59 protein-coding genes and 3 tRNA genes (2 of these 62 running past the window's edge) are annotated in these 57671 nt (G+C 42.1%); 7 read left to right on the forward strand and 55 right to left on the reverse strand.

The features are described 5' to 3' along the window. The 6 genes from mraY to AEQ18_RS05845 form a co-directional block, all read right to left on the reverse strand. A protein-coding gene (gene mraY, locus AEQ18_RS05820) for a phospho-N-acetylmuramoyl-pentapeptide-transferase (protein ID WP_054115432.1) crosses the window boundary here: on the reverse strand, nt 1–336 show its 5' end (the start). 627 nt of this gene lie to the left of the window's left edge; the window shows 336 of its 963 coding nt (coding positions 1–336); it begins with the start codon at nt 334–336; its stop codon lies off the left edge, out of view. A 14-nt stretch (nt 337–350) separates the two neighbouring features. Then, the gene (locus AEQ18_RS05825) at nt 351–2546 is read right to left on the reverse strand and encodes a penicillin-binding transpeptidase domain-containing protein (protein WP_054115433.1); all 2196 of its coding nucleotides are present in this window, start codon (nt 2544–2546) and stop codon (nt 351–353) included. Then, complete coding sequence (gene ftsL, locus AEQ18_RS05830) at nt 2547–2966, reverse strand: cell division protein FtsL (RefSeq protein WP_054115434.1); 420 nt, start codon at nt 2964–2966, stop codon at nt 2547–2549. Nucleotides 2967–2971: 5 nt separating this feature from the next. After that, the gene (gene rsmH, locus AEQ18_RS05835) at nt 2972–3931 is read right to left on the reverse strand and encodes a 16S rRNA (cytosine(1402)-N(4))-methyltransferase RsmH (RefSeq protein WP_054115435.1); all 960 of its coding nucleotides are present in this window, start codon (nt 3929–3931) and stop codon (nt 2972–2974) included. 15 nt (nt 3932–3946) lie between these two features. Further along, the gene (gene mraZ / locus AEQ18_RS05840; protein ID WP_054115436.1) at nt 3947–4378 is read right to left on the reverse strand and encodes a division/cell wall cluster transcriptional repressor MraZ; all 432 of its coding nucleotides are present in this window, start codon (nt 4376–4378) and stop codon (nt 3947–3949) included. Nucleotides 4379–4574: 196 nt separating this feature from the next. Then, nucleotides 4575–4943 carry a DUF3397 domain-containing protein gene (locus tag AEQ18_RS05845; RefSeq protein WP_054115437.1) on the reverse strand — a complete coding sequence of 123 codons (369 nt, stop codon included), beginning with the start codon at nt 4941–4943 and terminating at the stop codon, nt 4575–4577. A gap of 325 nt (nt 4944–5268) precedes the next feature. Between AEQ18_RS05845 and AEQ18_RS15375 the strand changes: the two genes are divergently transcribed. Next, complete coding sequence (locus AEQ18_RS15375; protein WP_082348610.1) at nt 5269–5388, forward strand: DUF4044 domain-containing protein; 120 nt, start codon at nt 5269–5271, stop codon at nt 5386–5388. A gap of 37 nt (nt 5389–5425) precedes the next feature. Here AEQ18_RS15375 and cls read toward each other — a convergent pair whose 3' ends face one another. From cls to secA, 5 genes are all read right to left on the reverse strand, one after another. Beyond that, nucleotides 5426–6871: a cardiolipin synthase gene (cls, locus tag AEQ18_RS05850; protein WP_054115438.1), complete on the reverse strand. Its 1446-nt coding sequence runs from the start codon at nt 6869–6871 to the stop codon at nt 5426–5428. A gap of 125 nt (nt 6872–6996) precedes the next feature. Further along, nucleotides 6997–7881, reverse strand: a complete 885-nt coding sequence (gene ftsX, locus AEQ18_RS05855; protein WP_054115439.1) for a permease-like cell division protein FtsX — start codon at nt 7879–7881, stop codon at nt 6997–6999. After that, nucleotides 7874–8560: a cell division ATP-binding protein FtsE gene (gene ftsE / locus AEQ18_RS05860; protein ID WP_054115440.1), complete on the reverse strand. Its 687-nt coding sequence runs from the start codon at nt 8558–8560 to the stop codon at nt 7874–7876. The genes ftsX and ftsE overlap by 8 nt, the downstream gene beginning before the upstream one ends. Before the next feature lie 115 nt (nt 8561–8675). Then, nucleotides 8676–9783 (reverse strand): peptide chain release factor 2 gene (gene prfB / locus AEQ18_RS05865; protein WP_152911889.1). Its coding sequence is split into 2 segments (ribosomal slippage): nt 8676–9710 and nt 9712–9783, totalling 1107 coding nucleotides; the frame shifts between segments, so codons are not numbered across the junction. Between the two features lie 83 nt (nt 9784–9866). Continuing rightward, nucleotides 9867–12371, reverse strand: coding sequence for a preprotein translocase subunit SecA (secA, locus tag AEQ18_RS05870; protein WP_054115442.1), 2505 nt, complete (start codon nt 12369–12371; stop codon nt 9867–9869). Nucleotides 12372–12787: 416 nt separating this feature from the next. Here secA and AEQ18_RS05875 point away from each other — a divergent pair, with 416 nt between their 5' ends. The 3 genes from AEQ18_RS05875 (at nt 12788) to AEQ18_RS05885 (ending at nt 16342) form a co-directional block, all read left to right on the forward strand. After that, on the forward strand, nt 12788–14050 hold the full coding sequence (locus AEQ18_RS05875; protein WP_054115443.1) for an extracellular solute-binding protein: 1263 nt from the start codon (nt 12788–12790) through the stop codon (nt 14048–14050). Nucleotides 14051–14122: 72 nt separating this feature from the next. Continuing rightward, complete coding sequence (locus AEQ18_RS05880; protein ID WP_054115444.1) at nt 14123–15469, forward strand: carbohydrate ABC transporter permease; 1347 nt, start codon at nt 14123–14125, stop codon at nt 15467–15469. A 3-nt stretch (nt 15470–15472) separates the two neighbouring features. Then, nucleotides 15473–16342 (forward strand): sugar ABC transporter permease, encoded by an 870-nt coding sequence (locus tag AEQ18_RS05885; protein ID WP_054115445.1) that lies wholly within the window; start codon nt 15473–15475, stop codon nt 16340–16342. Between the two features lie 157 nt (nt 16343–16499). On the opposite strand, the gene hpf is transcribed toward AEQ18_RS05885, so the two are convergent. The 5 genes from hpf to AEQ18_RS05910 form a co-directional block, all read right to left on the reverse strand. Then, entirely contained in the window at nt 16500–17057 is a 558-nt protein-coding gene (hpf, locus tag AEQ18_RS05890) for a ribosome hibernation-promoting factor, HPF/YfiA family (RefSeq protein WP_054115446.1), read from the reverse strand. Between the two features lie 133 nt (nt 17058–17190). Continuing rightward, nucleotides 17191–17829 (reverse strand): phosphoribosyltransferase family protein, encoded by a 639-nt coding sequence (locus AEQ18_RS05895; protein ID WP_235505494.1) that lies wholly within the window; start codon nt 17827–17829, stop codon nt 17191–17193. Between the two features lie 34 nt (nt 17830–17863). After that, a complete protein-coding gene (locus AEQ18_RS05900) occupies nt 17864–19177 on the reverse strand; it encodes a DEAD/DEAH box helicase (protein WP_054115448.1) in 1314 nt (437 codons plus the stop codon). A 98-nt stretch (nt 19178–19275) separates the two neighbouring features. Then, a complete protein-coding gene (locus tag AEQ18_RS05905) occupies nt 19276–19596 on the reverse strand; it encodes a PTS sugar transporter subunit IIB (RefSeq protein WP_005228768.1) in 321 nt (106 codons plus the stop codon). Nucleotides 19597–19668: 72 nt separating this feature from the next. After that, the gene (locus AEQ18_RS05910; protein WP_054115552.1) at nt 19669–19962 is read right to left on the reverse strand and encodes a DUF7662 domain-containing protein; all 294 of its coding nucleotides are present in this window, start codon (nt 19960–19962) and stop codon (nt 19669–19671) included. A 99-nt stretch (nt 19963–20061) separates the two neighbouring features. On the opposite strand from AEQ18_RS05910, the gene AEQ18_RS05915 reads away from it, so the two are divergent. Continuing rightward, nucleotides 20062–20715 (forward strand): YigZ family protein, encoded by a 654-nt coding sequence (locus AEQ18_RS05915; RefSeq protein WP_054115449.1) that lies wholly within the window; start codon nt 20062–20064, stop codon nt 20713–20715. Nucleotides 20716–20859: 144 nt separating this feature from the next. Here the strand turns inward: AEQ18_RS05915 and AEQ18_RS05920 are convergent, their stop codons facing one another. Continuing rightward, nucleotides 20860–21567: a GntR family transcriptional regulator gene (locus AEQ18_RS05920; protein WP_054115450.1), complete on the reverse strand. Its 708-nt coding sequence runs from the start codon at nt 21565–21567 to the stop codon at nt 20860–20862. A gap of 188 nt (nt 21568–21755) precedes the next feature. Continuing rightward, nucleotides 21756–25994, reverse strand: a complete 4239-nt coding sequence (locus AEQ18_RS05925; RefSeq protein WP_054115451.1) for a 2-hydroxyacyl-CoA dehydratase — start codon at nt 25992–25994, stop codon at nt 21756–21758. Nucleotides 25995–26167: 173 nt separating this feature from the next. Between AEQ18_RS05925 and AEQ18_RS05930 the strand changes: the two genes are divergently transcribed. Then, complete coding sequence (locus AEQ18_RS05930; RefSeq protein WP_054115452.1) at nt 26168–26773, forward strand: TetR/AcrR family transcriptional regulator; 606 nt, start codon at nt 26168–26170, stop codon at nt 26771–26773. 41 nt (nt 26774–26814) lie between these two features. Here the strand turns inward: AEQ18_RS05930 and AEQ18_RS15745 are convergent, their stop codons facing one another. The 36 genes from AEQ18_RS15745 to rpoN all read right to left on the reverse strand — a co-directional run bounded on the left by AEQ18_RS15745 (nt 26815) and on the right by rpoN (nt 56826). Then, nucleotides 26815–26991 carry a hypothetical protein gene (locus AEQ18_RS15745; RefSeq protein ID WP_235505498.1) on the reverse strand — a complete coding sequence of 59 codons (177 nt, stop codon included), beginning with the start codon at nt 26989–26991 and terminating at the stop codon, nt 26815–26817. Nucleotides 26992–27134: 143 nt separating this feature from the next. Beyond that, nucleotides 27135–27206 (reverse strand) — tRNA-Gln (locus AEQ18_RS05935). Between the two features lie 5 nt (nt 27207–27211). After that, a tRNA-Tyr gene (locus tag AEQ18_RS05940) sits at nt 27212–27295 on the reverse strand. Nucleotides 27296–27380: 85 nt separating this feature from the next. Continuing rightward, entirely contained in the window at nt 27381–27614 is a 234-nt protein-coding gene (locus AEQ18_RS05945; RefSeq protein ID WP_054115453.1) for a DUF2969 domain-containing protein, read from the reverse strand. A 122-nt stretch (nt 27615–27736) separates the two neighbouring features. Further along, on the reverse strand, nt 27737–28384 hold the full coding sequence (locus AEQ18_RS05950) for a CBS and ACT domain-containing protein (RefSeq protein ID WP_054115454.1): 648 nt from the start codon (nt 28382–28384) through the stop codon (nt 27737–27739). A 4-nt stretch (nt 28385–28388) separates the two neighbouring features. Beyond that, on the reverse strand, nt 28389–29090 hold the full coding sequence (locus tag AEQ18_RS05955) for an ABC transporter ATP-binding protein (protein ID WP_054115455.1): 702 nt from the start codon (nt 29088–29090) through the stop codon (nt 28389–28391). Then, complete coding sequence (locus tag AEQ18_RS05960) at nt 29090–29866, reverse strand: ABC transporter ATP-binding protein (protein ID WP_054115456.1); 777 nt, start codon at nt 29864–29866, stop codon at nt 29090–29092. Before AEQ18_RS05960 ends, AEQ18_RS05955 begins: the two co-directional genes overlap by 1 nt. Next, nucleotides 29847–30824 (reverse strand): branched-chain amino acid ABC transporter permease, encoded by a 978-nt coding sequence (locus tag AEQ18_RS05965; protein WP_054115457.1) that lies wholly within the window; start codon nt 30822–30824, stop codon nt 29847–29849. Before AEQ18_RS05965 ends, AEQ18_RS05960 begins: the two co-directional genes overlap by 20 nt. Before the next feature lie 9 nt (nt 30825–30833). Further along, nucleotides 30834–31712 carry a branched-chain amino acid ABC transporter permease gene (locus tag AEQ18_RS05970; protein ID WP_054115458.1) on the reverse strand — a complete coding sequence of 293 codons (879 nt, stop codon included), beginning with the start codon at nt 31710–31712 and terminating at the stop codon, nt 30834–30836. A gap of 112 nt (nt 31713–31824) precedes the next feature. Continuing rightward, nucleotides 31825–33009 (reverse strand): ABC transporter substrate-binding protein, encoded by a 1185-nt coding sequence (locus AEQ18_RS05975; protein ID WP_054115459.1) that lies wholly within the window; start codon nt 33007–33009, stop codon nt 31825–31827. A 261-nt stretch (nt 33010–33270) separates the two neighbouring features. Next, nucleotides 33271–34137, reverse strand: a complete 867-nt coding sequence (locus AEQ18_RS05980) for an ROK family protein (protein ID WP_054115460.1) — start codon at nt 34135–34137, stop codon at nt 33271–33273. A gap of 104 nt (nt 34138–34241) precedes the next feature. Then, the gene (locus tag AEQ18_RS05985; RefSeq protein ID WP_054115461.1) at nt 34242–34706 is read right to left on the reverse strand and encodes a GNAT family N-acetyltransferase; all 465 of its coding nucleotides are present in this window, start codon (nt 34704–34706) and stop codon (nt 34242–34244) included. A 45-nt stretch (nt 34707–34751) separates the two neighbouring features. Then, the gene (gene yidD, locus AEQ18_RS05990) at nt 34752–35030 is read right to left on the reverse strand and encodes a membrane protein insertion efficiency factor YidD (protein WP_054115462.1); all 279 of its coding nucleotides are present in this window, start codon (nt 35028–35030) and stop codon (nt 34752–34754) included. A gap of 81 nt (nt 35031–35111) precedes the next feature. Then, nucleotides 35112–35288 carry a DNA-directed RNA polymerase subunit beta gene (locus AEQ18_RS15380; protein WP_082348612.1) on the reverse strand — a complete coding sequence of 59 codons (177 nt, stop codon included), beginning with the start codon at nt 35286–35288 and terminating at the stop codon, nt 35112–35114. 19 nt (nt 35289–35307) lie between these two features. After that, nucleotides 35308–36600 (reverse strand): UDP-N-acetylglucosamine 1-carboxyvinyltransferase, encoded by a 1293-nt coding sequence (gene murA, locus AEQ18_RS05995; RefSeq protein WP_054115463.1) that lies wholly within the window; start codon nt 36598–36600, stop codon nt 35308–35310. Nucleotides 36601–36692: 92 nt separating this feature from the next. Beyond that, entirely contained in the window at nt 36693–36926 is a 234-nt protein-coding gene (locus AEQ18_RS06000) for a DUF1146 family protein (protein ID WP_054115464.1), read from the reverse strand. 154 nt (nt 36927–37080) lie between these two features. Then, the gene (locus AEQ18_RS06005; RefSeq protein ID WP_054115465.1) at nt 37081–37503 is read right to left on the reverse strand and encodes a F0F1 ATP synthase subunit epsilon; all 423 of its coding nucleotides are present in this window, start codon (nt 37501–37503) and stop codon (nt 37081–37083) included. Between the two features lie 31 nt (nt 37504–37534). After that, nucleotides 37535–38941 (reverse strand): F0F1 ATP synthase subunit beta, encoded by a 1407-nt coding sequence (gene atpD, locus AEQ18_RS06010; protein WP_054115466.1) that lies wholly within the window; start codon nt 38939–38941, stop codon nt 37535–37537. A gap of 26 nt (nt 38942–38967) precedes the next feature. Further along, nucleotides 38968–39870 (reverse strand): F0F1 ATP synthase subunit gamma, encoded by a 903-nt coding sequence (locus tag AEQ18_RS06015; RefSeq protein WP_054115467.1) that lies wholly within the window; start codon nt 39868–39870, stop codon nt 38968–38970. A 15-nt stretch (nt 39871–39885) separates the two neighbouring features. Next, nucleotides 39886–41442, reverse strand: coding sequence for a F0F1 ATP synthase subunit alpha (atpA, locus tag AEQ18_RS06020; protein WP_054115468.1), 1557 nt, complete (start codon nt 41440–41442; stop codon nt 39886–39888). A 23-nt stretch (nt 41443–41465) separates the two neighbouring features. Next, the gene (atpH, locus tag AEQ18_RS06025) at nt 41466–42008 is read right to left on the reverse strand and encodes an ATP synthase F1 subunit delta (RefSeq protein ID WP_054115469.1); all 543 of its coding nucleotides are present in this window, start codon (nt 42006–42008) and stop codon (nt 41466–41468) included. After that, nucleotides 41995–42519, reverse strand: a complete 525-nt coding sequence (gene atpF / locus AEQ18_RS06030) for a F0F1 ATP synthase subunit B (RefSeq protein WP_054115470.1) — start codon at nt 42517–42519, stop codon at nt 41995–41997. The genes atpH and atpF overlap by 14 nt, the downstream gene beginning before the upstream one ends. Nucleotides 42520–42607: 88 nt before the next feature. Continuing rightward, nucleotides 42608–42820 carry an ATP synthase F0 subunit C gene (gene atpE / locus AEQ18_RS06035; RefSeq protein WP_054115471.1) on the reverse strand — a complete coding sequence of 71 codons (213 nt, stop codon included), beginning with the start codon at nt 42818–42820 and terminating at the stop codon, nt 42608–42610. A gap of 28 nt (nt 42821–42848) precedes the next feature. Beyond that, nucleotides 42849–43568, reverse strand: a complete 720-nt coding sequence (gene atpB / locus AEQ18_RS06040) for a F0F1 ATP synthase subunit A (protein WP_054115472.1) — start codon at nt 43566–43568, stop codon at nt 42849–42851. Between the two features lie 292 nt (nt 43569–43860). After that, complete coding sequence (gene smpB, locus AEQ18_RS06045; RefSeq protein WP_054115473.1) at nt 43861–44319, reverse strand: SsrA-binding protein SmpB; 459 nt, start codon at nt 44317–44319, stop codon at nt 43861–43863. Between the two features lie 15 nt (nt 44320–44334). Then, complete coding sequence (gene rnr / locus AEQ18_RS06050; protein WP_054115474.1) at nt 44335–46698, reverse strand: ribonuclease R; 2364 nt, start codon at nt 46696–46698, stop codon at nt 44335–44337. Nucleotides 46699–46701: 3 nt separating this feature from the next. Next, nucleotides 46702–47454, reverse strand: coding sequence for an alpha/beta hydrolase (locus AEQ18_RS06055; RefSeq protein ID WP_054115475.1), 753 nt, complete (start codon nt 47452–47454; stop codon nt 46702–46704). Nucleotides 47455–47578: 124 nt separating this feature from the next. Next, nucleotides 47579–47815, reverse strand: coding sequence for a preprotein translocase subunit SecG (gene secG, locus AEQ18_RS06060; protein WP_054115476.1), 237 nt, complete (start codon nt 47813–47815; stop codon nt 47579–47581). Between the two features lie 134 nt (nt 47816–47949). Then, nucleotides 47950–48222: a GNAT family N-acetyltransferase gene (locus tag AEQ18_RS06065; protein ID WP_054115477.1), complete on the reverse strand. Its 273-nt coding sequence runs from the start codon at nt 48220–48222 to the stop codon at nt 47950–47952. Next, nucleotides 48200–49192 carry an alpha/beta hydrolase gene (locus AEQ18_RS06070; protein ID WP_054115478.1) on the reverse strand — a complete coding sequence of 331 codons (993 nt, stop codon included), beginning with the start codon at nt 49190–49192 and terminating at the stop codon, nt 48200–48202. Before AEQ18_RS06070 ends, AEQ18_RS06065 begins: the two co-directional genes overlap by 23 nt. 461 nt (nt 49193–49653) lie before the next feature. After that, nucleotides 49654–50955 (reverse strand): surface-displayed alpha-enolase, encoded by a 1302-nt coding sequence (gene eno / locus AEQ18_RS06075; protein ID WP_054115479.1) that lies wholly within the window; start codon nt 50953–50955, stop codon nt 49654–49656. A gap of 111 nt (nt 50956–51066) precedes the next feature. Beyond that, a complete protein-coding gene (gene tpiA / locus AEQ18_RS06080) occupies nt 51067–51822 on the reverse strand; it encodes a triose-phosphate isomerase (protein ID WP_054115480.1) in 756 nt (251 codons plus the stop codon). Between the two features lie 69 nt (nt 51823–51891). Continuing rightward, the gene (locus tag AEQ18_RS06085) at nt 51892–53082 is read right to left on the reverse strand and encodes a phosphoglycerate kinase (RefSeq protein ID WP_054115481.1); all 1191 of its coding nucleotides are present in this window, start codon (nt 53080–53082) and stop codon (nt 51892–51894) included. A gap of 97 nt (nt 53083–53179) precedes the next feature. Next, nucleotides 53180–54181, reverse strand: a complete 1002-nt coding sequence (gap, locus tag AEQ18_RS06090; protein WP_054115482.1) for a type I glyceraldehyde-3-phosphate dehydrogenase — start codon at nt 54179–54181, stop codon at nt 53180–53182. A 41-nt stretch (nt 54182–54222) separates the two neighbouring features. After that, nucleotides 54223–55260, reverse strand: coding sequence for a sugar-binding transcriptional regulator (locus AEQ18_RS06095; RefSeq protein ID WP_054115483.1), 1038 nt, complete (start codon nt 55258–55260; stop codon nt 54223–54225). A 249-nt stretch (nt 55261–55509) separates the two neighbouring features. Next, nucleotides 55510–56826 (reverse strand): RNA polymerase factor sigma-54, encoded by a 1317-nt coding sequence (rpoN, locus tag AEQ18_RS06100; protein ID WP_054115484.1) that lies wholly within the window; start codon nt 56824–56826, stop codon nt 55510–55512. A 54-nt stretch (nt 56827–56880) separates the two neighbouring features. Here rpoN and AEQ18_RS06105 point away from each other — a divergent pair. Further along, nucleotides 56881–56952, forward strand: a tRNA-Arg gene (locus AEQ18_RS06105). A 156-nt stretch (nt 56953–57108) separates the two neighbouring features. Here the strand turns inward: AEQ18_RS06105 and rpoE are convergent. Continuing rightward, on the reverse strand, nt 57109–57671 hold the 3' portion of the coding sequence (rpoE, locus tag AEQ18_RS06110; protein ID WP_054115553.1) for a DNA-directed RNA polymerase subunit delta. It continues 43 nt past the right edge of the window; 563 of the gene's 606 nt are visible here — the last part of the coding sequence; its start codon lies beyond the right edge, outside the window; the stop codon is at nt 57109–57111.

The following is a 57671-nucleotide window of genomic DNA, read 5'->3' on the forward strand; positions in this document are numbered from 1 at the left end:
ATTTAACCCCATATTTCTCTTTTTAAAGATTTTAATGAAGTCATCAATAAATCCTAGCGCGCCGTATAGCAAGGTGATAAACAAAAGAATGAACAATGATGTGGTGAGTTGCTGTTGCCAAGCGCCAACCCAAATAGCTGTGATCATCGTTGCGATCAAAAAGACGAAGCCGCCCATGGTGGGTGTGCCCGCTTTGATGTTATGCCATTTAGGTCCTTCTCCACGAATCTCCTGCCCGTATTTCTTCATTTGAAAATACCCAATAAATAGGGGCATCGTAGCTGTTACAATGGCAAAACTACTCGCCAGCGGTAATATCATCTCTGTCCATTCCATTTTTTTCTCTCCTATTATTCGTTTTCGCTTAATGTAAATTTGATTGATTGTCCTGATAATTCTGTGTACGCCTCTACGCTTTGCGCCGTACAGTATCCATCCCCTTCGAAGGTGACATCGATATTGAGCAGACTACCAAATTTGATCAGATCTGCTTTGGACCAACCTGTGGTATCCGGCATCTCATATGAATCACTATCTGTGATCAACAAGATACGTTCACCGGCCATCACTGTGGTGCCGCTATCTACAGACTGTGCGGTCACTGTATCGCCGTCGCCGATCACAACTGGGATCAGACCCAATTTTTGGACATCTGTTGCTGCAGACTCTGTATCTAAGTTGCGGTAATCATTGACAGTGATCGTGTCACTTGTTGTTGTCGTTTCTTCTAAAGAAGTATTTTTAAGATCCATGACCCGTTTCATCAACGGATTGGCAATTTCAGCTAAGACGGTGCTTTCATGTTTTTCCGGCAACTTGATCGTTAGATACAAAATATATTCTGGTTCTTCCGACGGAAACATCAAGACAACCGAATACAAATAATTTGATCCGCCAGATAAGTACTTGCCTGTATCCGGATCCGCTACTTGGGCTGTTCCTGTTTTGGCAGAAATATTATAGCCAGGCAATTCATAGACGCCGTATGCACTCCCATAATTTTCACTTTCAACAACATCCCGCATGTATTCACGCACTTTGGTGGCCGCATTTTCGGTGATTGGATGCCCAACTTCTTCGGTTTGAGTGACCGTGGTATCACCGGTTTGTGTGTCAACGATTTTGCTGATAAATTGTGGTTTCAACATCGTACCATTATTGGCTACTGACGTGAAAGCTTGCATCATTTGAAAATTGGTGACCCCGATCGCTTGTCCAAAAGAAGTCATTGCTTGACTCACTGGATTGTCTTCAGGGGTAATGCCGGTATTTTCATTGGGTAAACCAGAATAGGTGCTGCGCCCAAAGCCAAATTGTTTCAAGTATTGCTGCCAACGATCTGCCATCCGTTGCTCCAATGTCACCATGCCGATATTACTAGACCATGACAAGGCCTGACGCATCGTCAATGTGCCTTTTTGTCCATAATCCCAGTCATTGATCGTTGCATCATAGAGTTTCAACCCATCGCTGCTTGGGGTAAATGTTTCATTTTCATTGAAGATCCCTTGATCGATCGCTGCGGCTGTCGTCAAAATTTTCATGGTGGATCCCGGTTCATAATTGTCTTCTACTAAGAGATTCTGCCAATCATTGATAGAATCCAAATCTTCTGGATTGTAGGTAGGCCGTTGCGCCATGGCAATGATCTGCCCTGTTTTGGCATCCATTAGATTCGCCGTTACGTTTTCAGGATTATTGTCTTCGTATACCGAATCCATCAATGTTTCTAAGTAACTTTGGATGCGGCTGTCAATTGTCGTATAGACATCTTTTCCGTCCACAGCTTCTTCGCTTTCAACAACTGTCCCTGGCAATGGATTTTGATTATTGTCTTTTTGATAAACGATTTTACCATCCGTTCCAGAAAGAACGTCGTTGTAAGCAGCCTCTAAACCAGTCTTTCCTTCGAGACCGGTATCATCATCATTGGCTACCGCATAACCGATAAAGTGAGAAGAAAAAATACCATTCGGGTATAAACGAGCAGGATGACTATCAAAGTGAAAACCTGCGATTTCTTCTTTTTCCATCGCTTCTTCAATAGCTTTTTTTTGCTCTAAAGTAATGTTGTTTCCTTTACTCCCAAAAGATACACGCCATAATTGATCAGATAGTCCATTTTCTAAGCTCTCCTGAGCAGAATCTTCATCGATCCCAAGCGTATCAGAAAGAATTTTGGCTAATTTGGAAAAATTTTCTTCTTCCGCATACAGTTTCTTTTTGCCATCTACGTAGTTTTGATTCAACACAGCGTAAATTGAGTAAGAGGTAACATCTTCAGCGATCGCAATGCCGTTTCGGTCATAGATCGTTCCTCGTTTTGCCTGGATCACTTCACTGCCTTGATATAAGTTTTTGGTTTTCTCAGCCAAAGACGTACCTGCAACATCGCCAACGATCACGATATAGCTCAAACGCGTGACAAACAAAAAGAACAATCCAATACTCGTAGCAAAGAGAATAATACCTACTTTTTTGCGATTGTTCATCGTAGTTTGATTGTTCTTTTTTAAGTATTGCTTGAATTTATCTGTTAGCTTCATCTAATCCACTTTCCTTAAATTGCCATCATCGATGGTCAATCCTTGATCCTCAGCTATCTTCTTGATCCGATCGGTTTTAGAAAGTTCATTCTTTTCTTGTTCTAATTGTTCTGCTTCTGCTGTCTTTTCATTGATATCTGATTGGATCAATGAAATATCATGTTCAACTTGACTGATGTTGGTCCGAATGCTGATCGTTAAGATTGCTAAGGTGATCACAGCCAAAACAACAAAGGCAGCAATTAATTTTTCCAACGCAGAAATACTTTTTAACCGACGTTGCGGAGATGCTGGGATGCGAATCACTTCAGGACGCTGTGGGTCTTGGGGAAGTTTTTCAGCTATATGTTCAGTTTCTTCATTGAATGCACGTTCTTGAGACTCTGTGAATTCATAGTCATGGACTTTTAATTCTGCCATAGCTGCTACCCTTCGCTTTCCTTCGTTTTTTCCGCAATTCGCAGTTTCGCACTGCGTGAGCGATTGTTTTCCTCTACTTCTTCTTCAGAAGGTAAAATTGGTTTTCTAGTCACCAACTTCAAAGTTGGTTGAAATTCTTCTGGGATGATTGGCAATCCCGGTGGCATATCTTTGGGACTGCTATACTCCTTGAACATTGATTTAACGATGCGATCTTCTAATGAATGGAACGTAATGACACTAATGCGTCCATTTTTCGCCAAGCAATCAATGGCTTGTTCCAGTGACGCTTCGATCACACCTAATTCATCATTGACAGCAATGCGGATTGCTTGGAAAACCCGCTTCGCAGGATGTCCGCCTTTTCTCCGAGCTGGTGCCGGGATCGCTGTTTTAATGATTTCGACCAATTCACCCGTCGTTTCGATTGGACGTACAGCACGTACGCGCTCAATCTCACGGGCAATTTGTTTCGAAAATTTTTCTTCGCCATATCGGAAAAATATTTTGACCAATTGGTGGTACTCAAAGTGATTTACAACATCATAAGCACTGAATGGCGCAGATTGATCCATACGCATATCTAGCGGGGCGTCTTGGTGGTAACTAAAGCCGCGTTCAGCTTCATCCAATTGCGGTGAAGAAACGCCTAAGTCATATAAAATCCCATCGACTTTGGTAATCCCTTGCGCTGCAAGTGCGTCATGCAAATAACGAAAATTACTTTTGATAAACGTCACCATGTTTTTTTCTATATAAGGTGCCAAACGAACTTTGGCATGATCGATTGCTTTTTGATCTTGATCAAAGGCATATAAATGACCTTTCTCGGACAACTGCGATAAGAGATATTCACTATGGCCAGCTCCACCTAATGTACAATCCACATAGATGCCATCCGGACGTATATTCAGCCCATCGACTGTTTCTTGAAGCATCACGGTGTAGTGTTTGAAATCTGCCATTTACTTTTCCTCTTCCTATAAGCCAAAATCAATCATCGTTTCAGCAATTTCATCAAAATTTTCTTCCGCTTCAACGGTAAATGCTTGCCAACGTGCTTCATCCCAGATTTCAATTCGATTCGATACACCAATGATCACACAGCTTTTTGTCAATGCAGCATGCGTTCTTAGTGCAACGGGAATATTGATTCGGCCTTGTTTATCTACTTCACATTCAGTAGCGGCTGAATAAAAAAAGCGGACGAATGTTCGTGCATCTTTTTTTGCAAGCGGCATTTCGTTCAATTTCTCTTCAAGTGTTTCCCATTCTGACAAAGGATAGCCAAATAAACAGCCATCTAATCCTCTTGTCACAATAAATTTTTCTCCAAGTTTTTCACGGAGTTTTGAAGGGACGATCAGTCGGCCTTTTGTATCGATAGCATGTTGATATTCACCCATAAACATCGACAAAAACCCCCAATCTCCACTTGATATTCACAGTCTACCACAATCCCCCACTTTCTACCACAAATTATATGAAATTTGGAAGGGAAGTTCTTTGACTATTCTTTACCAAATGGACAATTGCGGGTATAACGACTTTTTATCGTCTTTAAAAAAACTTTAAGTACTTCGTAGCGGCCGGTTGATCGTTTGTCGCTTATAGATAGCCAATTAGATTAAACATGACCAACACCACATGAAAAACGATCGTGAACAAAAAGATACTGCGCCAATACATCTTGCCATAGCGCCCGTAATCTATCTCTTGATAGTAGTATGCCTGAAAAACTGCTAACAATATCCCTAACAGTAATATTGACAACAGGTAGTAAAGGGTGATGGCTTGATCAAATGTATGAATAGATAGTTGATGGATGCCAATAATCAAAAAAGGTACTGCGATATCTGGCGCTTTAAGATGAAATCGATCCTTTAAGGAAAACACCAACACCAAAAAGCGGCAAGCAAGATAGACGATAACTGGATAAATATACCAAAACAAAACGACTGGATTAAACGTTGACATACAAAAAACCCTCTCTAACAACTAGTGTCACTATACTTGATTTACTTTACAACCTTATTTCAGTTTCGTTAAAAATAGATGGACAAATAAGTCAGACAGCACATCATCTCACTTTTGTCCCAAAAAAGGCGATCGATCAGCTGAATAAGGAGTTTTCATCTTATATTAAAGCAGAAGGAAAGCACTTCAACAAGCCTATCTTCTGATTCTTCCTTTAATTTTGCTATTTGGTTGTTTTTTTATTAATTTCTGCCGCCTTTACCTTGAGTTATCCGCAGAATGAAGGTAAACTGTCACTAGAATAACTCTTGAAGGTGGATTTAAGATGAACGAAAAAAAACCAAAAAGCACATTTGCCAAAGTTACACAGGTAGTCATTTGGACCATGCTGATTCTTACAGTAGGCTCAATTTTCTTAGCCGCATACACAAGTATCATGGGATAAAAAAACTTTCACAGTGCACTGCACTGTGAAAGTTTTTTTATAATAAAGGCGAGATCAGCCGAGCCAATCCTTCTTTGATTTTGATCATGACAGCGCGTTGCTGGTAGCCTTCGATCGTTAATGCTTTCGCGTCCGCTGAATCACGTAAAAAAGCATCCCTTGCCTGCGCAGCCGTTTCTACATCATAAATGATCGTGTTGACCTCAAAGTCTAATCGAAAGGACCGGACATCGATATTAGCAGAACCAATCGATACCACGCCACTATCGATGATCATGGTTTTGGCGTGCATAAAGCCTTTTTCATAGGTTTCGATCACAGCCCCAAACTGCAACAGCTCTGCCGCAAATGAATAAGTCGCCCAATATACAAAGGGATGATCTGGTTTATTGGGGATTTGGATATGCACTTTGACCCCTGATATCAAAGCCAATTTCAACGCATTATGGATCGATTCATCCGGAATATAATAAGGCGTTTGGATCAGGATCTCTTTTTTCGCCAGATTGATCATTTTCAAATAGGTCATTTTGATTTCTTCACGTTCTGTATCGGGTCCACTGGTTACTACTTGCGCTGCAACTGTGCCTGTGGTGTGGATGGTTGGAAATAGTGCTTCGTCATATTTGATTTCCAGCTTATGTTGCGAATTCCAATCCATTAAAAAGCGATTCTGTAATGAATACACAGCAGGACCTACAATACGCAAATGATTGTCCCGCCAATAACCGAACTTTTCAACTTCACCTAGATACTCATCCCCTACATTAAATCCGCCTGTATAACCAATTCGACCATCAATAACAACGATTTTACGATGATTGCGATAGTTGATCCTCGGATTGACATAAGGAACAAACAACGGGAAAAAGAACGATACTTGACCGCCATGCAGACGCAGTTCTTCGAAAAATTTCAATGAAACACGAGAACTGCCCCATGCATCCAATAAGACCCGCACCTTGGCGCCGCGTTTAGCTGCCCTCACTAAAGCTTGATTGATCAAACCCCCTAAAGCATCACTACGATAGATATAGTACTCCATGTGGATATGCGCTTCGGCTTGATCGATATCCGCAATCAATGCATCAAACTTCACCTTGCCATCGGTGTATAGCGTCAATTGATTGCTTGTGGTATACAATGATTGCCCAAAAACCGTCAACAAATAGACCAATTGCTTGACCTCAACTTGATCAGTCGGCGGATGGGGAAAGAGTTGTCTTTTGAGGGCTTGCTTCTGCTCCGCTAACTCAACATTCAAGCCGACATTGGCCTGCGTCCGCATATCAAAAATCTTTTCTTTAGAAATCCCCTTCCCAAGAAAGATATATAGAACAAAACCGACGATCGGCACAAATAACAAGACCAAAAGCCACGCCCATGTCTGCGCCGTTTGTTTGCGTTCTCTGAAAATAATAATGGCTGATAACAATAAATTGACGACAAAAAGAATCGTTACGAGATTATCCATATCAAACATACGGCCACCTCCACTCCTTACTCTCAACAAGCATATCGAAGACAGCGCTTAATGTAAAGCAGCACTTCACACAAATAGTTCCGTTCACAAAAAAAGCCGATTCATCAGAATCAGCTTTCTTTCCATTATACTTTTAAGAAACGACGCATCGATAAGACTGACCCTAATGAACCAATCACAATACCGATCAACGCCATGATGCCGCAAACTTGCAGCAAGAACAAATGAGGTGCGATCAAACTATAATTGGATCGCAGCAAAGAAGGATTAACCAATGCATAGACTTGGTGATAACCAAAATACATGATTGCAATCGGAACGATTGATCCTAATAGACCAATCCATCCACCTTCTAAGAAAAACGGCCAACGAATATAGCCATTTTTGGCCCCTACTAGACGCATGATCTGGATTTCTCTTTGTCGCGACATGATCGTGATCCGAATCGTATTCGAAATCAAGAACATTGCCACAAAGATCAAGAGCACTGCTGCTGCCAATCCCCACGTCCGTACAGCTGCCGATAGTGAAAAGATCCTATCTGAAGAGTCACCACCATAGTCTGCTTTAAAGACGTTGGCTAAATCTCCCGCTTGATCTGCAATATCTTTGGTATACTCAGGATCGGTTGCACTAACAACATAGACATTGTATAAAGGATTACTATCCCCTTCAAATAAGTTCCATGAGTCACCCATAGCATCTTGGATTTTCTTCAACTCGTCGTCACGACTAGAAAATTGAACATCTGATACATTCGGCAGATCTTTCAATTGTTGTTCAAGGGCATCCATGTCCTCTTGTTCCGTGCCAATATCAACAAAGACGGAAACATCGACGTTCTCACGGATATCCTCTGCTAATTTCGTGGCATTTAAGATGACACCTAAGAAAATGCCGACCAACGTCAATGTGATCGTTACCGCACTTAATGACGCGATGGTCATCCAACCATTACGTTTTAAACTTTTGATACTCTCAAGGAGATGACGGAAAAACGTTCTAATCATCGTAGCCATATTCTCCTTCCGCTTGGTCGCGAATAATGCGGCCATTTTCGATTGCGATCACGCGATGGCGGATCGTATTGACGATCGTACTGTTGTGTGTTGCCATGACAACAGTCGTCCCTTGTGCGTTGATCCGATCCAACAGTTTCATGATTTCCCATGAATTTTCTGGATCCAAATTCCCCGTAGGTTCATCTGCGATCAATACTTTGGGGGTATTGACGATAGCACGAGCAATCGATACCCGTTGTTGTTCTCCCCCTGATAGTTCACTCGGGAAAACGCGTACTTTGTGTTTCAATCCCACTAAATCAAGGACTTCCATCACCCGTTTTTTAACATCTCGGGGTTTGCGCCCGATGACTTGCATCGCATAAGCAACATTTTCAAACACTGTTTTGCGCGGCAATAGTTTATAATCCTGGAAGACGACACCGATTTCTCTTCGCATCAATGGAATTTCACGACTTTTCATGCCGACTAAATCATAGCCCGCGACATTCAATACACCTTTGGTTGCTTTTTCTTCTCGATACATCAATTTGATAAAGGTAGATTTACCTGCCCCAGAAGGGCCAACAACGTAAACAAATTCCCCTTGATCAATTGAGATCGACAGGTTGCGGATAGCAGTCGTACCATTAGAGTACTTCTTCATTATGTCTTTCATTTCAATCATACAGCTATCTCTCCATCTCAAAAATTTTCATACTGGCTTATTATAGCATGAATATATTGCACGTTGCTTGCAACAGATTACAATTGTGTGTCAATCTGTTTAAGTGCATACATGGTTATTTTTGGTTTAGTTTTAGCTTCAAAAAGGCATCGATAAATCCATCTAAGTCGCCATCCATCACAGCTTGCACATTTCCTGTTTCAAAGTTGGTGCGATGGTCTTTGACCATTGAATACGGATGGAAGACATAAGAACGGATCTGAGAACCCCAGCCGATCTCCATTTGCTCGCCTCTAAGTGCAGCAGCTTCTTGCTCTTTTTTCTCAACTTCTAATTGGTATAATTTGGCTTTCAACATCCCCATTGCTTGTTCTCGGTTTTTTAATTGTGAGCGTTGCGCCTGACTTGCCACAACCGTACCAGTAGGAATATGCGTGATTCGAACGGCCGATTCCGTTTTGTTGATATGTTGTCCACCAGCGCCACTCGCTCGGTACGTATCGATCTTCAAATCATCAGAATTGATCTCCACATCGATATTCCCATCTAATTCAGGCATGACATCAACTGAACAAAAAGAGGTATGGCGACGTTTTGCCGAATCAAAAGGTGAGATTCGCACCAATCGATGAACACCTTTTTCTGATTTTAAATAACCATATGCATTGTGCCCCTTGATCAGCAAAGTCACACTTTTGATCCCTGCTTCATCTCCTGCTTGATAGTCCAATGTTTCAACCGTATAGCCATGTTGTTCGCAAAATCGCGTATACATGCGTAATAGCATGCTGCCCCAGTCCTGTGATTCAGTACCACCCGCTCCTGGATGCAATTCAATGATGGCATTGTTACGGTCATAAGGCTCATCCAAAAGCATCGCCAATTCGTACGTCGCCATTTTGTCATTCAACTTGTGCATGCGCTCAGATAATTCATCTTCCATCTCTGCATCCGGTTCTTCTTGGATCATTTCCAGCATGACCTCTAATTCTTCTAATTCTTCGGCTAGCTGATTGAATTGATCATAGGTTTCTTTATTGGCATTATTGGCATTGATGACTGTTTGAGCATGCTCAGCGTTGTCCCAAAAGGTTGGATCTGCCATCTGATGTTCTGCTTCAGCGATAGCTTCTTCTAATTGATCTAAGTCAAAGAGACCCCCTAAAACTATTTATTTTTTCTTGCATCTCATTTAATTGATTTCGAATCTCTGCGATTTCCATTGATATTCCTTCTTTCTATAGGTATGGATACGGAAAAGTAGGCTGGACATCATTTCCTGCCAGCCTACTCCACCTTCACATTCTTACATGTTTTTTCCGTGACAATTTTTGAATTTCTTGCCGCTGCCGCAAGGACATGGATCATTCCGTCCGACATTTTTGAAACTTGGCTCTTGTTTCGCAGGCGCTTCTTCAACACCTTGCGCTTCTCCTTGCGCCACTTGTTCACGTTGCACATTTTGACGGATCTCAGCCTTCATAAATAACCGTGTCACTTCATACTCAATCGCGCCAACCATATTTTCAAACATATTGTAGCCTTCTGTTTGGTATTCGACCAGTGGATTGTTTTGTCCATAGGCACGTAAGCCGACAGACTGACGCAATTGATCCATTGCATCGATGTGGTCCGTCCATTTTGTGTCTACAACACGTAGAATAACAACTTTTTCAAATTCGAGTAATTGTTCTGGACTATTCAATTGCTCTTTCTTTTTGTCAAAGACTTCTTGCGCGCGCTGATTCAAATAGTCTTTGATTTCTTGGGCAGATTTTCCTTTGATGCTGTCGATCGAGATCGTGTCTTCATGTACCAGCGCATTTGCCGCAAAGTCAACGATGCCTTCATAATTCCATTCAGTTTCTTCCAACTGTGTATGGCTGTCAACAACACGGTTGATCGAACGCTTGACCATATTCATCAATGTTTGTGATAAGTCTTGGTCTTCTTTGATAACTTCTTGTCGTTGGCCATAGATGACTTCCCGCTGTTCCCGCATCACATCATCATATTGCAAAACGTTCTTCCGTGTATCATAGTTATTGCCTTCTACTCGTTTTTGCGCAGATTCAACTTGTTTTGACAACATCTTGCTTTGGATCACAGCATCTTCTTCATCGATTTTCATACGATCCAAGAAGACTTTGATTCTTTCTGAACCAAAACGTTTCATTAGATCATCTTCTAGAGAAAGATAGAATTGTGACATCCCAGGATCGCCTTGGCGTCCAGCACGTCCCCGTAATTGGTTATCGATCCGGCGAGATTCATGACGTTCCGTACCAACAACGGCCAATCCGCCTAATTCAGCGACATCCAGACCTAATTTGATATCTGTTCCCCGACCAGCCATATTCGTCGCAATCGTTACCGCGCCTTTTTGACCCGCATTTAGGATGATTTCTGCTTCTTTAAAGTGGTTTTTGGCATTCAACACTTCATGAGGCACTTTTTCACGATCTAACATGCTTGAAAGCAATTCAGACGTTTCAACAGCTACTGTACCAACTAGGACTGGCTGCCCTTTGCGGTGACGTTCTTTGATATCTTGAACAACTGCTTGGAACTTGCTTTCCAATGTTGGGTAAAGCAGATCTGCACGATCATCCCGGACGATTGGTTTGTTTGTCGGAATTTGAATAACCTGCATATTGTAGATTTCACGGAATTCTTCTTCTTCCGTTTTGGCCGTACCGGTCATTCCAGAAAGTTTTTTGTACATCCGGAAATAGTTCTGGAAAGTAATGGTCGCCATTGTTTTGGTTTCGTCTTCGATCTCAACACTTTCTTTGGCTTCAATTGCTTGGTGCAATCCGTCAGAATAACGACGGCCGTCCATAATACGCCCAGTAAATTGATCGACGATCAACACTTTTCCGTCTTGAACGACATAGTCAAAGTCGCGGATCATGATATAATTTGCCCGCAATGCTTGATCCATGTGGTGCGTCAACGCTGTATTTTCGATGTCATATAAATTATTCAAGCCGAATGTTTCTTCTGCTTTTTCGATTCCTTTTTCAGTCAAGCCAATCGTTTTTGATTGAATATCGATTTTATAATCTTCTTCTTCATTTAATCGTTTAACGAAATTGTCTACTCGATTATATAAGGCTGTCGATTTTTCTGCTTGGCCAGAGATGATCAATGGTGTTCTGGCTTCATCGATCAAGATTGAATCGACTTCATCGACGATGGCATAATTCAAAGGTCGTTGGACCATTTGATGACGGTAAACCACCATGTTGTCCCGCAAATAGTCAAATCCAAGTTCATTGTTTGTGCTATATGTGATATCACATGCATAGGCAGCACGTTTTTCTTCAGCAGACTTCGAGTTGATATTCAACCCTACTGTCAAACCTAAGAAGTTGTAAAGATCGCCCATCTCAGTTGAGTCACGTGTTGCCAAATATTCATTGACTGTGACAACATGAACGCCTTCTCCGCTGATTGCATTTAAATAAACGGGCAATGTAGCCGTCAAGGTTTTCCCTTCACCGGTACGCATCTCAGGAATATTGCCGTCATGCAAGACGACCCCACCCATCAATTGGACATGATAAGGATATAAACCAAGCACACGCTTCGCTGCTTCACGGACGACTGCAAAAGCTTCAGGCAATAATTGATCCAATGTTTCTCCACCTTGATAACGGCGACGAAACTCATCGGTTTTTTCACGAATTTGTTCATCTGTTAAAGCGGCCATTTCATCCGCGTGGGCTTCAACTTGATTGGCAATATGGTCAAGACGTTTTAATTCTTTTTTATCGTTTTCGATTAATTTTCTAAAAAAATTGGCCATGCGTAACTAATTCTCCTTTTATATCTACTTTTCCAAGCTATAAACTCTCCTAACCATTTTATCACTTGTTCATCATAAATGAAATAATTTTCGTGATGGAAGTCCATCCTGCTATAAAAACTTAATCCATAAGCTGGTTTTCTCATTATTCTTGACCAAATTGAATTTAGCCTCACCTTCGCAACCGCTTGCTTTGAAACTCCACTATATTTTGAGCATTTCTAGAAAAAATACAAATTTTTGTTTTTAAAAACTACATTAAATCGTCTGAAAAATCTTTAAAATACTCTGTATTACTGTTATATCAAGGTTCTAGATTTATTTTATAAAAAAAACAATTTACAGCTTGACTATAACCGCAATCGGTTGCATAATGATAGATGTAAACGTAATCATTCATATTAGGAGGAAATAAGATGAAGGTAGATGTAAAGAAATTACTTATTGGGGGCAGCATTCTTAGTTTATCCGCAGTGGTCTTAGGGGCCTGCGGCAGCAGCAGCAACGATGCAACAGATACCTCAACAGCTGGCGATACAGAAACAAGCGCCAAAGTTGAAGGAGATATCAAATTATGGGTCGACACTGAACATATTGATGCGTTACAAGGTCAAGTCGATAAATTCGAAGAAGAATATCCAGATGTGACCGTGACTGTCGCTGCCGGTTCATCAGCAGATGCCAAAGCAGATGTATCGAAAGATCCTGAGCAAGCAGCCGATGTGTTTATGATGCCTCATGATCAAGTCGGACAAATGGCTGAAGCTGGTCTCATTTATCCAATAGGAACAAAACAATCTGAAACGATCAAAGAAGACAATGTTGAAGCTGCAGTTGATGCTGTGACTTGGCAAGACAAAATCTATGGCTATCCATATGGTGTTGAGTCGCAAGTCCTTTACTACAATACGTCTACTTTAACTGAAGATGATGTCAAAACTTGGGAAGGCCTAACGTCAGCAGGCGTGATCGGTACCAACTTTGCTGAAGATGGTGCCAACTATATCTTCGGTCCATTGTTTATGAGTAATGGCAATGTCTTATATGGTGAAAATGGTGAAGATATTAGTGGAACAAACTTTAATAATGAAGCCGGCATCGAAGTGATGCAATGGATCGCTGATCAAAAAGACAATTCAGGTGTGTTGCAAGCAAGCGAATCTGCCCTATCAGATTTACAATCTGGGAAATCTGATGCATTCCTTTCTGGTCCTTGGTCTAAAAATGATGTTGAAAAAGCATTAGGCGATAACATGGGCGTTGCCGCATATCCTACGATCGATTTTGGAAGTGGCGCACAACAAATGAAGGCCTTCTTAGGGGTCAAATTATATGCAGTCAATCAACAAACAGAATCACCGCTAGCAGCAATGGCTTTGGCTGAGTACTTGAGCAATCAAGAAACACAAGAAATTGAATTCACTGAGAATGGTGTTGTTCCATCAAACAAAGACGCCCAAGCATCTGAGGCAGTCACTTCCGACGCAGTGGCAAAAGCAGTGATGGAAATGTCTGATAACGAACACTCTGTTGTTATGCCGAAACTACCTGAAATGGTTTCCTTCTGGCCACCAATGGATGCTTTGATCAACGATACCTACAAAGGACAAATCAGTCCAGATGAATTCCAAGACAAATTAGATAAATTTGTTTCTGATATTTCAAAAGTAAGCGAATAATCAATATGGGATAGAAAAGGGAAAGCCTGCTTTCCCTTTTCTAGTTAAGGAAAGAAAGTAAGGTGAATACAGATGTTCAATAAAAAAAGTAAAGCCACTGTAACATTTAGAGAAGTGCTGCAAAAGGGTGATTGGTCTGAGAAAGCCTCATTCTTGATTATGGGCTGCGCCAATCTCGCCCACAAACAATGGCTTAAAGGAATCATCTTCTTAGTAGCACAGATCGGTTTTCTCGCTTGGTTCATACGGAACGGATTCCATGCATTACTGATGCTGCAAACATTAGGTACCCAAAAACAAGGATTGGTCTACAACGAAGAACTAGGCATCGATATTTTACAAAAAGGCGATAATTCAATGCTACTGTTATTATTCGGGATTGCCTCCTTCCTCGTATGCGTTTTACTGATCGTGCTCTATGTTCTCAACCTGAAGAGCGCACGCAATCTATACATGTTAAAACAATCTGGTCAGCCCATTCCATCGACTATGGATGATCTGCGTAGTTTAGTCAACGAACGCTTTCATGCAACCTTAATGACCATTCCTTTGATTGGGGTCCTCTTTTTTACGATTTTACCGCTCTTGTATATGATCTCAATCGCATTTACAAATTATGACCATAAAAACTTGCCACCCAAGAATCTGTTCACTTGGGTCGGGTTGAAAAACTTCACCAATGTGATCTCCGGTGACATGGCATCCACCTTCTTTCCAGTTTTGGCTTGGACATTGATTTGGGCCGTTTTAGCAACGATCACTTGTTTCTTTTTCGGTGTGATTTTGGCGCTATTGATCAACGCAAAAGGCATTCGCTATAAAAAAGTATGGCGCACGATTTTTGTTTTGACCATGGCTGTTCCTCAATTTGTTTCACTCCTGATCATGAGAAACTTATTGAATGGATCTGGACCTATCAATTCGATTTTGTTGAATCTCGGCTGGATCGATTCTGCCATTCCCTTTTTGACAGACCCTTTATTTGCGAAAGTGAGTATTATCTTTGTCAATATGTGGATCGGTATACCTGCAACGATGTTAGTCACCACTGGGATTTTACAGAACTTAGACCAAGAACAAATCGAAGCTGCCGAAATTGATGGCGCAAACCGCTTGCAGATTTTCCGTTCGATCACTTTTCCGCAAATTTTGTTCGTGATGATGCCTGCGCTGATCCAACAATTCATCGGCAATATCAATAACTTTAATGTCATTTTCCTATTGACTGGCGGCGGGCCTTCCAATTCCAACTATTATGGTGCCGGTTCAACCGACCTGCTAGTGACTTGGCTGTACAACTTGACTGTGAATACAATGGATTATAACCTTGCGTCCGTCATCGGTATTTTGATCTTTATTCTATCAGCAGTCTTTAGTCTATTTGCCTATACGCGAACCAATTCTTATAAGGAGGGCTGATCTATGGCTACTAAAGCAAAACAAAGCAGTTACAGAAAAGGACAATCGAACACACGCTTCTTGATTTACACGATTCTGATCATCTTGTCCGTTGTGTGGTTATTCCCCATCGTGTGGATCGTTCTCACAAGCTTCAGAAGCGAAGGTGGTGCTTTCGTTCCCTATATCATTCCAAAAGAATTTACATTGGAAAACTATCGACAACTACTCACCAACGCATCTGGAAATTACCCATTTGTACGTTGGTTCTTAAACACATTATTTGTTGCAGCGTGCAGCTGTTTGCTTTCAACGTTTATCACCATCGCAATGGCTTACTCATTGTCAAGATTACGCTTCAAATTGCGAAAACCGTTTTTGAAAGTTGCATTGGTCTTAAATATGTTCCCTGGCTTTATGAGTATGATCGCAGTCTACTATATCCTCAAAGCATTGAACTTAACCCAGAGCCTGTTGGCATTGATTTTGGTTTATTCTGCAGGTGCCGCATTAGGTTTCTATGTAGCAAAAGGCTTCTTCGACACGATTCCAATGGCTTTAGATGAATCAGCAATGATTGATGGCGCCAATAAATGGGATATATTTACAAAAATCACCTTACCTTTATCTAAACCAATCATCGTGTATACGTCTTTGATGGCCTTTATGGGGCCTTGGATGGACTTTATCTTTGCACGAATCATTATGGGGGATGATGTGAAAAACTATACCGTCGCGATTGGTCTCTATTCGATGATGACCAAAACGACCGCAAATTCATTGTTCATGTCCTTTACAGCCGGATGTGTATTGATTGCGATCCCAATCACTTTGCTCTTTATCTATATGCAAAAATACTATGTTCAAGGGATTACCTCAGGGTCTGTCAAATAAGTATCGATGGCCTGTATGCAGAAAAACTGTATGTCACTTATCTTTGATTGAGATAAGGTGACATACAGTTTTTTTTGGCAAAAAAATAGAGCAGCTATGGCTGCTCTATCCAGATTATTTAATTGGGGTGTTACGTGTTGTCAAAGACAGCCAATGATCAATCGGTTTCAATCAAGCCATATTTGCCATCTTTGCGGCGGTAGACAATGCTAGTGCCATTGGTTTCAGCGTCTTCAAAGATAAAGAAGTTATGTCCAAGCATGTTCATTTGTAAAACAGCTTCTTCACTATCCATTGGTTTCAATGATAAACGTTTTGTACGCACGATATCCAAGTCTGAACCGTTGGTTTCCTCATCATTTGATTCTGTAGTGAACAAATCACCATCAGTTGGCGGTACCAATGCTGTTTCTCTTGATTTGCGGTTGATTTTTGTTTTGAACTTGCGAATTTGACGTTCTAATTTGTCAACGACTAAATCAATACTAGCATATAAATCAGGTGACGTTTCTTCCGCACGTAGAACCAAGAATGGCAGTGGAATCGTTACTTCCACTTTTGCGGTTTTTTCTGTATATACTTTTAAATTGACATGCGCTGTTGCTTCCGGCACATCATTAAAATAACGTTCTAGTTTACCTACTTTTTTTTCTACGTAGTCACGGATTGCTTCTGTTACCTCGATATTTTCGCCACGCACATTGTATCTAAACATAAAAATTACCCCTTTCGTCTACCAGTAAAGAAGGAAAAGGACCACTCTTTTCTTCTTCTTGATTCTATTATATCGAACTATGATGAATTTGCCTAGTAAATCGAATATAAATTTCAAGCGTTTTCAAATAAAGTTATCGGGCAAACGATATTGATTCAATGGATGCCGGCTGACAACTATGAATCAGTTCAGCTGCATGATATAACGTCCGTCCAGAGGTATAGACATCATCGATCAACAAAATCCTCTTCCCTTTTATCTCTTCTTCTGCACCATCAACTAAAGAAAATGGTTGCTGGATCGCCATACGCTCAAGCTTTGACAACGTGGCGAGCGGGACAAGAGAAACGGGTTTTAGCAGCCATTCCTGATAGGCGATCGCTGCTGTATCAAGAACTGCTGCTACTTGATTAAAGCCACGTTCGTTGTAGCGGTCCGCAGATAACGGGATTGGAATCAAGCAATCATAGCGATAGGTTTTCAGCGCTTTCTTGACATCTGCTGCCACGACTTCCCGTAAGCGAAAATCCCCCATCAATTTATATTGATGAAGCCAGTCTTTCATTCCCTCATTATACGCAAATATTCCTCGATGTTTGAGGGTGAACCCCGGATAAGCACTGGCCCAGCTCTGACAATCTGAACAGTATGCCGACGCATGCTTCCCACATGATGGACAGCAGGTCTGCCCATCGATCCATGCGAAACGTTTTTCGCATGCGTGACAGCGTATGCTGGTCGGGATCAACAGTGGCCACAACAACTCCAGCATCGATATGTCTCTTAAAACTATCTGCATGCACCAATTACATCTCATCAGCTAACCACCTTTCTGCCAATTGATTCATGTGTTTGATCTCGGTAATCGCTTGTCGGATCGCTGTTGTCATTTGGTTATAGCAAAATAACACTTCGCCATGATGAAACGCCCCTTTGCGGTCAACGCGCCCAGCAATTTGAACGAGGGCTGATTTGGTATAGATCGAATGGTTGGCCCCTAAGACCACCACTGAAACACTTTCGAAAGTCACCCCTCGCTCCAGGATCATCGTGGTGAACAATATCTGAAATTGTTGCTGACGGGCGGCTAATACCTTCTCCTCTCGCTGCGGGTCTTTCGAGGAAACACTGGAAACGATATAGTCGCTGAGTTCATTGGCAACGAGTGCGGCCATTCGTTCCATATAAGGGATACTCGGGCAAAAGACCAATACGAAATTTTTTTCTGCCAATCTGCGCATAATATTGATCAAAGGACGGCGCCATTTTTTGCGTTGATCTAGCTGCCGCCATCTCTCAATCCAACACAGCTGGGGCACGATCAATGGCCGCTGATGGAAGCGCAGGGGCATTTTTTCTATCTCAAATCTTCCCTTGATTTCCTTTAACAATCGGTCCGATGGTGTGGCGCTCAGATAGACCAAACAGCCTGTTTCTGATAACGCATGTTGCAATCCATAATGCAATTGCCGATCTCCTTCATACGGAAACGCATCAACTTCATCTACAATGATCAATGGAAAGCTTTGGTAAAAATGCAGTAGTTGATGGGTCGTTGCCACCAATAAATTGGTATAACGATAGGGTTCTTCAGAATCGCCATGCAGGAGCAAACAATCTTCATTGGGGAACGCCTGTTGGATCCTGGGATACAGCTCTCGACAGACATCGATCCGCGGCGATACGATTGCCACTCGCTCACCCTTTTTACGGGCTGCAGCAATCGTTTCAAAGATCATTTCTGTTTTCCCAGAGCCTGTCACGGACCAAACTAACATCGAACGACCGGCTTGATAATGTTTGACTAAGCGATCAGAGAGCGCTTTTTGGAAAGGGGTCAACGGTCCGGGAAACACGATTTGATGCGCCATCGGTTGCAATCGATGTTCTTGCCAGCATAACACATCCTCAGAAGTAATCCGGCCATAACGACTGCAACTAGGACAGTAATAACATTGTGACGGTAATTGTACGTCAGATTTTCGGTGTCTTTCTCCACAACGCTGGCAGATGACCAAAGACCCTTCTATGACCAGCCCCGCCCGACAATAGAGCCCTTGTTGGTCCTCAGGCAATTGCGTTTTATCTATTAGGTATTGCTTGCCAAAAAGCATATCCATTCACATCACACTCCTAAGAACAAATACGCAAAAAAAAGAAAAGTACGACAGTTTTCACTGCAATACTTCTCTTTGATATCTTCAGCTATTGGAATGGATTACTCCCCAATCAAAGTCAACGCTTGATCTAGGACTTTTTCGCCATTCATCATACCGTAATCAGCCATATTGATGACTTCTAATGGAATGCCTTTAGGTGCTAAACGTTTTTCGAAATCACCTTTCATAAAACGAACTTGCGGTCCTAATAATAGCACATTGACATCTTTGCTTTCTAGATGTTGATCAGCTTCTGATGCTGAAACTGCGAAGATATCTGCTTCTAAACCTTTCGCTTCAGCAGCTTTTTGCATTTTTGTTACTAATAAACTTGTACTCATCCCTGCAGAACAAACTAACATGATTGTCTTTTTTGCCATATCGAACACTCCCTGGATTTTAAGAATAAGATAACATTTCCTATCTCTAGTATAAATCAAGTTACGAATTTGTCAACGCTTTCTATCTATCAACCAGTTTGATTTGACCAAGCGATTAAAAACGATATACTCTTTTTTTAAATTCACATGAACGACTTCATATCCAGCATTCAACCACGCATAGGCGCCATTTTCAGGGTGACGGTAATCGTTGGCCCACCAATCACTATTCGTGCGGGCGCTGCGGGGCAATCCAGTTGCTGGGAAAAGAAATTCATCAAATTGAGTAAATGTCAGTGTGACTTGTGAGCCGCCGTTATTTTTGAGGTAATGGGTAATTGAATCGTACTTTTTGCGTCTGCCCAGCGTCAACGCCTCCTTTGAATTTATTTTTTTACAAATGATATTGGTATTTGAATCTTGTGCCCTTTTTGCCTATACTAAAAGCAAAAGGAGGCGAAGACTATCGAATCTTACCGAACGATCAGTCACGACGGTCTAAGTGAAATCGAGATCAAAAAGTCCCGCTTTATTTGTTTTCTAAAACGAATTGAAGATGAAGAGGAAGCCAAGCAATTGATTCAACAAATCAAAAAAGAGCATTGGAAAGCCAACCACAATTGCAGTGCCTATGTGCTGGGTTCCCATAACGAAGTCCAGCGCAGCAGCGATGATGGTGAACCTAGCGGTACAGCTGGTGTGCCTATGTTAGAAGTCTTAAAGAAAAACCAGTTGATCAATGTAGCGGCTGTTGTCACACGCTATTTCGGCGGCACGAAATTAGGTGCTGGCGGCTTGATCAGGGCCTATTCAAGTGCTGTTTCAACCGGATTGAATCATGTCGGTCTTGTCGAAGGCATCTTTCATCAATCATTGATATTAACCATCGATTATTCTTTATTGGGAAAGTTACAGAACTACTTGGATTTGCACCAAATCGAAACGAAAGAAATCAACTATACCGACAAAATCGAGCTGACATTGCTGGTCCCCGACTCAGAAAAAGACCGCATCGAAGCGGCATTGATCGATCTGTTGCAAGGACAGGTCACGATCGAACAGGGACCTGCCTCTTATGTCGAAAAACCGATTCCTTCGCTCTCAGCTTCCGACGGTTGACCATACTGTCCATTCCTGGAATAAATCTGGAATAAATCCTCTATAACCGAATATAGTGTAAACAAGCCGATAAAACTGCGCATGGATGACATATTATCCATTGTTATGCTGTCTATCGGCTTGTTTATGCGTATCCGTGATCGGCTACTTTTCCATATAAAATTCAAAGCGGCTGCCAGCATATTGGGTTCTGACATATTCAAAAGGTTGGCCATTTTCAAAGGAAGTGATTTGCCGCATCCGTAAAATCGCATCGCCTCGTTTTAAATCTAAGTATTCTGCGATTTGTTCAGACGCGACCATTGCAGAAATCGTTTGAGAAGAACCACCAATTTTATGTTGTCCTTTTTCTTCTAAAACTTTATACAAGGAAGAGATGATTTCTTCTTTGCTGAGATCCCGAATCAATTTCTCAGGAATACTTGCGACTTCAAAACAAATCGGCACATCATCCGCGTAACGGATCCGTTCCATTCGTAATATCGTTTCGTGTCCGGCAAGTTGCAGTTTCTCCATTTCACTTGAACTGGGCGCTGTCAAAAAATAAGCAACCGCCTTACTTGATGGCACACGGCCTAAAGAATGCATGATTTCAGTAAAACTAGTCGTACCACTCATTTTCTCCTGCACTTTTTGGCGTGCAACATAAGTCCCTGAGCCGATTTTTCGTTCAAGGATACCTTCATCGGCCAATGTTTGAATAGCTTGCCGTAAAGTCATTCGACTGACACCAAATTGTTTGGATAGTTCCCGTTCAGAAGGCAAACGGTCGCCGATTTTGTATGTATTATCTTCAATATTTGCTTTGATTTGATCATGAATTTGAATATAAACAGGTAATTTTTCCACCACAATACATTCCTCCGTTCCTCTATATTATAACTGGTATATACCTAAAATACCAATAGAATAGCCGAAAAAAATCCTTAAAAAACGAAATTCAGCCAATTCTTTGCTTAGGTTTAAAGCCTAGTTGCAAAGAATTGACTGAAATACAGGTTCAAGCTGTTAGCAGTTCTGTGTAAATTGGTTTAGGTCTCTTAGACTTTTGATTCAGCAACCATCGCTTTATTGGCAGTCGCCATCAATAAGCGGATACGGTTGAGCTGATTGACCACTGAAACCCCCGGATCATAGTCGATGGCCGCAATGTTGGCTTTGGGGTATTGATGACGCAGTTCTTTCATGACCCCTTTGCCGACGACATGGTTTGGCAAACAACCAAAGGGCTGCAAGCAAATAATATTGTTGACGTCATGTTTCAACAACTCGATCATTTCCCCAGTCAAGAACCAACCTTCACCAGTGTGATTGCCGATTGAAATGATCTTACTGGCTTCATCCGCCAATTGATGGATCGAGTCAATTCCTTCAAAGCGTTGTGACGCCCGTAAAGCTTTGTCCATGGGCTTTTGGATTTTTTCGATCATAGCGATCATGAAACTCGCCAGCATTTGGCTTTTCTTGGCCATACCTAAATGTTCATAACGCCAGACTTGGTTGTACAATGAATAATTCATAAACCCAATGATATCTGGAACGACGGCCTCTGCACCTTCCGCCTCTAACAAACGCACAATATCGTTATTGGCTGTTGGTGCGTATTTCACCAAAATTTCACCGACAACACCTACACGTGGCTTGCGGGCATCTGTTAATGGGATGGTATCAAAATCCTGGATGATTTTTTTCAATTGACGGTTAAATAAGGTAAATGAGCCATTGCGTACATTTTTCTCGATTTTTTTGATCCAGTCTTGATGCAGTTGATCGACTGCCCCTGCCACTTGTTCATACGGACGTGTCCGATAGACCAAGCGTTCAAATAAATCACCATATAAGAATGCAACTGCGACGCGTTTCATCATTGGATAGGTAAAACGAAAGCCCGGATTAGACTCAACGCCTGTATTGCCCATTGAGATCGACACAACTGGTACTTGCGGGAATCCGGCATCATTCAGTGCTTTTCTCAACAACGGAATATAATTCGTTGCGCGACAACCGCCTCCGGTCTGGGTCATCAAGACACTGGTATTATCCACATCGTAAGTCCCGCTTTGCAATGCTTCTACGAGTTGGCCAATTGAGATGATTGCTGGATAACAAGCATCGTTATTGACAAAACGCAGACCGACATTGACGGCTTCCCGGTCATCTGCAGGTAAGCAGACAACGCGATAGCCCGATGCTTGCAATGCGACATCTACCAAACCACTTTGATGGATCGGCGACAGCATAGGCAGCAATAAAGTGTGCTGTTTGCGCATATCTTTCGTAAATGTGATCTTAGCTGGTTCATCGAACTGCTTTTTCGGTTCAAATTTCATTTTTTCTCGCTCATTGACGGCTGCTTTCAGCGAGCGTAGACGAATCCGGATCGCACCGAGATTTGCCCCTTCGTCGATTTTTAAGACGGTATACAATTTTCCATATTGAGCCATGATCTCTTCTACTTGATCTGTCGTTACCGCATCGATCCCACAACCAAAGGAATTCAATTGAACCAACTCCAGTTGTTTATTTTTGGCAACTACTCGAGCGGCTGCATACAACCTTGAATGATAGACCCATTGATCGACTACCCGCAGATTGCCAACATTGCCTAAGTGGGCAATGCTATCTTCTGTCAAAACGTGAAACCCTTCTTGGGTAATCACTTCTGCGATACCATGATTGATTTCTGGATCCAAATGATACGGCCGACCAGACAGCACGATGCCTTTTTGATTGGTTTCCATCAGCATCCGCAAGGTGTCTTCCCCTTTTGCAGCGATATCCGCTTTGAATTGATCGAGTTCTTCAAATCCATGACGTAACGCTGTTGCTATCTGTTCTTCTGAAAACTGAAAATCTTGAAAAGCCGTCGTCAGTGTTTTGACCATTGATCCCTCATCCGCCAGATTCAAAAATGGGCACCGATAATCGACTAGGCCTTCCCGAATCGCATCCACATTGTTTCGGATCACTTCAGGATAACTTTGGACGATTGGACAATTGAAATGATTTTCAGCACTCAGTGTTTCTTTTCTTTCAAAGATGATTCCAGGATAAAAAATCAACGGAATCTCTTGGTCAATCAAGGATTGGATATGTCCATGGGCTAGTTTTGCTGGGTAGCATACGGTGTCACTAGGTATGGTTTCAATGCCTTTTTCATAGAGATCTTTATTCGAGCGTGGTGATAACGTGACTCTGAAGCCTAATTCAGTAAAGAAGGTATGCCACAACGGATAGTTTTCATATAAGTTCAATACCCGCGGCATCCCAATTTCCCCATGAATGGCCTCTTTTTTCCTTAAAGAACGATACTTAAACAATCGCCGATATTTTTCATCGACTAAATTGACTTTGCGGTCTTCTTTCTTGATTTTGATTCGGGCGCCTCGTTCACAACGATTTCCCGTGATAAACTTCCGACCATCCGAAAACAAGGTGACAGTCAGCAAACAATTGTTTTCACATAAGCCGCAATGGGTAAACTCTTTTTCCGCTTCAAAGGCTTCCATCTCATTCAGCGACAACAGGGTACTTTCAGTACCCAACTCATAATTTTCCAATGAGATCAGCGCTGCACCGTAAGCCCCCATCAGCCCCGCAATCGAAGGTCTGATGACCTCCCGACCGCTGATCAATTCAAAGGCCCGCAAGACTGCTTCGTTATAGAATGTACCGCCTTGACAAACGATTTTTTTGCCTAGATCCTCAGGACGTCTGACCTTGATCACTTTATAGATGGCATTTTTGATGACGGAATAAGACAAGCCGGCCGAAATATCACCAACTGAAGCGCCCTCTTTTTGGACTTGTTTGACTTTTGAGTTCATAAAGACTGTACATCTTGAGCCTAGATCTACTGGAGTTTTGGCTATGACTGCAGCTTGTGCAAAATCTCGTACATCTTGATTCATCGATTTGGCAAAAGTTTCAATAAAGGAACCGCACCCTGAAGAGCACGCTTCATTTAATTGAATCGAAGACAGCGCCCCGTCTTTGATGGTCATGGCTTTCATATCCTGTCCACCGATATCTAAGATAAAATCGACACCCGGTTGAAAATGATTGGCGGCCTTGTAATGCGCCATTGTTTCCACCTCGCCGAGATCGACTTTCAAGGCATGTTTGATCAAATGCTCTCCATATCCCGTGATGGTTGATTTGGCAATGAAGACATCTGCCGGCATTTTTTTGTAAAGATCTTTTAAAACGGTCATGGTAGTTGCCAATGGTTCCCCTTCGTTGTTTCCATAGAAAGAAAAAAGAATATCCCCGACGTCATTGATCAATACGACCTTCGTCGTGGTGGATCCGGCATCGATACCTAGAAAGGTAGGGCCTTTGTGAGTTGCTAATGGCTTTTCTTGTGCCGTAGCTTGTGCATGACGTCTGCGAAAAGCAGCCAAATCTGCTTCATCTGCAAACAAAGGTGGTAAAGTATCTGTCGGAACCAATTTCCCTTGATCCCCGTTGACCAAACGATCCAGCAGCGTGGTGATCGATAATGCGCCTTCTGCATATAAGGCTGCCCCCATCGCCACAAATAATTGAGGATTGTCAGGGAAGATAATATCCTCTGGTTGCAAATCTAGCGTATCAACAAAGCGTTGGCGCAATTCTGACATGAAATAAAGCGGACCGCCAAGGAAGGCTACTTTGCCTTTGATTTTGCGACCTGCCGCCAATCCAGCAATCGTTTGGTTGACGACTGCTTGAAAAATACTCGCTGCAATATCTGCTTTCGCTGCCCCCTCGTTGATCAAAGGCTGTACATCGGTCTTGGCGAAAACGCCGCATCTAGATGCGATCGGATAAAGGGTTTGATAATCTTTCGCTAATTCATTGACCCCATTGGCATCGGTTTTCAGTAACACGGCCATCTGATCAATAAACGCCCCTGTCCCACCTGCACAACTGCCGTTCATCCTTTGTTCCAGTGCCCCTTCAAAAAAGGTGATCTTGGCATCTTCTCCACCTAATTCAATCGCCACATCGGTTTCAGGAATAAAGGTTTCTACTGTTTCAGTACAAGCAATCACTTCCTGTACAAATGGAATATGCAGGACTTCCGCAAGCCCCATACCACCGGAACCAGTAATCGCCAAAGCCAGCGGTTCTTCGCCAATAATCTCTTTGGCATCTGTCAAAATCTTTTCGGTTGCACCTTGGATATCTGCAAAATGGCGTTCGTATTTCGCAAAAATCGTTCTATTTTCTTCATCAAGCACAACAAATTTGACCGTTGTCGATCCTACGTCAATGCCTGCTTTGAATTTTTTCATGTTGGGCCTCCATTTAAACAACACATTGTTGAATAACTAACAAACTGTTTGTTATAATACTTATGTCTATTGTAAAACAATTCATTGATAATTCAACAAACAGATTGACGCTTAGTGTGGGTTAAGCAACAACTTGGTAGAATCTGTCGTTTAAATTGAGAGGAAGTTCACATATGAAAAAAACCGATCTTCGTGTACAGCGTACCAACAAACTAATTGTGGATGCTTTTATTCATTTGGTTGAAAAAAAGGGATATGAACAAGTAACTGTCCAAGACATCGCAGATGAAGCGATGATCAATCGTGCGACATTTTACGCCCATTACAAAGACAAACAAGACTTATATGAGCGAATCTTTGACTTGGCTTTAGACTCCTTCTCGGAGATTCTATCTTCAGAAGATATCGTCCAAGGAAACCGCATCAGACTAAAAAACGTCGAAACTACGATGACCGCTATTTTCCAGCATATCCACGACAATCGGCAATTTTATTTAACGATCATGGATGGTTCAGCGATCGAAGTCATTCGCCAGAAATTAGGGATTCTGCTTCCTATGCGCTACGCGGAGATTTTCTCATCGTTGCGAATCACAGAAAGCGATATCGATGTTCCCCTTGACTTTGTGATTGAATATATCACATCGATCTTTGTCGGCACCTTGCATTGGTGGCTGACGGCAGAAACCACGATGCCGCCTAATCAATTAGCGAAACTAGTGATCAAGTTGGTGGCGAATGGCCATTTGACTGTTTTAGGGATTGAGATCGAAGACTAAAAAAACTGCCATCGGCAGTTTTTTTTAGTCTGTTAGCAAAATCAATGATTCTTCGCCCGCCATTTAATCGTGTCTTGCGTCTGGCGTTGTTTCTTGACTTTAAGTCCTTTAGGTGCCACGTTGATGACATAATCATTCTTTTTCATGACATCATACACGTGCTCAGCAGCTTCTGTGACTTTATCTTTGATGCTCAATTTGAATTTCATTTTTTTCATCTCCTGTATGCTTTTCTTTTAGCCTATCGCAAATGAAACAAATCTTCAACTTATAGCCCTTGATCACCATAAATCTGATTGAAATAAATAACGAAAAAAAAAGCAGCGACATCGATCGCTGCTTTTCGGTAAATAATGATTGACTGGGGTAGCTGGATTCGAACCAACGCATGACGGAGTCAAAGTCCGTTGCCTTACCGCTTGGCTATACCCCAATAAATGGTGGAGGAGAGTGGATTCGAACCACTGAACCCTAAGGAACGGATTTACAGTCCGTCGCGTTTAGCCACTTCGCTACTCCTCCAAAAGCTTTCTCAAAAACCTGACAATAGTTATAATACCGAAAAAGATAACAAATTGCAAGAGCAAAATGCAACTTTTTCTAGAAATTAATCATGTAAATTCCATTGGCGGATAACTGTTTCGATCGCTGTTTCTAAACTGCGGCTAGCACCTAAATCTTCGTCACCCAAAAAGCTTTGAAATTCTTTTGGTCCGATGGTCATGATCTCGCCGATCATTTTCTTGCCAATGAATAATTGGTTGACGGTATAGTCTTTGCCATGAATTGTTTTGTTGGTTTCTTCGATCCGAACTTCGATATCTTTATTTTTTTTAGACATGTCTGACACCTCTCTTCTCAAGCACTTCATTATTCTACCAGAAAATCACTAAAAGCAAAAGCAAATCTCTTTTGAAAACGAAAAAATATGCCAAGCCCTCGCCTGGCATATTTTTCATGGAACTAGGCTTGATTGGTTAATACCGCACTAGTGACTGTATAGCCTGCCTCATGCAGCACGCGTTTGATCTCGTCCACTTGTCGTGACTCTACTTGGATCTCCACGATCGTCTTGAGTGCCATCCGATTCACAACGACAGTTAAGATACTTAACTGGTGTTCAGCCAGCAGCTTCGTGACTTCCGCCAAGACGCCAACGTGGTCATCGGTGATCTCGATCGATACCCTTGTGCCACCATCATGATAGCCGGTGATTTTTAGAAAGGCGTCAAAGATATCATTATTGGTGATGATCCCTACTAAGCGCGTATCTTCTAACACTGGCAAGACGCCCACATTTTCTCCCCGCATCAAAGAAATGGCATCTTCTAATAAGGCATCTGGTACCACGGTGGTTACTTTTTTCAACATAATATCTGCGACTGTTGTTTTATTCAACAGATAATTCATTTCATAGACACTCAGACTGGTTGCTTTGGACGGCATCGCCTCAGCGATCGTTCCTTCCGTGATCAATCCTACCAATCCCCCATTGTCAACAACTGGCAGACGGTGGATATCATGTTGCTTCATCAAATCAATTGCATCGAAAATCGGTGTCTGCGACTGAACTGTCACGACTGATTTTGTCATAAAATCACTTACACTCATCTCTTTACCCCCCTAGATATGCTTTACGGACTTCATCACTGGCCAATAATTCTTGCCCGGTACCTTCCAGTACGATTTTACCTGTTTCAAGTACATAGCCGCGATCAGCAATAGAAAGTGCCATCTTAGCATTTTGTTCGATCAATAGAACCGTGGTGCCTTGCTCCTTGATTTCTTGAATGATCGAAAAAATCTCTTTGATAAAAATCGGCGCTAACCCCATGGATGGCTCGTCTAGCAGCAGTAACCGAGGCTTGGACATCAATGCACGTCCCATGGCCAACATTTGCTGTTCTCCACCAGATAGTGTGGCAGCATCTTGAGATAACCGTTCCTTCAGTACGGGAAATTTTTGGTAGACTTGCTCATAATCGGCTTTCACACCACTGTCTTTTCGCAAGAAGGCCCCCATCTCTAGGTTCTCCTGAACAGTTAACCCTGGGAAGACATGGCGTCCTTCTGGTACTTGTGATAAACCTGAAGCCACGATTTTTTGCGGCGCTTCTTTTTCTATCGGCTTCCCTTCAAATGTCACACTGCCTTTAGAAGGGCGGATCAAACCTGAGATCGTTCTTAAGATCGTGGTTTTCCCTGCACCGTTGGCACCAATCAGAGAAACGATTTCTCCTTGTTCTACATGGAAGGATACATCGTGTACAGCCTGGATCATGCCATAATGCACATTTAAGTTTTGAATCGTCAGCATCAAATCTCTCCTCCCAAATAAGCTTCGATCACGCGGGGATCGTTTTTGATTTCGTCAGGTTGACCATGAGCGATGACTTGACCATATTCCAGTACATAAATTCGTTCACATACTTCCATGACCAAACTCATATCATGCTCGATCAACAGAATCGTTAACTGAAAATCTTTTTGAATTTGATAAATCAATTTTGTTAAGTCCGCTGTTTCCTGTGGATTCATACCCGCTGCCGGTTCATCCAAGAACAATATTTTGGGTTCCGTCGCTAACGCGCGAACGATCTCCAAACGACGTTGTTCTCCATAAGGTAAATTTTTAGCCAAAGTCTGACTCTTGCTGTCTAAGCCAAAAATCCGTAAAAGGTCTAAAACTTTTTCCCGCATCTTCTCTTCATTTTTATAGAACCGAGGCAAGCGTAATATACTTGTCAATAAGCCTTCGTTGTGTTTGCTGTTCATAGCGATCAGGACATTGTCCATCACTGTCAAATCCTTGAATAAACGAATGTTCTGGAATGTTCTTGATAAACCTAAATCAGCGATTTTGTAAGGTTTTTTGCCGTTTAAGCGCATAGGCGTACCTTGCTCTTCCAGCAGAACATCTCCTTCACTTGGTTCGTAAACACCTGTCAACAAATTGAACAACGTCGTTTTTCCTGCCCCATTAGGTCCAATCAATCCAACAAGTTCATTGTGATCAAGATGCAAATCAACATGAGAAACAGCTGCTAGGCCGCCAAAATTTTTGGTCAAACTTTTAACTTCTAATAGAGGCATCTTTGTCATCCCCCTTTTTCGAGAATTTGTCTATCAAGCGTTTTACTGAGAACTCCCATGTGCCCAATAAACCACTTGGTTTAAAAATCATAATGATGATCAGCGCCAAAGCATAGATGATCATCCGCAAGTCAGAAAATCCTTGTAAGTACATGTTTAGGATCCCTAACACAACAGCTGAGACTACTGCGCCTGTCGTGCTGCCAAGACCACCAAAAACGACGATGATCAACACATCGATCGATTTCATAAACCCATAATCTTTTGGAAAGACGGATTGCTGATAGCTGGCATATAGCGTACCAGCGATGCTTGCTAAGACTGCGCCCATCACAAAAGCAATGACTTTATACTTGGTCGTATTGACCCCCATCGATTCAGCGGCGATTTCATCTTCTCGCACAGCTAGCGTTGCCCGTCCGGGTCCGCTATGGATAAAGTTTGATACCACCAAAATCGATAAGAACGCAAAGATGAACACGATTTGCCAATTGCTAAATTGAGGCAGTCCGAAAATCCCTGCTGGTCCGTTGGTCAAACCTCTGAGATTGATCAGCAAAATACGAATGATTTCTGCAACACCTAACGTGGCAATGGCTAGATAGTCACCTTTTAAGCGCAATGTTGGGATCCCAACGACTAACGCAACGAAACCTGATACCAGCATACCTACCAACAAACCGCTCAAGAACCCGCCAAAGGTAGGATTATTGGCAGATAGGATTGCACCAGCATACGCACCGATTGCCATAAATCCGGCATGTCCTAATGAAAACTGGCCAGAAAAACCAATAATCAGATTCAGTCCAACGGCCAAAATGATATTGATACCGATATTGACGATAATCGCATCTGAGAACAAATTGATCATCCCGCCGTTATATGCTGCAAATAAACCAAAGTAAACGATAGCTGCCAGAGCGAGCCAAATCAAATTGTAACGGATATTTTTTTTCATTCTGACCACCTACACTTTCTCTTTGATATTTTTGCCCAAAATCCCTGCCGGGCGAACAAGTAATATAATTATTAAAATTGCATACACCAAAGCATCCTTATAATCTGAGAAGCCTAATGCTGTTGCTGTGGTTTCGATCAGTCCGATAACGAAACCGCCTAGTGCTGCACCAGGAATAATCCCAATCCCCCCTAATACTGCCGCCACAAACGATTTAAGGCCTGGAACGACACCCATTGAAGGATCGATCGAATTGTAGTATAAACCAATCAGCATACCGCCAGCAGCTGCTAACGCAGAGCCTAACGCGAAAGTAAATGAAATCGTCCGATTGACATTGATCCCCATCAGCCGTGCAGCGTCGGCATCAACACTCACCGCACGCATCGCTTTCCCCATACGGGTCTTTTTGACAATCAATTGCAGTAGAATCATCAATGTCAGCGAAATGGCCAAAATCAATAATTGAATATTGCTGACCTCGATAAACCCGATTGAATACGTTTTACGGGCAATGGCTTGTGGAAAAGGCCGAACATCCGCTGAAAAGAAAAAGATCATGATATTTTGCAAAAAGTAAGACACACCAATGGCGGTGATCAATGCAGAGATGCGTGTTGAATTGCGCAATGGTCGATACGCCAAAAACTCAATCGTCACTCCTAGTGCTGCACTAGCGATCATTGAAATGAACAAAGCTGGGAAAAAGCCCAACTGCCATTGATTGATCAAGAAATAACCGATAAAACTACCAATCATATATACTTCGCCATGGGCAAAGTTGATTAATTTAATGATACCATAGACCATTGTATACCCTAGAGCCAAAAGAGCGTAAATACTCCCTAGGAATAGGCCGTTGATCAACTGCTGGATCATCATTTCCATATGCTCACATCCAATATTGTTTAATATGTACTACTATTATAATTGAAAGAAAAGAAACTGAGACAACCGTTGCTGGCTTGCCTCAGTTTTGTTTGTGTTTTTCGTATTCTGTTTAAGGATTCACTGTATCAGCTGACGTTTCCTTGCCTTCGGTCAAACCTAAAACAACTGCGGATTTTTCAGGGTTGTGATTGGCATCCATCGTGATATCCCCTGTCACACCTTGGAAATCTTTCAATTCAGATAAGCCTGTCGCAATGGCCGTAGAATCTGCAGAATCTTGATCTTCGATTGCTTGTTTGATCATATAGACTGCATCATAAGCCAATGCATTAAATGCTGAAGGTTCTTTGCCAAATTTTTCTTTGAAAGCAGCGACAAATGGTTCTACTTTATCGTTTGCAGGTGCATTGGTAGAAAAGTGCCCCGTGTAATACACATCAGATACATTTTCAGCACCAGCGGTCTGCACCATTTTTTCATCACCAAACCCATCGGCACCGATGATTGGTTGGTCAATACCTAACTCACGTGCTTGTTTGATGATCAAGCCGGCTTCGGTATAGTACCCCGGAATGAACAAGACATCAAAATCGGCATTTTTGATTTTTGTTAGGACTGCTTGGAAGTCTTTATCCCCTTCGGTAAAGTTTTCTTCCATCACAATATCGCCAGTATAACTAGATTTGAACGCTTCTGTTAAACCAATTGCATAGTCGCTGGAATTATCTCCTAGAATGATGGCTTTAGATGCATCTAGATTGTCTTCCGCATATTTTGCAAGGATCGTTCCTTGGAAACTATCTTGGAAACATGAGCGAAACGCAAAGTCTTGGACTTTGTCACTGCTCACAGTGATCGCATCATCTGTTCCAGATGGTGTCACCAATGGTACTTGTGCTTTGGTGACATTTGGTAAAGCTGCTTTCGTTGCACCTGATGTGGCTGGTCCAATCATCGCGACAACTTTATCGTTGGTCGTCAAGTTGGCAGCAACCGTGGCAGCCTCGTTGTTGTCAGATTTGTTATCTTTAGAAATAATTTCAATTTCTTTGCCTAAAACACCACCAGCAGCATTGATTTCTTCCACCGCTAAATCGATTCCGTCTTTTTCAGCAGAACCATACGCCGCTACGGCACCTGATAATTCTAAGTTGACCCCAATTTTGATTGTATCGCCTTCTTGTTTATTCCCGCCGTCTGCTGAACCGTCACTTGATGAACCACCAGTTGGTCCTGCGCTGCAGGCTGTTAATAGAAACAAACTCGCAAATAAAAATGCAAACTTCTTTTTCATTTATGACCCTCTCCTTTACATCCCCTAGATATGTTATCAAATATACGCAATAATGGAGTAAATGTCAACGAATTATCAGAATATTTCATCTATTCAATTTAGTTTTTTTTACCGTTAAAAAATCTGAATCTAAACAAACGTTGTTCCGGTAACTTTGGTAGCGTTTTTTATAAAAAAAGAAACAAAAGCTTTCAAACTTTTGTTTCTTTTGCTGCTGTGTGTCTTGGTGATAAGACATGGATCTGGCTGGTGCTTCACATGTCAACTTTGCGCCTTAAAGTTCGCTGCTGCCCCAACCAAATTGGCATCATTGCGATAATCACACAGCTTGATCAGCGGGGTGAAATCATTTAATCCTTGTGCAGCTAACATGACAGATAAACGCTGTTCAATTTCTGCCAGTAAGCCTGGTTTGGCACTCACACCCCCGCCGATAATGATCACTTCTGGATCAAAGGCAAACTGGATGCTGAATAGTCCTTGTGCCAAATAACGATAAAAATTTTCAACTTCTTCAGCGGCGATTGGATCCCCTGATTCACTTCTTGCGAACACGTCTTCCCCAGAAATCGTGTCACGGTCGATCCCCATCCGGTCACAATAGCGCCATGCCATTTGCACAGCGGTACCTAATTGCGAGAAGGTCTTCCCTTGATCTAAGATCATCAAGCCAAATTCGCCCCCATAGAGATGAGCCCCGCGAATCAACTGACCGTGATGGATCAACGTGCCGCCAACGCCTGTCCCGATCACCACAAAAGCAGCTTGTTCAAATCCTTTGCCGGCACCTTGATAGAATTCAGCTAACCCAGCACAATTGGCGTCATTTTCAATCGTAACTGGCAAGTCGAATAACGTTTCTAATTCGCTAATGATATCAAATCCATGAATATACGGAATCGCACTGATGCCATTGATTTGGCGTTCTGCAGCATTGACAGCCCCTGGCGCGCTAATGCCAACACCTTCGAGTTCAGCAGTGACTTCCTCTCGGACCCCTTTTAATTGCGCCTTCATGTCATCCCATGTTTTCGGCGTGGTAAATTTTCCTTTATCCGTCAATTCGTTTCCTGTCCATACGCCATATTTCACGGCAGAACCACCCATATCAAATACTAAAATCGCCATACATTTCCCTCATTTATCTTTAGTTTATCCCTTTCATTTTACCGCAATCGCCGGTTTGAAGAAAGCGATTTCCTTAAAAAGCACAAAAAAAGCAGCTGAATCCGTCAGCTGCATATGAGGTGCTTAACTAAGATGATTTGATCAAATAGCTGCCGGCCTTCTTCGTAGATGGGCTCGGCATAATGATCGATAAAATAATTTTTCTGGCAACTAAAAATCGTAAAACCTTGCTTCTGATACAGAAAACGAGCAGGGGAATGATCCCCAGTTTTGATCACTAACCTGATCGGTGTTTCTGATGCAGCAGTCGCTAAAAGCGTATCTTCCACCGCTTGCAATAAACGTCGGCCAATACCGCGATTTTGGTGATCAGGTGCTACTGCAATATTCATGATCTCCCATGTATCAAGCTGTTGTCGAAACACCACGATGCCTATCACAGTGTTCTTTTCCTCATATATCAGCACTTGGCTTTGGTCAAGATACCCCTCAACCATTGCTTTATCTGGATCTGCATCAAGCAGCAATGACCAAGGATAGACTTCATCTGCATGCATGCTTCGAATCAATGGATGCACTCCTTTCACTTTTTGACAAAGGACTCATTACGGCATTTATCCACGTTTAAACGTATGATAGACTGGCTTTTCTGTATCCAAAGTATTCCGCTTCAACGAAAAGGTCCGCGGCACATAATCAATGCCGCCTTTGACAAATGGATGGCAACGTAAAATTCGGGACACACCCATGGCTGTTCCTTTGACGGCCCCATGTACTTGGATCGCTTGGATCATGTAACTCGAACAAGTGGGGTAATAGCGGCAGCTCGGGGGGAATAATGGCGAGATAAAACGTTGATACATTCGAACCAATCCAATCAATAATTGACGCATTATCCCTACCTCCCTTTCTATTAGGTATACACGATTGAGTTGAAAAAAGGACAAAGCATGTGCTTCGTCCTCATTAATCGTTTATTTCATGAAATCGAAGATATGATTCCAAAGACTTGGAGAGAATACTTTAAAAGGGCTGCCGTCGCCAATAATGCCATAGCCGATCATCGTCCCTGCTATAAACAACAAAATAGCACCTAGAATAACCAACAATATTTTCATTAAGCTAGTTAAAATATAGCGATTTAAGTTCACCTTTATCTCTCCTATTCATCTAGGCAATGACTGTTGCTGTTTCTTCAACTGCTTCTGAAACGCGTTCAACATTTGCACCAAGTTGTTGCAGTTTTTCATGGAATTTGTAATAGCCACGATCCAAATATTTTAAGTTGCGTACCCGTGTACGGCCAGTAGAGCGTAAGCCCAACAAAATCAAGGCTGCAGCGGCCCGTAAGTCAGTCGCATAGACGAGTGCGCCTTGTAGTTCATGGCCGCCTTCGATCACTGCCACATTGCCATCGATCTTCACATGGGCATTCATGCGGCGCATTTCTTCCAAATGTTGGAAACGATTTTCAAAGACCGTTTCGTTGACCACACTTGTGCCTGCTGCTAATAACTGAATCGCAGACATTTGTGCTTGCATATCTGTCGGAAAGCCAGGATGAGGCATTGTTTTGACATCTGTTGCTTTTAATTGAGCAGGGCCAACGACACGAACGCCCTCTGCCACTTCAGTGATCACTGCGCCCATTTCAGTCAATTTGGAAATCAATGGACGGTTGTGTTCAGAAATAGCATCTTTGATGATGACATCGCCCTCAGTCATCGCTGCTGCTACCATAAAGGTTCCAGCTTCGATACGGTCTTGGACGATTGAATGGCTCACTGCATGCAGATGATCCACGCCTTCAATACGCATGGTTTCTGTACCAGCACCAAAGACTTTGGCACCCATTTTATTTAAGATATTCGCTAAGTCAACGATTTCTGGTTCACGTGCAACGTTTTCGATCGTTGTTGTGCCTTTGGCTTTGACCGCAGCCATCATAATATTTTGGGTCGCACCAACACTTGGGAAGTCCAAGTAAATGCTGTTCCCTTTTAATTCGCTTGCGATTGCTTCTATGTAACCATCTTTTTGAATGATCTCAGCGCCTAATGCTTGAAATCCTTTCAAGTGTAAATCAATTGGTCGCTTGCCAATGGCACATCCACCAGGCATCGCCACTTTCGCATGACCATTGCGGGCCAATAATGGACCCATGACAACGATCGATGCCCGCATTTGACTCACATATTCATATGGTGCTTCAATAGCCAAATCTTTTGATGCATCTATGGTCATTTCATTTTTGTCTTTATCAAAATCGATTGCGACATTTAAATGCCGAATCACTTCTCTCATAGTTAAAACATCCGATAAAATCGGTACATTCGTCAATGTCGTTGTGCCTTCTTCTGCCAACAGGCTTGCCGCTAAGATAGGTAAAACAGCATTCTTTGCCCCTTCGATCTTCACTGTACCAGTTAGTCGATTACCACCTTGAACGATCATTTCTTCCATTATGTTCCCTCCAAATAATGCGTCGAAACCTACACAAAACCTTGCCAATTATAGCACGAATTCTTGTATATTTGCATATATTATTGAAAATCTTAAAATCCTATTAAAAATAAATTGCGACAAAGCGCGATAAGCTCAAGAAAAAAGGTACTTGCCGTATATCCTAATACGATTGCCAAAAGCACCATGACCATTCTAATTTGTGTTGTTTGCAATGCTTTGAAAAAAGCTTCGATCCTAATGGACTGCAATGCCCAAAAGGCCAGATAGATAAAAGCCAGGTGACTGATGATTCGGATAACCGCATCGATCCCATATACTTGCATAACATTTCTCCCTTTTTTATGAACGTTACTATCATAACACAAACCTGTAAATATAAAAAATAATCTTTCCTTAAAAAGGGCAGAAAAGTCTTTAAAAAGTTTTTAAAACGTTTTCTATTCTATAAAAAAAGCAAAGGCCGCAGCCTTTGCTTTTTTAAGAGTGTTTTGACACGTTGATACGGTTGATTGCCCGGTGCAACGCAACAGTTGCCCGACGCAATTGATCGACATCTTCGACTTGTTTGGCTTCTTCGATTTGTCGTTCCGCACGCTGTTTGGCCCGTTCTGCTCGAGATACATCAATATCCCGATCACGTTCCGCACTATCCGCTACGATCGATACGACATTGTCACGAACCTCTAAAATCCCACCGTTGACTGCTACCCAGTCAACGTGGGTATCGGAGTCGACACGTTTGACACGAATCTCATCGATTGCCAAAGGCACGATGATTGGTGCATGTCGCGGCAAAATCCCAATTTCGCCATCGGTCGTGCGGGCAACCACGATTTTTGCATGGTGATCGTAAACCAAACCAGCAGGTGTCACCACATTCACTGTTAGAAAATGATCCATGAGGTTCCCCTCTTTCTTATTGGCTGATTAGTTAATAACCGATTTTCTTCGCTTTTTCGATCACATCTTCGATTCGACCAACACTACGGAAGGCTTCTTCGGGAAGATCATCATATTTTCCTTCCAAAATCTCAGCAAACCCTTTGATGGTTTCTTCAACTGGCACATAAGAGCCTGGTTGTCCGGTAAATTGTTCGGCAACATGGAAGTTTTGTGATAAGAAAAATTGGATCCGGCGCGCACGGGCAACCAGTGTTTTTTCGTCATCAGACAATTCATCCATCCCTAAAATAGCGATGATATCTTGTAATTCACGATAGCGTTGTAATGCATGTTGGACCTCAGTAGCGACTTCATAGTGTTTTTCACCGACAATTTCAGGCGCTAATGCACTTGAAGAGGATGCTAATGGGTCAACGGCAGGATAGATCCCTTGCTCGGTCAACTTACGTTCCAAATTGGTTGTGGCATCCAAATGGGCAAATGCTGTAGCAGGCGCTGGATCGGTATAGTCATCCGCTGGAACATAGATCGCTTGGATCGATGTGACAGATCCTTTTTTGGTTGAAGTGATCCGTTCTTGTAATTGTCCCATTTCTGTTGCTAAAGTTGGTTGGTACCCAACGGCTGAAGGCATCCGGCCTAATAAGGCTGATACTTCAGAACCAGCTTGGGTAAACCGGAAAATGTTATCGATAAAGAGCAATACGTCTTGTCCTTCAACATCACGGAAGTATTCCGCCAATGTCAAGCCAGTTAGTGCCACACGCATCCGGGCACCAGGTGGCTCATTCATTTGTCCAAAGACCATCGCTGTTTTTTCTATAACGCCTGATTCTTTCATTTCATTATATAGGTCATTCCCTTCACGGGTCCGTTCACCTACACCAGTAAAGACGGAGATTCCCCCATGTTCTTGGGCGATATTATGGATCAACTCTTGGATCAATACTGTTTTACCTACACCGGCACCACCGAAAAGTCCAACTTTACCACCTTTTAAATAAGGAGCAAGCAAATCGATGACTTTGATCCCAGTTTCTAAAATTTCAGTACTGGTAGATAGTTCATCAAAATTAGGGGCTTTTTTGTGGATACCGCTACGAGGCGCATCATCAGGAAATGGTGCTTCCAAGTCAATGGTATCACCTAAGACGTTGAAGACCCGTCCTAATGTTTCTGTACCAACTGGAACAGAAATAGAGGCACCCGTGTCGATTACTTCCATTCCTCGTTGTAATCCATCTGTTGATTCCATGGCGATCGTGCGGATCACACCATCTCCAAGTTCCAACGCTGCTTCCAAAACGACTTTTGTTTTGTGGGCGTCTTTTTTATACACAATCAACGCATTGTTGATATCTGGTAAGGATTGGTCTAGAGAAAATTCCACGTCGACGACGGGACCAATGACTTGAACAATCTTGCCTGAACTCATTCGTATTCCTCCATTCGTTCTCGAAACTATTCTAATGCGGATGCCCCCGCGACAATTTCGGTGATTTCTTGGGTAATAGCACCTTGACGTGCTCGGTTATAAGAGATCGTCAAGTCCCCAATAATATTTTTGGCATTATCTGTTGCTGTTTTCATCGCTGTCATCCCGGCAGCATGTTCAGCAGTTTTTGCATCAACAATGGCACCATAAATCAAACTTTCCGCATACTGCGGCAACAATTGATTCAAAATGGCCTCTCTTGAAGGTTCGAACAAATATTCTTGTTCATAACTTTCTGCTTCTTCAGGATCTAAGTCAGAAATTGGCAGCATCTTTTCAATCCGAAACTGGCTAGTCAAAGAATTGATGTGATGGTTATAACACACGTATAATTCATCAAAAACTTCATTTTGATACATCGTCGTCGCTAAAGTTACGATTTTTCTTACTTCATCGAAGCTTGGCTGATCAGATAAGTTTCTCAATTCATAGGCTAATTTGACGCCTCTGGTTTTGAAGAAATCAGCACCTGTAGCACCAATGGCGATCATCACATATTCTTCATTTTTTTCATGATCTTCTTCTAACATCGACATCATTTGTTTTAAGATCGAACTATTATAGCCGCCGACCAGTCCGCCATCTGAAGTGATCACGATATAACCGGTTCGCTTCACAGGGCGGCTGACAAGCATGCTGTTATAATTGACGCCATCTTTTGGACCAGAACCTGCTAAGTCAGAAAGCTGCTGCGCAGTTAAGTGGGTCACGATTTCTCTCACTTTATTCGCATAAACTTGAAATTGTTTCGAGTGGGCTTCAGATTTCGTCAGTTTTGCTGCAGATACCATTTGCATGGCATTTGTGATTTGACTGGTTTTTTTTGTTGAGGCAATTCGTTGCTTGATTTCATTTAATGAAGCAGCCATCTATTCTCACCTCTTTTATGCGTTTTCCATGGTCGACAATTTGTCTTGCGCTGATACATGACTCGTGTTGCTTGCCATAAAGATATCTTTTGCTGCTTTGATCGTATCATCCAACAAACTTTCTTCTGGCAGATCCTTCGTTGTACGGATCGTTTCAAAAATCGTTGCCGCATTGGCTTCGATATATTCAAACAAATCTGATTCAAAATCTAGCACTTTGTTGACTGGGATACTGTCAATGAATCCATGCGTCAACGCATATAAGATCACAACTTGTTTTTCAACTGCTAAAGGTTCATGCAGTTTTTGTTTTAAAATCTCCACTGTACGACGGCCACGATTCAACTTGGCTTGCGTTGCAGCATCTAGATCAGAACCGAACTGAGTGAAGGCTTCTAATTCACGATAGCTCGCTAAATCCAAACGTAAAGTACCGGCTACTTTTTTCATCGCTTTGATTTGTGCAGAACCACCTACCCGTGAAACGGATAATCCAGCAGCAACGGCTGGGCGGACACCTGAATAGAACAAATCATTTTCCAAGAAAATTTGACCATCTGTGATAGAAATCACGTTTGTTGGAATGTAAGCAGAGATATCTCCGGCTTGGGTTTCAACGAATGGTAGAGCTGTCATTGAACCGCCGCCTAACTCATCAGACAATTTGGCTGCTCTTTCCAATAAACGAGAATGCAAGTAGAAGACATCCCCTGGATATGCTTCACGACCTGGCGGACGACGCAATAGTAAAGAAAGTTCACGATAGGCAACAGCTTGTTTTGATAAATCATCAAAGACGATCAAGACATGTTTGCCGTTATACATGAATTCTTCACCCATCGCTGCTCCTGCATATGGTGCAATATAAAGCAATGGTGCAGGCTGAGACGCACCAGCAGATACAACGATCGTGTAATCCAACGCGCCGTATCTGCGCAATGTTTCAACTTGTGCACGAACTGTTGAATCTTTTTGGCCAATCGCAACATAAATACAGATCATGTTTTGGCCTTTTTGGTTAATGATCGTATCGATCGCGATCGTTGTTTTACCTGTTTTACGGTCACCAATCACTAATTCACGTTGGCCACGGCCGATTGGCACTAACGCATCAATGGCTTTCAATCCGGTTTGCATTGGTTCTGCAACTGATTTACGTTGCATGACACCAGGTGCAGCGGCTTCTACCGGACGGGATTTATCTGTCACGATCTCACCAAGACCATCGATTGGCTGTCCTAAAGGATTCACTACCCGACCAATCAAAGCATCCCCAACAGGGACTTCCATGATTTTACCTGTGCGTTTCACTTTATCGCCTTCACGAATGGACTCAAAATCGCCTAAGATGATGATACCGACATCATTAGACTCTAAGTTTTGAGCCATTCCATAAGAACCGTTTGAAAACTCAAGCAATTCTCCACTCATGGCATTTTCCAAACCGTGGGCACGTGCGATACCATCCCCAACATAAGTGACGGTACCAATTTCTTCTACAGAAAGTTCATTTTGATAATTTTTGATTTGTTCTTTGATCAAGGCACTAATTTCTTCTGCTTTGATTGCCATCCGATTCACCTCTTATCTCTTGTTTATCTGCCCATTTGCTGACGCAGATAATCCAGTTGGCTTTTTATACTACCATCGATTACTTGATGATTTGCTTCAACAATGACGCCGCCCAAAATATCAGGCTCGACCACTGTTTCTAAGTGGGCTTTTTTGTAGCCAAGTTTTTGTGCGATCTGTGCTTCAATTGCTGCCTTTTGTGCTTCTGAAAGCGCCACGGCTGTTGTAACAGTTCCTAGGACTAATCCTTGGTATTCGTCATAACGTCGCTCATACTCATCGATGATCATAAGTAAATCATCCATACGATTGTATTCATAGACGATTTCTAAGAAATTTTTGACTAGACCGTCAAATCCATTCAGCAATTGATCAAACAATTTCCTTTTTTCATGGATATCGAGATGATTGTCTGTCATGATTTGACCAAACTCAGGCAATTCTTGATAGACTTGACGCAATGTCATCAATTCTTGATAAACCTCTGTCAAGCATTGTTCGTCTATCGCCAGTTCAAACAATGCTTTTCCATAGCGTTTACCGACTGTAAATTTATCGAGTTTCATTGACTGAACCCAATCCTTCGATATATTGATTGATGAGGGATTCATGATTTTCGGGAGTCAATTCGCGGCCTAAGATTTTTCCTGCGATTTGAAGTGATAATTCTGCAACATCATCTTTCACTTCTTTTAATGCAGTTTCTTTTTCCAGGGTGATATCTGAATTGGCTTTTTCTTTTAAGCGTGTTACTTCTTCTTTGGTTTCGCTCAAAATATTTTGCCGACTTAATTCACCACTATCTTTGGCGCTCTTGATGATCTCCGCAGCTTCTGAATGAGAACTTGCCAGTTTATCTTGGCGTTCTTTTTCCAATTTGGCTGCATTCAAACGTGATTGTTCCGCTGAATCCAAATCATTGGCGATTTTATCTTCCCGTTTTTGCATCATGCTGCTGATCGCATCCCATGCAAAGTGTTTCAATAAGAATAGCAAAAGAAGAATTGACCCGCTGACAACGATAATATTGCCGAGCGTCGCATTTTGTACTTCCGCTATAACCAACTGATTTAGCATAACGATTCTTCCTTTCTGAAAGTCCTTGGTTCATGAGAAAAAAGCAAAAACGAGGACAATTGTTCGTTTCTGCCTTTTCACTTTCGTCTTACTGGAAGACTAAAAGCAATGCGATAACTACACCTAGAATTGGCACCGCTTCGACTAACGCTACCCCAATAAACATGGTTGAACGGAATTGTCCAGACATTTCAGGTTGACGTGCCATTGATTCAATCGTTTTTGCAATAACTTGTCCATTACCATAACCTGCACCAATTGCTGCTCCGATAATTGCTAATCCTGCTCCGATAAAGTTCATTCTATTTTCCTCCTAATGTGTGTACTGATTAATGTTCCGCCACGATTTTGTGGCTCATAAATACCATGGTCAATGTAACAAATACATAGGCTTGGATCGCACCAATAAATAACGAGAAGCCAATCCAAATCATTTCAAGGGGCATAACGATCGGCAATGACCACCAACCCAAGCTGATAAACATCTTGGCAATCAACCCCAATAAGACTTCACCGGCATAAATATTCCCGTATAAACGAAGGCCTAAAGTGATCACATTGGTAAATTCTTCAATGATTTTCAGCGGCAGTAAAAAGCCAACTGGTTTTAAGTAAGAATTGATCAAATAATTTTTGAACCCTAGTGATTTGATTCCAAAGAAATGTGTCAAGGCAATAACAATAAGTGCGAGTGTCAACGTAACGAAGGGATCTGCTGTCGGGCTTTTCCAAAGCGCGATATCATCACTGGTAACGATTTTTGTTACCAAACCAATCTCATTCGCAACGAACACAAAAAGAAACATTGTTACACCCAGCAAATGAAAGTTGTTCACTTGAGATCCTGGTATGTTATCCGCAACGATATTACGGACAAAATCAATGACCCATTCAATGAAGTTCTGCTTCCCTTTCGGTTTCATTTGCAAGTTTCGTGTACAAATAAAGACCACCAAAAAAACAATTATACAAGAAATGATTGTCATCATTGCTACTGTTCCATCAAACCATATTGGACCGATATGAAACATGAGCGATTTTTCATCCAATCTTTCTCACCTCTTTTCCTGTCATCTCCAGAAAATATCTGGTGTTACAATGCGTTTCCTCTCATAACAATCGGTATCATACCACCACGACTGGAAAATTTCAAAGTATTTTCAAGAAAATTAGACAAAAAAGTCAATTTGCTAAAAATACGTAAAACACCGAAATCGTCTGTGTCATCAACCGCTTTGAGAAAGCTTGATATATCAACAGCTTTCCCTTAGATGCTACCAAATTTAACGTAAATTTCATAGCAAAAACCTCTAGAATGCACGAAAAGAAGTCAATCAATTATTAGAAATTTCTGAGAGCGCGATCGATTTGTCTTTCCTGATCTTTACGTTTCAATGATTCACGTTTGTCATACTCGCGTTTTCCTTTGGCCAATCCAATCAAAACCTTAGCATACCCGTCCTTGATATAGACTTTTAACGGAATGATCGTCATCCCAGTATTTTTGCTTTCCCCGATCAAACGAGCAATTTGTTTTTTGTGCAGCAGCAGCTTTCTGGTCCGCAATGGATCATGATTAAAGATATTGCCCTGTTCATATGGACTGATATGGACATTGACTAAGAAGGCTTCCCCGTTTCTTAGTCGTACAAACCCATCTTTCAAATTGATTCGACTATTCCGAATCGCTTTGATCTCTGTTCCTTGCAATACGATTCCCGCTTCGATCGTATCGAGAATCGTATAATCATGGCGGGCCTTTTTGTTTTGGGCAATTAATTTCCCTTCCCCTTTAGGCATGAAGTATCCCTCCAATTATTTTTTCTTGATTCCTTTATAAAAAGGTTTTTTCTTACTTTTATTTTTTTTCTTCCCTTTGCCTTTTCCTTCAAAGCGTTTGTCAAAGCTGCCTTTAGAGGCACCGCCTTGTTTGTCTTTGGCATTGCCTTGGCGACCGCGTTGCGGCTGGGATCCACGCTTAGTACCTTTATTTTTTGGCGCTTGCAGCGTTGGGATCTCTTCGGCTTCGACAAGTTCAAAATCGATCTCTCTGGTTTCAGGATCAGACTTGATCACTTTGATCCGCACCTTTTGTCCAATTTTAAAAGTCAGTCCTGTCCGCTCGCCCACTAAGGCCAAATGATTTTCTAAATAATGGAAATAGTCTTGTTTCAGGGCAGTAATATGGATCAAGCCTTCGATCGTATTTGGCAGTTCGATAAATAAACCAAATTTAACGACAGAACTAATGATGCCATCAAATTCTTCCCCGACTTTATCTGATAGGTACTCTGCTTTCTTCAGTGCATCGACTTCCCGTTCTGCTTCCACTGCACGCCGCTCCATTTGTGAACTGTGCAGGGCAATATCTGGCAGGGCTGCTGCCCATTTTTCTTGATTGGCTTCTGATGGGTCTTCTGTATAAGAGCGGATCAACCGATGAACGATCAAATCCGGGTACCGACGGATCGGTGAGGTAAAATGGGTGTAGTCTTCAGCAGCTAACCCATAGTGCCCGACATTCTCCTCAGCATATTTGGCTTGTTGCATACTGCGAAGCAACATGGTATTCACGACCATGGATTCTGGCTTATCTGCAACATCTTCAACGATTTTCTGCAATTGCTTTGGTGAGATCGAGCCATTGCTTTGTTTCACTACGATGCCCAGCGCTGATGCAAAGTCGAAGAAACGGCGCATTTTCTCTTCCTTCGGTTCTTCATGGATCCGATAAATGAACGGATAATGCAAACGATTAAAATGACGCGCTACTGTTTCATTGGCAGCTAACATGAAGGATTCAATCATGCGCTCACCAACGCCCCTGGTGCGCATGACGATGTCTTGCGGATGCCCTTCACCATCTACCAGCACTTTGGCTTCTCGGTCTTCAAAGGAGACAGCGCCTCGCTGGATCCGCATCGCTTCCAACACTTGATGCAGGTCTTGCATGTCATGAAACATTGGTACAAGCGTTTCATATTGTGCAGAAACCTCTGGATCATTTTCTTCCAAAATTTGATTGACCGCTTGATAGGTCATTCTAGCATCTGTTTGGATCAGACTTTGGAAGATGTTGTAATCAGTGATTTGTCCATTTTGGTCGATCCACATTTCACAACTCATGGTTAGACGCGGCACTTGAGGATTCAAAGAACAAATGCCGTTCGATAAGCGTTGCGGGATCATTGGAATCACTCGATCAGTCAAATAGACACTTGTCCCTCTTTCATACGCTTCTTTGTCTAAGGGGCTGTTTTGTGTCACATAATAGGAGACATCCGCTATATGGACGCCTAGGTAAAAACTGCCATCTGCCAGTTTTTTGACCGTGACAGCATCATCTAAATCTTTGGCATCCGCGCCATCTATGGTAACGATTTGTTGATCGCGCAAATCTCTGCGTTCTGGAAAGGCGTCTGGATCGATTTTGTCCGGCACCGCATCAGCTGCAGCCAACGTTTCCTCTTCAAATTTCGTAGGAATACCATTGGCCACTACGATGGACAAAATGTCCATTCCTACGTCATTTTTGTGCCCAACGACTTTTGTGATCAGCCCTTCCAAACTCTTGGCATAGCCTTTTTCAGGATAATGACTGATCTCAACGATCACGATACTGCCATCTACCGGTCGAATCCCTTGCGCGCCGATAAAGACTTTCAGTTCACTTAATTTTTTGTCTTTGGGTTGTACCACACCATATAAATCTGACTCTTCGATCTCACGTTCATCAAACAAAGTGAATTCTCCCACCAATTGGGTGATCGCTCGTTTTTTGATATCGACGACTTTCCCTTCAGCACCTTTGTCAGAGAAAGGATCTGCGACATGGACGATATCGATAGCGACTGTATCACCATCCATTGCGTAATTGGTTGCTTCTTTAGGAATATAGACATCTTCCTCTTCGTCGTCTAAAGATACGAAGCCAAAGCCGCGTTCATTGGCACGGAATGTGCCTTCGATCAGCACACGGGCCATTGGCAGCTTGACTTTCCCTTTCTTATTGAAGATCACACTGCCTTCTCTCTCCATTGCTGCAACTGTTTGGACGAGGTGTTTGAAGTCGGTACTTTTTTGCAGCCCCAATCCTTCAGCAATCTCTTCCATCGAAAAACTCTTTTTGCTGCTGTTTTTCAAAAAGTCGACTATGTTTGTTTTGATATTTTCTGTCATTACTCACTCTTTCCAAGCTAATGTGTCAAGAAATGCACACACATCTTGCTCTAATTTTTTGCGTTCCGGCCCTACTGTTACGACATGGCCGCTTTCCGGGTACCACTGCAGCGTATATGGAACATGGCTAAGTCCAGCTGCTGTGCGAAAGACTGTCTGCGGATCGATCATTTGGTCTTGACCTGCTTGCGCAAGAAAAATGGGCCGTTTGATTGCAGATAGATGGGCTGCAGTTGCTTGCCCCACCGATTCGATCCCCGCCAATTGTTGGCGAACTTTCCCTGGCACATGCGCCATGATGGTATTTTTTTCTTCTTCATCTAACGCGGCATATTGCAAAATCATAGCGGCGTATTTTTCAAAGTTGACCGGCACTTGATTGCTCGTTTCAAACAATGGTGAACAGAACAAGCCACCACCGATCAGCGTATCATCCTCTGTCAATCGATCCATCGCTAAAATGCCGCCCATTGATAGTCCTAAGACTGCAATCTCTTGATAGCCCTGATCTTTGACATAGGTTACCGCGGCTTTGGCGTCATTTTGCCAAATTGTCATGCTTTCATTTAAAATGTCATCTGGATTTGGGGTCCCATGCCCACTGAACATTGGGGTATAGACTGTATAATTTTTTTGTTCTAAAAAACGGCACAGCATCCGGACATCATTCGGACTGCCGGAATAGGCATGAAACAAGATCACCGCCCGTTTGCCATGGGGCGCAAATACTGGTTTTGGTTGATTGAATGTTTTCATCTTTCCTTTCACCTCACGTCCAATTCTACCATAGTTCATGAAAATACATTGGTATTTACAATTAAAAAAAGCCTTGATATAAAGAAAAAAACCTCTCGCTAGGAGAGGTTACGCGGCAATTTGATCAACTAGATGATAGATAAGCCAAAATAAAGAGCAAAACCATCCAGACAAAGCCTAAAATAGCTGTTGAACGTTGCATGACTGCTTCAAATCCACGGGCTTTTTGCTTGCCGAACAATTGATCTGCACCGCCTGAAAATGCGCTCGCTGCACTATTTTGTTTGCTTGGCTGCATCATGATCGTGATGACCATGATCACGGAAATGATAATCACCGCAGTGAGTAAAAGATTATACACGTTAGCTCCTCCTTGCTTGCTAAAGTCGTCTTTCCCATTGTACCATTCCATACGCGATTAAGCTACTATAAATCGTATCAGACATGCAATGGAACGCCAGTTGGTTGATTACAAGCATCGGCTTACAGCAATGGCTAACGATCTAATACATCATCATACTCCGGTTTTTCTTTGAATTCTTTCACAGCAAAGGAGCACACAGGCATGATTTTTTTGTTTTCGTGACGGGCTTTGTCAACGACTGCAGCTAAAAGTTTTTGTGCCAATTGCTGTCCGCGGTACCCACTATCTACAAATGTATGATCGACAACCAAAACATCGCCAGGGGCTTCTTGCCAAGTAATCTCCCCCACTTCAGTTTCCTGATCATATAAAGCAAATCGTTTATTTTCTTCTTTGATTTCCATTCTCTACATCCTTTCTATCAGACATCGTCTGTTGTTGTTGTCGATTGATAAAGTCCAAGACTTTGGGCCAATATTCAGGCGCATCTGTGACCGCTTGTAAGTGGCCCATCCCTGGAAAAATAATTTGCTGTTTTTCCCCCGCCGTGGCTTCCATCAATGTATTGGATTCACTGACAGCTAAAAAACTATCTGATTCACCATGCAAGAATAACACCGGTAAATGGTTGCTGCCGATTTGTCGTGTCACCGAGATCTGCAAAAAGGGATAGCCCACCAACTGTTTGCTATATCGATTCGCGATGCGCAAAAAACGTTTGATCGGCAAGCGGGAAAATTGCGGCAAACTCGAACGAATCCCACTGTACACTGAAGTATAGCTGCTGTCTGCAATCAATCCGGAAACTTGTTCTGGCATCACTTCCCCGCTTGCCAGTAGCAAGGTCGCTGCCCCCATTCCTAGACCATACAGATAGATACGGCATTGATTGTCTTTTTCTAATACCTTGTCGATCCATAAAAGCAAATCCAGCCGATCTAGCCAACCTAAGCCAATTTCTTTGCCTTCACTTTGTCCATGGGCTCTTAAATCAGGCACCAATACATTATACCCTGCTTGCCAAAATTTTTCAGCAGGGCCCTGACAGTCCGACTGGCCATCGCTGCGATACCCGTGCAAACAAATCACCCACGTCTTTGCACATTGATCAAAGACTCTTGCTGTTAATAATAAATCATCCGCTGAAACCAATGTGCAGTCTGCCCCTTGGTTCCAAAATGCATCATCTGCATGATTGGTTCTTTTTTCATAAGGGATACCTAATTTCTTTCTGCCTTCTTTGCTGTACCATTCATTGTTCCGCATAATGATCGCCGAAACAAAATAACGAACACCTTTTTTAAGATGCGCAGTACGGTATACATAGGTTAAAAAGAAACATAAAACAAGTAATACGATCACTAACCAAATCATAGGCGCCCCCCTCCATTTTAGTGTACCATTTACGCAGAAATTGAGCCAAAATTTCGAACAGAGGGCTGCCTTTTTTTGACATGTCTTATCTCATTCTTCAACACAAATAAAAAAGTTCGCACTGAAAGAAGATTTTATCCAATTCTACAAATAATTTGATAATCTAGGATAATCATTGTCCCGTTACTTTTTGTACACTTAGTTTCGGCAGTCAATTTGGACTGCAATACGTATATAGGAGAACAAGGATGAAAAAACGTAACTTACTTACCATTGCTGCATTATCGGTATTCTTTTAAGTGGGAACGATAGCACGCGCAATTTAAGTGAATCAGCAAATGAAATACGATCGATTGTCTTGGGCACATCATGGTCTAAAACAAGCGATAAAAAATACCTTTCGCTATTTACTAGCAGAAAGGTATTTTATCAGATAATCTTTGGCGTTTCCGCTGAAAAGATTATTTGTTTTTTAAGTTGTAGAAAGCTTGTAATCCTTTGTATTCAGCAACTTCACCAAGTTGGTCTTCGATACGTAGTAATTGGTTGTATTTTGCAATACGGTCAGTACGTGAAAGAGAACCAGTTTTGATTTGGCCAGCGTTTGTTGCTACAGCGATATCAGAGATTGTTGAATCTTCTGTTTCACCTGAACGGTGAGAGACAACTGCAGTGTAGCCAGCTTCTTTAGCCATTTCGATTGCATTGAATGTTTCAGTCAATGTACCGATTTGGTTGACTTTGATAAGGATTGAGTTACCGATACCGTTTTTGATTCCTTTTTCAAGGATTTCAGTGTTGGTAACAAACAAGTCATCACCGACTAATTGAACTTTGTCGCCTAGGCGTTCAGTTAATAGTTTCCAACCATCCCAGTCATTTTCATCCATACCATCTTCGATTGTGATGATTGGATATTTGTTAACTAACTCTTCTAAGTAGTCAACTTGTTCAGCAGCTGTACGTTTCACGCCAGTTTCGCCTTCAAATTTAGTGTAGTCATACACGCCATTTTCGTAGAATTCTGATGATGCACAGTCAAAACCTAGATATACATCTTTACCTGGTTCTAAACCAGCAGCTTTGATTGCTTCTAAGATTGTTTCAACACCGTCTTCAGTGCCTTCAAAACGAGGTGCAAAACCACCTTCGTCACCAACTGAAGTTTCTAAGCCACGTTTAGATAAGATTGATTTCAAGGCATGGAATACTTCAGCACCCCAACGTAGACCTTCTTTGAAAGTAGGCGCGCCTACTGGCAAGATCATGAATTCTTGGAAAGCGATTGGTGCGTCTGAGTGAGAACCGCCATTGATGATGTTCATCATAGGTGTAGGCAATACTTTTGTATTGAATCCGCCTAAGTAATGGTATAAAGGCACTTCTAGGTAATCAGCAGCTGCACGTGCAACGGCGATAGATACACCTAAAATTGCATTGGCACCTAATTTACCTTTGTTAGGAGTTCCATCTAAAGCGATCATCGCTTTATCGATAGCCATTTGGTCGCGTACATCGTAACCGATGATTGCTTCTGCAATGACGTTGTTTACATTGTCAACTGCTTTCGTTACACCTTTACCGCCATAACGAGCTTTGTCGCCATCACGTAATTCAACTGCTTCGTGTTCACCTGTTGAAGCGCCTGAAGGCACCATTCCGCGGCCGAATGCACCTGATTCTGTGTAGACTTCTACTTCGATAGTTGGGTTACCACGTGAGTCAAGGACTTCGCGTGCGTAAACATCAGTAATAATTGACATGTTTTGTCTCTCCTTTGAGTTTGTTTTATCTTAAGGGTCGAGCCCTTGCGAACATATTCATTGTAGTGAAAAAATCAGCATACTGCAAATGATAATTTCATGAAAATAAAATTATTTTACAGCGTCTAGTAATGCTAAGAATGAATCAGCTTGTAAGCTTGCGCCGCCAACTAAAGCACCATCAACATTTTCTTTCGCCATATATTCAGCAATTTTTTCTGGTTTCACAGACCCGCCGTATTGGATACGTACGCTTTGTGCCACTTCGTTGCCGTATAATTTTTCAACTGTTTTACGGACCACGCCACAGATTTCATCAGCAATAGTCGCATCCGCTGATTTGCCTGTTCCGATTGCCCAGATTGGTTCATACGCAATAACAAGATTGCTGACTTGGCCATCTGTCAAACCTGATAAACCAGCTGTGATTTGTCCTTCGATCCATTCAGCAGTTTTGCCTGCTTCATAAGTTTCTAATGTTTCGCCACAGCAAAGGATTGGCAACATACCATTCGCAAAGATTGCTTTGGCTTTTTTGTTGATATCTTCGTCTGTTTCGTGGAAATATTCACGGCGTTCTGAATGGCCGATAATGACATAGTCAACACCTAGATCAGCTAACGCTGCAGGGGATGTTTCACCAGTAAAGGCACCTTCATTTTCCCAATAGCTGTTTTGTGCAGCGATCTTTAATTCAGTTCCTTGCGCTGCAGTTGTCAATGTTTCTAAAAACAATGCAGGGGCACCGATCACTGAATCAACAGTATCGTTGCTAGGGATCTTCGTTTTGACTGCTTCAGCAAATGCTTTTGCTTCTTTTGCAGTTTTGTTCATTTTCCAGTTGCCGGCAATAATTGGTTTGCGCATATTCTGGCACTCCTTTTCATGATCAAGGGGCACTAAGCATCCTGCTTAGCACCTGCCCCTCGTGATTGATTATTTGTCGTTGATTGCAGCTAATCCAGGTAATGTTTTGCCTTCTAATAATTCTAGACTGGCACCGCCACCTGTTGAAATGTGGGTGAATTTATCAGCAAAACCTAATTGTTCAGCTGCAGCTGCAGAGTCACCGCCACCGATGATCGTCGTTGCATCTTCAAGGTTAGCGATTGCTTCACAAACACCGATCGTACCATTAGCAAAATTAGACATTTCGAATACACCCATAGGGCCATTCCAAACAACTGTTTTTGCACCTTTTAATGTTTCTGCAAACAAGGCAATCGTTTCAGGTCCGATATCTAAGCCCATTTGACCTGCAGGAACATCACCAGTATGTTCTTCAGTCGGTACATCGTTTGAGAATTCAGCTGCTGTGATTGAATCTACTGGCAACACTAATTTGTCGCCTGCTTTTTCGATCAATTCTTTCGCCAATTCAACTTTATCTGCTTCGACTAAAGAGTTGCCGATTTCCATTCCTTTGGCTTTGTAGAAAGTATACGTCATCCCGCCGCCAATCAAAATCTTGTCCGCTTTAGGAATCAAGTTTTCGATCACGCCGATTTTATCAGATACTTTCGCACCACCAAGGATCGCGATCATTGGACGTTTTGGTTCTTCGACTGCTTCGCCGATAAATTTGATTTCTTTTTCCATCAAGAAGCCAGCAACTGTTGGGATCCCAGTTGAAGCGATACCCACGTTTGATGCATGGGCGCGGTGTGCAGTACCGAAGGCATCATTCACAAATACATCACCTAATGAAGCCCAGTATTTACCAAGTTCAGGATCGTTTTTGCTTTCTTTTTTGCCGTCAATATCTTCAAAACGTGTGTTTTCAAAGACAACCACATCGCCATCTTGCATATTGTTGATTGCTGTTTCTAATTTTTCGCCACGTGTTTCGTCAACAAAGGTAACATCTTTACCTAAAAGTTCACTTAAACGAGCAGCTACAGGTGCTAAGGATTTCCCTGCTTTATCTGCTTCTTCTTTTACACGGCCTAAGTGAGAAAATAGAATCGCTTTTCCACCATTTTCGATCACATAGTTGATTGTAGGTAATGCTGCTTTGATCCGTGTGTCGTCACCAATCACGCCGTCTTTTAACGGCACGTTGAAGTCTACACGTACAAGCACTTTTTTGTCTTTCACATCGATATCTTGGACTGTCTTTTTAGCCATGAAGAGATGCCTCCTAATCATAATTGTAAAAAAAGCGGAGAAGCGCGCTGCTTCCCCGCTTTCTCTTGCGATGGTTTTAAATTACTCGGCGCTAATCTTAAAGTTTAGCGAAGTATTCTAAAGTACGTACCAATTGTGCAGTGTAAGACATTTCATTGTCATACCAAGCAACAGTTTTAACTAATTGTTTGTCGCCAACAGTCATTACTTTAGTTTGAGTTGCATCAAATAATGAACCAAAAGTCATACCTACGATATCAGAAGAAACGATTTCGTCAGTGTTGTAACCATAAGATTCGTTTGAAGCATCTTTCATTGCTGCATTGATTTCATCAACAGTTACTTCTTTGTCAAGAACAGTAACTAATTCAGTTAATGAACCAGTTGCAACTGGAACACGTTGTGCAGCGCCATCTAATTTACCGTTCAAGTCTGGGATTACTAAGCCGATAGCTTTAGCAGCACCAGTTGAGTTAGGTACGATGTTTGCAGCAGCAGCACGGGCACGGCGGAAGTCACCTTTAGGGTGTGGTCCGTCTAATGTCATTTGGTCACCTGTGTAAGCATGGATCGTTGTCATTAAGCCTTCGATAACACCAAATTTGTCATTTAATGTTTTAGCCATTGGTGCTAAACAGTTTGTTGTACATGAAGCACCTGAAATAACTGTTTCTTCACCTGTTAAAGTTTCATGGTTTGTGTTGTAAACGATTGTTGGTACATCGTCTCCACCAGGAGCTGAGATAACTACACGTTTTGCACCAGCTGTTAAATGTTTTTCAGCAGCTGTTTTAGAAGTGAAGAATCCAGTACATTCTAACACGATTTCAACACCTAATTCGCCCCAAGGCAATTCTTCAGGGTTGCGGTTAGCTAAAACTTTGATTTCGTTGCCGTTCACGTTGAATGAACCTTCATGAACTTCAACTGTACCGTTGAAACGTCCTTGTGTTGTATCATATTTTAACAAGTGAGCTAACATTTTAGCATCTGTTAAGTCATTGATAGCCACAACTTCGATTCCTTCTACTTCTTGGATACGACGAAATGCTAAGCGTCCGATACGTCCAAATCCATTAATACCTACTTTAACTGTCATTTAAGATTTCCTCCTTATGAAAATCATAAAAATTATTTATTTTAAAGGGTTGCCCCTTTTAAAATCTCATTTGCGCAAGCTTCATCAGTGATGAGCCAGGTTTGTTTTGGTGCATTTTTCATATATGCATTGACCGCTTTGGCTTTTGATTTTCCGCCAGCGATCGCGAATACGATTGGGACTTGCTGCAGATCCTTTAACTGTAAGCCGATCCGCGGCACTTTATAGACCACTTCACCCGCTTCATTAAAGAAATACCCAAAAGATTCTGCTACTGCATTTTTTTGTTTCAACATCAAAATTTCTTTTTCAGACATTTTGCGTCTTGCTGCCATGTGTAAAGCTCGTCCAATACTATGAATAACACAATTTGCTTGACTTATCAAGTTTAAGACATCAACGATCGCTGGTTCTTTCAATAAAAACTCATACGTGTTCATGCTTAATTGTTCCGGCACAAACAATGAACGATAATCACCATTGGTCTGCATCGCCATCACAGAACTCACCGAGTTTGCTTGAACGTTGACTGACTCCCCGATCCCGCCTCTTGCGGGTACGAATAAGTTATGGCGTTTCGTTGTTTCTAGATTGGTCAATTCTTGTGCGACTTTTGCCATCGTGGTGCCACCCATGACTGCAATCGTATTGTCGCCTTCTGGCAGAAGCAAATCAAGTGATTCATTCAGCAATTGCCCAAATTCTGCAATCACTTTTGGCTGTCGATCACCATCTCCGCTGGCAATCAAACAACGTTCGATGCCAAAAATTTCTGATAAGCGTTTTTCGATTTGATGCATACCGAACAACTGATCCATCAACGTCCCAATTTTGGTATACACTTCTTCTCCGTAGGCAGTCAATTGCATACCGCTTTTGGAAGAATCAATCAGTTTCAACTTTTTGAGGGTATCCGTCTCGGTTCTCAATACACGCTCGGTCATGGTCAAACTTTCTGAAAGTGTTCGGCGTCCGACTGGTTGCATCCAATAGATGTTCCGTAAGATACGGTAACGTTCTTGGAGTACAGCAAGAATATCCGGGGTGATTGCCTCAATCAATTTTAATTCATCGAGCATGATACATCCTCCCGTTGGACAACTTTCGTCCTACAATGACTTAAAATGACCCATTGACTGTAAAAAAAATACGTTTTGTATTTCCTACACCAATAATAGTAGCACTTCTGGCCGTTATACGCAACTATTTCAATTGTAAATCGTCAGTTTTTCGGAAAATATTCACATAATGAGAAGTTTTAGTCAATCAATGAAAAATGGAAAGGCTTTGGCTCGCGCCTCGCCTTTCCATGATGTAAACTGCACACTTTAATCAAACCGCTTTCGCTTAGAAGATCCTTGGATGCCCATCGCTTCTCTATATTTCGCGACGGTTCGACGGGAAATATCAATACCTTGACTTTTCAACTGATCTGTCAATTTTTGATCGGATAGTGGCTTCTGCTTGTTTTCTTCCTCAATCAACGCTTTAAGCGCCTGTTTGATTGCTTTCGTTGTCAGATCATCGCCATCTTCTTGTGTCGATACCTTTTGGCCGAAGAACATTTTTAGTTCAAACACACCAAAATTCGTTTCCAAATATTTTCCATTCACAGCACGACTGACTGTTGATTCATGGACACCGATCGCTTCAGCAATTTCTTTCAAGATCATCGGCTTCAAAGGGCGTGCCGGATCGGTAAAGAAAGCCTGTTGACGAGTCATGATTTGTTCACCGACGCGGTAAATTGTATCGCCTCGTTGTTGGAGTGTTTTTTTGAGCCATTCGAATTCTTGTGCTTTGTTTTCTAAGTAGCGCTGTACTTCTTGGTCTCCACTTTGTTTCAAGCGGTCAAAATACCCTTGCTGAAAATGCACTTCCGGCAATGCCCGCTTATTAGAAGAGAGCACTGGCACCCCTTTTTCGATCCTTACGCTCAAATCAGGAACGACATATAAACCGTCTGAAGAACCAAAAGCCGCCCCTGGCGTAGGTGTCAGCGTTTGAATATAATCAAAAACGACTTGAACGTCAGAAAGGGCGATCTGCAATCCTTTGGCAATCTTCTCCCATTTGCGCCCAGCCAGATCATCAAAATACTCTTCTAAAATGATATATGCCAATGGCGGGGCATAATCATCTCTTTCTGTCTGCAGCATGAGGCATTCCCGCAAATCTCTGGCACCCACACCTGCTGGATCTAATTGCTGGATCAAAGTCAACGCATCTAGTACTTGGATCGGCGATGCGCCCATTTGCTGTGCCGCTTGCGCCAGATCAATTGTCAAAAAGCCGTTCAGATCAATTGACTCTACCAGAAACAATACGATCGTTCGCAAAAACGTATCCCGATAATTCAGATGGACTTGCTCGATCAGATATTCAAACAAAGAAGTCTGTTGATCTGGAATCTGACTCAAGTAGTCCATCATTTGATCAGAGGACTGACTGCTTTTCGCTGGGATGATTGGTGTGTCGTATTCACCGAGTTCAATCAGCGGATTTTCCAGCGCTTGATCGTCGATATACGCAATCAATTCATCCGCAGAAAACTGCAACACTTGGATCGACTGCTGTAATTTCTGCGTCATAGCAAGCTTTTGCGTTTGTTTTTGCTGTTGAGAAAATTGCTGTTGAAATTTCATCATTCTACCCCTTGTTTTTTTCTTTAAAATTGGTTAAACTATTATTTGTGCTTCGCGCCTTTAGTGTAGTGGATATCACGTAAGATTCCGGTTCTTGAGACGGGGGTTCGATTCCCTCAAGGCGCGTTTTTTTATCGCTTCAATTCATTCAGTATACTTGTTTTTGACCGATAATTCAAAAACCATCTTAGGATTGCTTACAGCAATCCTTTTTTTGTGCCTAAATGAGCAAGGCATTCAATGACTGGATGCCAAATGGAGCGGCGCAAAAAAAGAAGAGGATTATTCCTCTTCTTCCTCTTCTGCAAAATCATCTTCTTCATCATCATCGATGATCGTTAAATCTTCTTCAATGTTGCCTGGCAACTCTTCTTCGTCATCGTCGTTGTTGTCAGCGCCGATTTCTTGCAGATCAGAGTTGTAAGCAGAGATTTCTTCATCTTCGTCGTCATCATCATCAAAGAGATCGTCTTCTTCGTCTTCAGATAAATCAGCATCTTCAGGATCGTCATCGTTATAGTCGATTGCATCTTCATCATCATTGATAAAGGCATTGACTTTTTTACGTTTGCGACGACGTGGCGTATCTTCATCTTCGTCATCCACACCATGATTGACTTCTTCATCAATCGAATCAATGGCATACCATGAACGCAAGCCCCAACGGTTGTCACCTAAAGAAATAAAACTACCATCAATATTCAAGTCAGTATAAAACTGTGCCAATGAATCACGAATTTCACTATCGGATGTTTCAAGATAATTTTGGATTTGGTTGACCAAATCAGAAAAATCCATTACATCTCCACGTTGTTCTAAAATTGCATGGGCAACTTCAATCATTG

The organism is Enterococcus sp. RIT-PI-f, assembly GCF_001297065.1.
Classification (GTDB): Bacteria; Bacillota; Bacilli; order Lactobacillales; family Enterococcaceae; genus Enterococcus_D.

Excerpts from the sequence above, each read along its gene's own strand:
- AEQ18_RS05825 (WP_054115433.1), bottom strand. The coding sequence starts at position 2,546 with ATGAAGCTAACAGATAAATTCAAGCAATACTTAAAAAAGAACAATCAA.
- ftsL (WP_054115434.1), bottom strand. The coding sequence starts at position 2,966 with ATGGCAGAATTAAAAGTCCATGACTATGAATTCACAGAGTCTCAAGAA.
- rsmH (WP_054115435.1), bottom strand. The coding sequence starts at position 3,931 with ATGGCAGATTTCAAACACTACACCGTGATGCTTCAAGAAACAGTCGAT.
- mraZ (WP_054115436.1), bottom strand. The coding sequence starts at position 4,378 with ATGTTTATGGGTGAATATCAACATGCTATCGATACAAAAGGCCGACTG.
- AEQ18_RS05845 (WP_054115437.1), bottom strand. The coding sequence starts at position 4,943 with ATGTCAACGTTTAATCCAGTCGTTTTGTTTTGGTATATTTATCCAGTT.
- AEQ18_RS15375 (WP_082348610.1), top strand. The coding sequence starts at position 5,269 with ATGAACGAAAAAAAACCAAAAAGCACATTTGCCAAAGTTACACAGGTA.
- cls (WP_054115438.1), bottom strand. The coding sequence starts at position 6,871 with ATGTTTGATATGGATAATCTCGTAACGATTCTTTTTGTCGTCAATTTA.
- ftsX (WP_054115439.1), bottom strand. The coding sequence starts at position 7,881 with ATGATTAGAACGTTTTTCCGTCATCTCCTTGAGAGTATCAAAAGTTTA.
- ftsE (WP_054115440.1), bottom strand. The coding sequence starts at position 8,560 with ATGATTGAAATGAAAGACATAATGAAGAAGTACTCTAATGGTACGACT.
- secA (WP_054115442.1), bottom strand. The coding sequence starts at position 12,371 with ATGGCCAATTTTTTTAGAAAATTAATCGAAAACGATAAAAAAGAATTA.
- AEQ18_RS05875 (WP_054115443.1), top strand. The coding sequence starts at position 12,788 with ATGAAGGTAGATGTAAAGAAATTACTTATTGGGGGCAGCATTCTTAGT.
- AEQ18_RS05880 (WP_054115444.1), top strand. The coding sequence starts at position 14,123 with ATGTTCAATAAAAAAAGTAAAGCCACTGTAACATTTAGAGAAGTGCTG.
- AEQ18_RS05885 (WP_054115445.1), top strand. The coding sequence starts at position 15,473 with ATGGCTACTAAAGCAAAACAAAGCAGTTACAGAAAAGGACAATCGAAC.
- hpf (WP_054115446.1), bottom strand. The coding sequence starts at position 17,057 with ATGTTTAGATACAATGTGCGTGGCGAAAATATCGAGGTAACAGAAGCA.
- AEQ18_RS05895 (WP_235505494.1), bottom strand. The coding sequence starts at position 17,829 with ATGCTGGAGTTGTTGTGGCCACTGTTGATCCCGACCAGCATACGCTGT.
- AEQ18_RS05900 (WP_054115448.1), bottom strand. The coding sequence starts at position 19,177 with ATGGATATGCTTTTTGGCAAGCAATACCTAATAGATAAAACGCAATTG.
- AEQ18_RS05905 (WP_005228768.1), bottom strand. The coding sequence starts at position 19,596 with ATGGCAAAAAAGACAATCATGTTAGTTTGTTCTGCAGGGATGAGTACA.
- AEQ18_RS05925 (WP_054115451.1), bottom strand. The coding sequence starts at position 25,994 with ATGAAAAAATTCAAAGCAGGCATTGACGTAGGATCGACAACGGTCAAA.
- AEQ18_RS05930 (WP_054115452.1), top strand. The coding sequence starts at position 26,168 with ATGAAAAAAACCGATCTTCGTGTACAGCGTACCAACAAACTAATTGTG.
- AEQ18_RS15745 (WP_235505498.1), bottom strand. The coding sequence starts at position 26,991 with ATGAAAAAAATGAAATTCAAATTGAGCATCAAAGATAAAGTCACAGAA.
- AEQ18_RS05945 (WP_054115453.1), bottom strand. The coding sequence starts at position 27,614 with ATGTCTAAAAAAAATAAAGATATCGAAGTTCGGATCGAAGAAACCAAC.
- AEQ18_RS05950 (WP_054115454.1), bottom strand. The coding sequence starts at position 28,384 with ATGAGTGTAAGTGATTTTATGACAAAATCAGTCGTGACAGTTCAGTCG.
- AEQ18_RS05955 (WP_054115455.1), bottom strand. The coding sequence starts at position 29,090 with ATGCTGACGATTCAAAACTTAAATGTGCATTATGGCATGATCCAGGCT.
- AEQ18_RS05960 (WP_054115456.1), bottom strand. The coding sequence starts at position 29,866 with ATGCCTCTATTAGAAGTTAAAAGTTTGACCAAAAATTTTGGCGGCCTA.
- AEQ18_RS05965 (WP_054115457.1), bottom strand. The coding sequence starts at position 30,824 with ATGAAAAAAAATATCCGTTACAATTTGATTTGGCTCGCTCTGGCAGCT.
- AEQ18_RS05970 (WP_054115458.1), bottom strand. The coding sequence starts at position 31,712 with ATGGAAATGATGATCCAGCAGTTGATCAACGGCCTATTCCTAGGGAGT.
- AEQ18_RS05975 (WP_054115459.1), bottom strand. The coding sequence starts at position 33,009 with ATGAAAAAGAAGTTTGCATTTTTATTTGCGAGTTTGTTTCTATTAACA.
- AEQ18_RS05980 (WP_054115460.1), bottom strand. The coding sequence starts at position 34,137 with ATGGCGATTTTAGTATTTGATATGGGTGGTTCTGCCGTGAAATATGGC.
- yidD (WP_054115462.1), bottom strand. The coding sequence starts at position 35,030 with ATGCGTCAATTATTGATTGGATTGGTTCGAATGTATCAACGTTTTATC.
- murA (WP_054115463.1), bottom strand. The coding sequence starts at position 36,600 with ATGGAAGAAATGATCGTTCAAGGTGGTAATCGACTAACTGGTACAGTG.
- AEQ18_RS06000 (WP_054115464.1), bottom strand. The coding sequence starts at position 36,926 with ATGCAAGTATATGGGATCGATGCGGTTATCCGAATCATCAGTCACCTG.
- AEQ18_RS06005 (WP_054115465.1), bottom strand. The coding sequence starts at position 37,503 with ATGGATCATTTTCTAACAGTGAATGTGGTGACACCTGCTGGTTTGGTT.
- atpD (WP_054115466.1), bottom strand. The coding sequence starts at position 38,941 with ATGAGTTCAGGCAAGATTGTTCAAGTCATTGGTCCCGTCGTCGACGTG.
- AEQ18_RS06015 (WP_054115467.1), bottom strand. The coding sequence starts at position 39,870 with ATGGCTGCTTCATTAAATGAAATCAAGCAACGAATTGCCTCAACAAAA.
- atpA (WP_054115468.1), bottom strand. The coding sequence starts at position 41,442 with ATGGCAATCAAAGCAGAAGAAATTAGTGCCTTGATCAAAGAACAAATC.
- atpH (WP_054115469.1), bottom strand. The coding sequence starts at position 42,008 with ATGAAACTCGATAAATTTACAGTCGGTAAACGCTATGGAAAAGCATTG.
- atpF (WP_054115470.1), bottom strand. The coding sequence starts at position 42,519 with ATGCTAAATCAGTTGGTTATAGCGGAAGTACAAAATGCGACGCTCGGC.
- atpE (WP_054115471.1), bottom strand. The coding sequence starts at position 42,820 with ATGAACTTTATCGGAGCAGGATTAGCAATTATCGGAGCAGCAATTGGT.
- smpB (WP_054115473.1), bottom strand. The coding sequence starts at position 44,319 with ATGCCTAAAGGGGAAGGGAAATTAATTGCCCAAAACAAAAAGGCCCGC.
- rnr (WP_054115474.1), bottom strand. The coding sequence starts at position 46,698 with ATGACAGAAAATATCAAAACAAACATAGTCGACTTTTTGAAAAACAGC.
- AEQ18_RS06055 (WP_054115475.1), bottom strand. The coding sequence starts at position 47,454 with ATGAAAACATTCAATCAACCAAAACCAGTATTTGCGCCCCATGGCAAA.
- AEQ18_RS06065 (WP_054115477.1), bottom strand. The coding sequence starts at position 48,222 with ATGGAAATCAAAGAAGAAAATAAACGATTTGCTTTATATGATCAGGAA.
- AEQ18_RS06070 (WP_054115478.1), bottom strand. The coding sequence starts at position 49,192 with ATGATTTGGTTAGTGATCGTATTACTTGTTTTATGTTTCTTTTTAACC.
- eno (WP_054115479.1), bottom strand. The coding sequence starts at position 50,955 with ATGTCAATTATTACTGATGTTTACGCACGCGAAGTCCTTGACTCACGT.
- tpiA (WP_054115480.1), bottom strand. The coding sequence starts at position 51,822 with ATGCGCAAACCAATTATTGCCGGCAACTGGAAAATGAACAAAACTGCA.
- AEQ18_RS06085 (WP_054115481.1), bottom strand. The coding sequence starts at position 53,082 with ATGGCTAAAAAGACAGTCCAAGATATCGATGTGAAAGACAAAAAAGTG.
- gap (WP_054115482.1), bottom strand. The coding sequence starts at position 54,181 with ATGACAGTTAAAGTAGGTATTAATGGATTTGGACGTATCGGACGCTTA.
- AEQ18_RS06095 (WP_054115483.1), bottom strand. The coding sequence starts at position 55,260 with ATGCTCGATGAATTAAAATTGATTGAGGCAATCACCCCGGATATTCTT.
- rpoN (WP_054115484.1), bottom strand. The coding sequence starts at position 56,826 with ATGAAATTTCAACAGCAATTTTCTCAACAGCAAAAACAAACGCAAAAG.